The organism is Rhizobium sp. BK060 (genome assembly GCF_014193145.1).
GTDB lineage: Bacteria > Pseudomonadota > Alphaproteobacteria > Rhizobiales > Rhizobiaceae > Rhizobium.
Window position 1 is genome coordinate 115344 of sequence record NZ_JACHYW010000010.1, and the last position, 57671, is coordinate 173014.

At 58.4% G+C, this 57671-nt stretch carries 51 protein-coding genes and 1 pseudogene (2 of these 52 cut by a window edge); 19 read left to right on the forward strand and 33 right to left on the reverse strand.

All coding sequences use genetic code 11. The features are described from left to right. Both FHT71_RS13265 and FHT71_RS13270 read right to left on the reverse strand, forming a co-directional pair. Positions 1-672: the 5' portion of a hypothetical protein gene (locus tag FHT71_RS13265; protein ID WP_246717997.1), read on the reverse strand. The gene continues 111 nt to the left of window position 1, outside the view; 672 of the gene's 783 nt are visible here — the first part of the coding sequence; its start codon is at positions 670-672; the stop codon falls past the left edge of the window. A gap of 1357 nt (positions 673-2029) precedes the next feature. After that, a complete protein-coding gene (locus tag FHT71_RS13270) occupies positions 2030-2512 on the reverse strand; it encodes a hypothetical protein (RefSeq protein ID WP_183720085.1) in 483 nt (160 codons plus the stop codon). A 501-nt stretch (positions 2513-3013) separates the two neighbouring features. On the opposite strand from FHT71_RS13270, the gene FHT71_RS13275 reads away from it, so the two are divergent. Continuing rightward, the gene (locus FHT71_RS13275; protein WP_183720088.1) at positions 3014-3283 is read left to right on the forward strand and encodes a WGR domain-containing protein; all 270 of its coding nucleotides are present in this window, start codon (positions 3014-3016) and stop codon (positions 3281-3283) included. 93 nt (positions 3284-3376) lie between these two features. Here FHT71_RS13275 and FHT71_RS13280 read toward each other — a convergent pair whose 3' ends face one another. Next, entirely contained in the window at positions 3377-3541 is a 165-nt protein-coding gene (locus tag FHT71_RS13280) for a hypothetical protein (protein ID WP_183720090.1), read from the reverse strand. Between the two features lie 384 nt (positions 3542-3925). Here FHT71_RS13280 and FHT71_RS13285 point away from each other — a divergent pair, with 384 nt between their 5' ends. Next, entirely contained in the window at positions 3926-4219 is a 294-nt protein-coding gene (locus tag FHT71_RS13285; protein WP_281412150.1) for an HU family DNA-binding protein, read from the forward strand. 65 nt (positions 4220-4284) lie between these two features. Here the strand turns inward: FHT71_RS13285 and FHT71_RS13290 are convergent, their stop codons facing one another. The 11 genes from FHT71_RS13290 to FHT71_RS13340 all read right to left on the reverse strand — a co-directional run bounded on the left by FHT71_RS13290 (position 4285) and on the right by FHT71_RS13340 (position 17670). Continuing rightward, positions 4285-4617 carry a hypothetical protein gene (locus FHT71_RS13290; protein WP_183720096.1) on the reverse strand — a complete coding sequence of 111 codons (333 nt, stop codon included), beginning with the start codon at positions 4615-4617 and terminating at the stop codon, positions 4285-4287. A 57-nt stretch (positions 4618-4674) separates the two neighbouring features. Continuing rightward, positions 4675-4998, reverse strand: coding sequence for a DUF736 family protein (locus FHT71_RS13295; RefSeq protein WP_183720099.1), 324 nt, complete (start codon positions 4996-4998; stop codon positions 4675-4677). A gap of 583 nt (positions 4999-5581) precedes the next feature. Beyond that, a complete protein-coding gene (locus tag FHT71_RS13300) occupies positions 5582-6001 on the reverse strand; it encodes a hypothetical protein (protein ID WP_183720102.1) in 420 nt (139 codons plus the stop codon). Continuing rightward, positions 5991-6251 carry a type II toxin-antitoxin system prevent-host-death family antitoxin gene (locus FHT71_RS13305; protein WP_183720105.1) on the reverse strand — a complete coding sequence of 87 codons (261 nt, stop codon included), beginning with the start codon at positions 6249-6251 and terminating at the stop codon, positions 5991-5993. The genes FHT71_RS13300 and FHT71_RS13305 overlap by 11 nt, the downstream gene beginning before the upstream one ends. 81 nt (positions 6252-6332) lie before the next feature. Beyond that, positions 6333-7274, reverse strand: coding sequence for a DUF2493 domain-containing protein (locus FHT71_RS13310; protein ID WP_183720369.1), 942 nt, complete (start codon positions 7272-7274; stop codon positions 6333-6335). 320 nt (positions 7275-7594) lie between these two features. Then, complete coding sequence (locus FHT71_RS13315) at positions 7595-8644, reverse strand: toprim domain-containing protein (protein WP_183720108.1); 1050 nt, start codon at positions 8642-8644, stop codon at positions 7595-7597. 12 nt (positions 8645-8656) lie between these two features. Further along, a complete protein-coding gene (locus tag FHT71_RS13320; RefSeq protein ID WP_183720111.1) occupies positions 8657-13048 on the reverse strand; it encodes a strawberry notch family protein in 4392 nt (1463 codons plus the stop codon). Between the two features lie 131 nt (positions 13049-13179). Beyond that, positions 13180-13434, reverse strand: a complete 255-nt coding sequence (locus FHT71_RS13325) for a DUF6117 family protein (protein WP_183720114.1) — start codon at positions 13432-13434, stop codon at positions 13180-13182. A 107-nt stretch (positions 13435-13541) separates the two neighbouring features. Then, positions 13542-14732 carry a DUF932 domain-containing protein gene (locus FHT71_RS13330; RefSeq protein ID WP_183720117.1) on the reverse strand — a complete coding sequence of 397 codons (1191 nt, stop codon included), beginning with the start codon at positions 14730-14732 and terminating at the stop codon, positions 13542-13544. A 74-nt stretch (positions 14733-14806) separates the two neighbouring features. Then, entirely contained in the window at positions 14807-15463 is a 657-nt protein-coding gene (locus FHT71_RS13335; RefSeq protein ID WP_183720120.1) for a hypothetical protein, read from the reverse strand. Between the two features lie 71 nt (positions 15464-15534). Next, entirely contained in the window at positions 15535-17670 is a 2136-nt protein-coding gene (locus tag FHT71_RS13340; protein ID WP_183720123.1) for a ParB/RepB/Spo0J family partition protein, read from the reverse strand. 210 nt (positions 17671-17880) lie between these two features. Here FHT71_RS13340 and FHT71_RS13345 point away from each other — a divergent pair, with 210 nt between their 5' ends. Further along, a complete protein-coding gene (locus FHT71_RS13345; protein WP_183720126.1) occupies positions 17881-18171 on the forward strand; it encodes an integration host factor subunit beta in 291 nt (96 codons plus the stop codon). Between the two features lie 120 nt (positions 18172-18291). After that, a complete protein-coding gene (locus tag FHT71_RS13350) occupies positions 18292-18489 on the forward strand; it encodes a hypothetical protein (RefSeq protein ID WP_183720129.1) in 198 nt (65 codons plus the stop codon). A 172-nt stretch (positions 18490-18661) separates the two neighbouring features. Here FHT71_RS13350 and FHT71_RS13355 read toward each other — a convergent pair whose 3' ends face one another. Further along, a complete protein-coding gene (locus FHT71_RS13355; RefSeq protein ID WP_183720132.1) occupies positions 18662-18955 on the reverse strand; it encodes a hypothetical protein in 294 nt (97 codons plus the stop codon). Positions 18956-19837: 882 nt separating this feature from the next. Beyond that, entirely contained in the window at positions 19838-20296 is a 459-nt protein-coding gene (locus FHT71_RS13360) for a transposase (protein WP_183720135.1), read from the reverse strand. 907 nt (positions 20297-21203) lie between these two features. On the opposite strand from FHT71_RS13360, the gene FHT71_RS13365 reads away from it, so the two are divergent. Together FHT71_RS13365 and FHT71_RS13370 are read left to right on the forward strand one after the other, a co-directional pair. Then, the gene (locus tag FHT71_RS13365) at positions 21204-22214 is read left to right on the forward strand and encodes a nucleoid-associated protein (protein WP_183720138.1); all 1011 of its coding nucleotides are present in this window, start codon (positions 21204-21206) and stop codon (positions 22212-22214) included. Continuing rightward, the gene (locus tag FHT71_RS13370) at positions 22211-23674 is read left to right on the forward strand and encodes a hypothetical protein (protein ID WP_183720141.1); all 1464 of its coding nucleotides are present in this window, start codon (positions 22211-22213) and stop codon (positions 23672-23674) included. The genes FHT71_RS13365 and FHT71_RS13370 overlap by 4 nt, the downstream gene beginning before the upstream one ends. A gap of 83 nt (positions 23675-23757) precedes the next feature. On the opposite strand, the gene FHT71_RS13375 is transcribed toward FHT71_RS13370, so the two are convergent. The 7 genes from FHT71_RS13375 to repA form a co-directional block, all read right to left on the reverse strand. Continuing rightward, positions 23758-24795, reverse strand: a complete 1038-nt coding sequence (locus tag FHT71_RS13375) for a phospholipase D-like domain-containing protein (RefSeq protein ID WP_183720144.1) — start codon at positions 24793-24795, stop codon at positions 23758-23760. After that, a complete protein-coding gene (locus FHT71_RS13380; RefSeq protein WP_183720146.1) occupies positions 24729-25460 on the reverse strand; it encodes a hypothetical protein in 732 nt (243 codons plus the stop codon). Before FHT71_RS13380 ends, FHT71_RS13375 begins: the two co-directional genes overlap by 67 nt. A gap of 813 nt (positions 25461-26273) precedes the next feature. Continuing rightward, positions 26274-26735, reverse strand: a complete 462-nt coding sequence (locus FHT71_RS13385) for a hypothetical protein (RefSeq protein WP_183720149.1) — start codon at positions 26733-26735, stop codon at positions 26274-26276. 3 nt (positions 26736-26738) lie between these two features. Further along, positions 26739-27098 carry a hypothetical protein gene (locus FHT71_RS13390; protein ID WP_246711336.1) on the reverse strand — a complete coding sequence of 120 codons (360 nt, stop codon included), beginning with the start codon at positions 27096-27098 and terminating at the stop codon, positions 26739-26741. Positions 27099-27190: 92 nt separating this feature from the next. After that, positions 27191-28471, reverse strand: a complete 1281-nt coding sequence (gene repC / locus FHT71_RS13395; protein WP_183720152.1) for a plasmid replication protein RepC — start codon at positions 28469-28471, stop codon at positions 27191-27193. Between the two features lie 198 nt (positions 28472-28669). Continuing rightward, entirely contained in the window at positions 28670-29671 is a 1002-nt protein-coding gene (gene repB / locus FHT71_RS13400) for a plasmid partitioning protein RepB (RefSeq protein WP_183720155.1), read from the reverse strand. Then, positions 29668-30882, reverse strand: a complete 1215-nt coding sequence (gene repA / locus FHT71_RS13405) for a plasmid partitioning protein RepA (protein WP_183720158.1) — start codon at positions 30880-30882, stop codon at positions 29668-29670. The genes repB and repA overlap by 4 nt, the downstream gene beginning before the upstream one ends. 793 nt (positions 30883-31675) lie before the next feature. Here repA and FHT71_RS13410 point away from each other — a divergent pair. Further along, a complete protein-coding gene (locus tag FHT71_RS13410; protein ID WP_183720161.1) occupies positions 31676-32053 on the forward strand; it encodes a hypothetical protein in 378 nt (125 codons plus the stop codon). Positions 32054-32073: 20 nt separating this feature from the next. Here the strand turns inward: FHT71_RS13410 and FHT71_RS13415 are convergent. Further along, positions 32074-32466: pseudogene (locus FHT71_RS13415) on the reverse strand (integrase); the annotation flags it as partial. Between the two features lie 239 nt (positions 32467-32705). On the opposite strand from FHT71_RS13415, the gene FHT71_RS13420 reads away from it, so the two are divergent. The 4 genes from FHT71_RS13420 to FHT71_RS13435 all read left to right on the forward strand — a co-directional run bounded on the left by FHT71_RS13420 (position 32706) and on the right by FHT71_RS13435 (position 36029). Then, a complete protein-coding gene (locus tag FHT71_RS13420; protein ID WP_183720164.1) occupies positions 32706-33221 on the forward strand; it encodes a GNAT family N-acetyltransferase in 516 nt (171 codons plus the stop codon). Between the two features lie 394 nt (positions 33222-33615). Beyond that, a complete protein-coding gene (locus FHT71_RS13425; protein ID WP_183720167.1) occupies positions 33616-34509 on the forward strand; it encodes an AraC family transcriptional regulator in 894 nt (297 codons plus the stop codon). Between the two features lie 90 nt (positions 34510-34599). Beyond that, positions 34600-35310, forward strand: a complete 711-nt coding sequence (locus FHT71_RS13430) for a YbhB/YbcL family Raf kinase inhibitor-like protein (protein ID WP_183720170.1) — start codon at positions 34600-34602, stop codon at positions 35308-35310. A gap of 29 nt (positions 35311-35339) precedes the next feature. After that, complete coding sequence (locus tag FHT71_RS13435) at positions 35340-36029, forward strand: methyltransferase domain-containing protein (RefSeq protein ID WP_183720173.1); 690 nt, start codon at positions 35340-35342, stop codon at positions 36027-36029. Positions 36030-36523: 494 nt separating this feature from the next. Here FHT71_RS13435 and FHT71_RS13440 read toward each other — a convergent pair whose 3' ends face one another. Beyond that, positions 36524-37441 carry a recombinase family protein gene (locus tag FHT71_RS13440; RefSeq protein WP_183720176.1) on the reverse strand — a complete coding sequence of 306 codons (918 nt, stop codon included), beginning with the start codon at positions 37439-37441 and terminating at the stop codon, positions 36524-36526. Between the two features lie 515 nt (positions 37442-37956). Here FHT71_RS13440 and FHT71_RS13445 point away from each other — a divergent pair. Further along, positions 37957-39096 (forward strand): RHE_PE00001 family protein, encoded by a 1140-nt coding sequence (locus tag FHT71_RS13445; protein ID WP_183720179.1) that lies wholly within the window; start codon positions 37957-37959, stop codon positions 39094-39096. Between the two features lie 113 nt (positions 39097-39209). Then, on the forward strand, positions 39210-41147 hold the full coding sequence (locus FHT71_RS13450) for an RES domain-containing protein (RefSeq protein WP_183720182.1): 1938 nt from the start codon (positions 39210-39212) through the stop codon (positions 41145-41147). A gap of 51 nt (positions 41148-41198) precedes the next feature. On the opposite strand, the gene FHT71_RS13455 is transcribed toward FHT71_RS13450, so the two are convergent. Together FHT71_RS13455 and FHT71_RS13460 are read right to left on the reverse strand one after the other, a co-directional pair. Next, positions 41199-41714: a hypothetical protein gene (locus FHT71_RS13455; RefSeq protein WP_183720185.1), complete on the reverse strand. Its 516-nt coding sequence runs from the start codon at positions 41712-41714 to the stop codon at positions 41199-41201. A gap of 89 nt (positions 41715-41803) precedes the next feature. After that, on the reverse strand, positions 41804-42262 hold the full coding sequence (locus tag FHT71_RS13460; RefSeq protein ID WP_183720188.1) for an SEC-C metal-binding domain-containing protein: 459 nt from the start codon (positions 42260-42262) through the stop codon (positions 41804-41806). A gap of 365 nt (positions 42263-42627) precedes the next feature. Between FHT71_RS13460 and FHT71_RS13465 the strand changes: the two genes are divergently transcribed. Then, complete coding sequence (locus FHT71_RS13465; RefSeq protein WP_183720191.1) at positions 42628-44184, forward strand: hypothetical protein; 1557 nt, start codon at positions 42628-42630, stop codon at positions 44182-44184. A gap of 157 nt (positions 44185-44341) precedes the next feature. Here FHT71_RS13465 and FHT71_RS13470 read toward each other — a convergent pair whose 3' ends face one another. The 4 genes from FHT71_RS13470 to FHT71_RS13485 are packed head-to-tail and all read right to left on the reverse strand — an operon-like array spanning position 44342 to position 48157. Then, on the reverse strand, positions 44342-44989 hold the full coding sequence (locus FHT71_RS13470; RefSeq protein ID WP_183720194.1) for a DNA-binding protein: 648 nt from the start codon (positions 44987-44989) through the stop codon (positions 44342-44344). After that, positions 44964-46154 (reverse strand): XRE family transcriptional regulator, encoded by a 1191-nt coding sequence (locus FHT71_RS13475; RefSeq protein ID WP_183720197.1) that lies wholly within the window; start codon positions 46152-46154, stop codon positions 44964-44966. The genes FHT71_RS13470 and FHT71_RS13475 overlap by 26 nt, the downstream gene beginning before the upstream one ends. Beyond that, complete coding sequence (locus tag FHT71_RS13480) at positions 46138-47532, reverse strand: 7-cyano-7-deazaguanine synthase (RefSeq protein WP_246717998.1); 1395 nt, start codon at positions 47530-47532, stop codon at positions 46138-46140. Before FHT71_RS13480 ends, FHT71_RS13475 begins: the two co-directional genes overlap by 17 nt. Then, positions 47513-48157, reverse strand: coding sequence for a hypothetical protein (locus FHT71_RS13485; RefSeq protein ID WP_246717999.1), 645 nt, complete (start codon positions 48155-48157; stop codon positions 47513-47515). The genes FHT71_RS13480 and FHT71_RS13485 overlap by 20 nt, the downstream gene beginning before the upstream one ends. A gap of 240 nt (positions 48158-48397) precedes the next feature. On the opposite strand from FHT71_RS13485, the gene FHT71_RS31620 reads away from it, so the two are divergent. The 5 genes from FHT71_RS31620 to FHT71_RS13510 all read left to right on the forward strand — a co-directional run bounded on the left by FHT71_RS31620 (position 48398) and on the right by FHT71_RS13510 (position 55839). Then, a complete protein-coding gene (locus tag FHT71_RS31620; RefSeq protein ID WP_246718000.1) occupies positions 48398-49288 on the forward strand; it encodes a hypothetical protein in 891 nt (296 codons plus the stop codon). A gap of 301 nt (positions 49289-49589) precedes the next feature. Next, positions 49590-51116, forward strand: a complete 1527-nt coding sequence (locus FHT71_RS13495) for a Shedu immune nuclease family protein (RefSeq protein WP_183720200.1) — start codon at positions 49590-49592, stop codon at positions 51114-51116. Positions 51117-51187: 71 nt separating this feature from the next. After that, the gene (locus tag FHT71_RS13500) at positions 51188-53260 is read left to right on the forward strand and encodes an ATP-dependent endonuclease (protein WP_183720203.1); all 2073 of its coding nucleotides are present in this window, start codon (positions 51188-51190) and stop codon (positions 53258-53260) included. Further along, positions 53253-55013: a UvrD-helicase domain-containing protein gene (locus FHT71_RS13505; protein ID WP_183720206.1), complete on the forward strand. Its 1761-nt coding sequence runs from the start codon at positions 53253-53255 to the stop codon at positions 55011-55013. The genes FHT71_RS13500 and FHT71_RS13505 overlap by 8 nt, the downstream gene beginning before the upstream one ends. 208 nt (positions 55014-55221) lie before the next feature. Continuing rightward, a complete protein-coding gene (locus FHT71_RS13510; protein WP_183720209.1) occupies positions 55222-55839 on the forward strand; it encodes a hypothetical protein in 618 nt (205 codons plus the stop codon). Positions 55840-55986: 147 nt separating this feature from the next. On the opposite strand, the gene FHT71_RS13515 is transcribed toward FHT71_RS13510, so the two are convergent. Together FHT71_RS13515 and FHT71_RS13520 are read right to left on the reverse strand one after the other, a co-directional pair. Beyond that, positions 55987-56679 (reverse strand): hypothetical protein, encoded by a 693-nt coding sequence (locus tag FHT71_RS13515; RefSeq protein WP_183720212.1) that lies wholly within the window; start codon positions 56677-56679, stop codon positions 55987-55989. A 236-nt stretch (positions 56680-56915) separates the two neighbouring features. After that, positions 56916-57671, reverse strand: partial view of a hypothetical protein gene (locus FHT71_RS13520; protein WP_183720215.1) — the 3' portion only. Its footprint extends 186 nt past the window's final position; the window shows 756 of its 942 coding nt (coding positions 187-942); its start codon lies beyond the right edge, outside the window; its stop codon occupies positions 56916-56918.

Consider the following 57671-nt stretch of genomic DNA (forward strand, 5'->3'; position numbering starts at 1 on the left):
TCCGAGATCGGAAATGGTCCTCACGACGTCCTTAAGGTCACTGTTGAACGCGTCCCGCAACATCTCGCGGCCATCGTGGCCTTTGATCACGATCGCGTAGTCGTCACGCGCGATGCTGTGCCAAAGCTCGATCATGCCGGTTTCACCGTTTGCGCTTTCCGTGTCGCAGACGAGCAGGAGGGCATAATCCGGATCGCGCATTGCACTTTCTTCGATTGAAGTCTCACGTCGAAATTCCGTCAGCACCACGTCGGAGGAAAAAAGCATCAAGCGCTCGTTCACCAGAAGGCGCTTTTGGCCGAGCCGAACAAAGCCGTTCATCACGGCGGAGCGAATTGCTGCCGGTGGAAGGTTTTCTGCGCAGTGTTCGCAAATCGACGTCAGCCTGCCGCTCAGGAAGGCGAAGGTGCTGTGGAAGCGGTTGACGACGGATCGTTCGACATGTTCGGTCTGACCGCCCAGCGCCTCAACGAATGCGAACGCATCAAGTCGTCTGTTGGGCTTCGTCAGTATGTCGTTTCCCGACGTCGAGCCTGCGTCCCCCACCAGGCTCGAAGGGCCAACCACGACAGCGGCGGACCGCGTCTGTGCACCACAGCCAGGGCAGTCCACTGAGAATGGCACCTTGTACCATTCTTTCGTCAGGAGGGATCGATTGTGTACCAGTGTCAAACCCTATTCTCGAAAAAAACGGAATACCGCCTGGCCCGCAGCCTAGATCAAATGAATAACTTATACTCCGGTACAATTTTATCAGCAGCAGATCGCTTGCTCAAGCGGGAAAAAGCCTGTGTCTAAGCTCCGTGGTAGATGAGTAGATGATCGGTTGCGATAGAGGCATCGCCGCGGTCTTGGTTGTTGCGAAAACCGCAGCAACCACGATTGCGATTGCAATTGAGTGTTGTCCGCAGACGCAGATCTTCTGGACGCGCTTTCACCGTTTCGCCAAATGGGTGAACCCCTCATTCGCCGATGCGTCGGATCGCCCAAATGCCTATTCGCGGAATAAGCTGTTCGCTGAGTGGCCCAATCGCGCGCCCACGCCACCACCGATTCCGCGATCGGCCCAATCACCGATTCACTGATTAACTGAATCGGCCGGCCTCCCATTCGCCCGATCGGTGCCGCCCCATTTCACGGATTTGCTATTTCGCTGATCTGCCGTTTCACCGGATAGCCCAATCGCCGCTTCACTCATTCGCCGACGTACCGATAGGCCCAACCGGTGACGCACCTATTCACGTTTACGCGGATTCGCCTGTTTGCACATTCGCAATCCGGTCCAATCGGCAAACCACCTATCGGCGCGACCGCCCATTCGCTGATTAGCGCAAGCGCCTGACCTCCAAGATGCTACTGCATTTCACGGCGGCCGGAGGCTCTTGCTCCAAAGAGCCGGCTCCCGCTCATGGCCTTGTTTCGTTTGAGAATTGAAAGGTCGGGAAACCCTCTCTCGCCTTTGAGGCGATCGCCCCTCGGGCGAAACGGCTAATGGTATACCATTAGCCTATCCTGCCATCTCTCACCAACTGCCCTGGACGCCGTGCCCGAGGCGCCAATGCTGTTGCGAGTCGTTAGACTAAGCAACAGCGATCACAGGCCCAGAGCCTGTGATACGCGCCGGAGGAACAGCACGGTGGACAGGGCAGTTGGTGAGAGATGCTGAAGCGAGCCGTCGTCGTGAGCTGTCGGGATGTGCGTGACCGAAGGGAACGGGCATCGATGACATGCGAACGATGAGACGGCGAGCGTTCCGCAGAAGAGGACGAGCACATGGAGCGGATGCCCGAATTATGAGGGCGTAGCGCAAGGTACTCGTCCTCTTCGTCTTGTTTGGGGAAGTCGCGGCAGCGTCCGCTTGACCGGCCCGAAAGGCCGGGCGGGTCTCGACCCGCACCGCAGGGAGAGGGGTGTTTGAGGGGAGAGGCGGTAAGTCTCTCCCCTCAAGAGCGCGCCGGCTCGATGCCGGCAACGGGTCAAGGGAATGGAAGATGGCGAGAGACGGCCAAGCACGTCTCATGCCAGCGCGTCAATCGTAGACGACACGCGCTGCGCTGATCGCTATGCCCGTCTCGCGGGAGATGTCGCGGATGATCGGGCCGAGCCCGCCCAGTTCGGCATCGGCGAGCGCGACCGTGCTCGGATAACTGATCTCGATGCCGTCGCAGTCCGCCGAGAGCGCATAGTGCCATTCGCCGTTCACACGGTACTCGTAAGTGTCGAAGTCGATTTCGAGGTCGTCAAGCAGCGTGATCTGGAAACGAGCGAAGCATTCCTCTTCGCCCTGAATCTGGAAGGCGGTGAAACCTTCCTCGTCCCTCCCGCTGGCGAGCTGGCGCTCCAGCGCCATGATGGACCGCAGCCGCGCAATTGCGCATGCCAGCCCCTCGGCGAGCCTGTCGTGCAGCTCCAGCAAGAATTCGTTCTCGCAACCAATGCGATTTGCAAGGACGATAAGCCTGAAACCCGCAAGCACCGCGAGTTGATGAACGTAGTACCAGTCATCGGACATATCAGTGTCTCCTTTCTGTCTCTGACGAAAGGAGGCCGCGCCTTAGCCGCGAGGGGTCAGGGATCGCGGTACGCGACCGCCAGCGGCGGCAAGCGGAGGGACCGATTTTCCGGCGATGGACCGAAGGGACGACGGCGGAAAATTGGAGGGGCCGCGCAGTCCTTGACGCCGGAGTGGCGGGTGCAGAATTGGACGTCAGAGAGAGATAGACCACGGCGCCGATGGCGCCGTGTCCGTTTGCCGAGCGCAGCCGGCCATGCAGTCTATCCCCGGTTAGGGTTGCGGAAACTTTGCCGCCAGTGCGACAGCCGCGAGAGCGGGCGTCACCCGAATGGGACGAAACCCGCCAGGGGTTCGGTGAGCGACAGCGAATAGCACCGTCCGCCGCAGGCGGCTCGCCCGCACTACGCATCAAACCCATCATCGCCGTGAATCAATTGACAGCGACCGATTCGAATATGTCGTTGGACGCAAAGTCATGCCTGTTCGATTCTCTGTTTCATGATCGCGCAGCCCTACCAGCTCTATGTCGAACGCACGGACGTCAGCAAGAACATGGCCCGCTTCTATGCCATGTCGATCGAGCCCAACCTGTTCGGCGAAGCTTGCCTCATCCGCCGATGGGGCCGCATTGGTGCCAGGGGCCAAAGACTAATCCATCATTTTAAGAAGGAGGAGGAAGCGGTCGGGCTCTTCCTCCAACTCATGCGTCAGAAGCGGCGGCGCGGCTACGGCCCGAGAGCGAATTTCTCGCGAGGGGCGATTTCCTGAGCGATGGCGGAAGGAGGCCGGCGAAGCGAAGCTTCGGGCGTGAAGCGCCGGTCGATCCGGCGCGACAGGCCAGGCGACATGGTGAAAGCCGCCTCAGAAGGGCGGCTCGGCGTCGATTGAACCCTCCTGTTCGGCCATGATCACCTCGAGCTCGGCGCGGGCCAGTTCGAGTTCGAGTTCGATCTCGCGGCGTTCGACCCGGTCGTACGTTGCATTCATTTCGCGGCGCAGCTCTTCAATGTGTTGTTCCAGAAGCATCGTCGTCGTCTCCTTGACGTTTGTGAAAGACGACGCGCGCGGTCATGGGGGCGTGGCGGGGTCAAGGATCGCGAATGCGACCGCCAGCGGCGGCGAGTGGGGGTGCCGATTTTGTCGGAGTGCAGGGAACCGGAACGCAGGCAAAATTGGGGGCACCGCTCGTCCTTGAGGCCGGCACGACGCCATGGCACCCTTGGACGGACTGAGCAGACATTTCCTCTCCGTATCGCACCCGAACCCGAGGACGGGCTCGACGCCCGTCTTGGGGTTATCTCATACCTGACCACGTGAATATCTGTGGAGATCCGGGCTTTCCGCGCCATTTGTCGCGGGGTGTCAATGACAGCTCGGGTCGGTAGTGGCAGGGATTCTGCATCTAGAACGATGCGGAGACGTGAAATGACCACCACCAACGAAATTGCCGACAAGATCGCGACCGAGCACGGGCTGACCAAGACTCAGGGCAAAGCCATCGTGGAGGCGGTGATCGCCTCCATCACCGAAGCTGCGGTTGCCGGCAACGAGACATCGCTGCCCGGCTTCGGCAAGTTCAAGGTGAAGGCAACACCGGAGCGTGAGGCACGCAATCCTGCGACCGGTGCGACGATCAAGGTCGCTGCGGCCAAGAAGCTAGCGTTCACGCCGGCAAAGGCACTGAAGGATGCGCTGAACAAGTAAATGTTGCCGGTCAAGCAATAAAATAGCCCGGCACTGCGCCGGGCTATTTTCGTTTTCAGTGTGCGTCAGCGAGCGGATGTCCCGTTGCGGAGATCCTGGATGATCGAGTCGCCGACCGGGTGATAGGCTTCGCGGGCATGGTCGTCCAGCAGCTTGTGAAGAATGCCGGATGCCAGGGGGATGAAGTCGAAACCGCTTGCGATTGCTACGATACGCAGTTGTGAAGGTGTTTCGAACTCCCGGAAGTTTGTGCCCAGCCAGAGTTCAAGATCCTCGCCATCGGCGTCCGGAAACGCCTGGAGGAAGAACGTCTGAAGCGGGCGGTCGTAGCCGATTATGGCGTCCGGGTCGAAGTGGCGGGATGCGGTTCGGGTGACAGTAATCGTGTAGCGGCTCATGGCCAACTCCTTGGAATGAGGGGATGCCGGCCCCGATTTCGGGGCCGGCGATCCGGTTCAGGCCGGGCTGTTCCAGAGGATGACCTTCTTGCCGGGTTCGCCGCCGGGTGCCGGGGCGACGTTGCCGAAGATCACGCCGATCTCGGGCGCTTCGAGCTTCGTGGAGATGTATTCCTCGCCGGTCTGGCGGGAGATGCGGTTCCAGCCGGCGCCGATCTCGAAGCCGGTCTTGCGATGGATGATGCGGTAGTCGGGGGCTTCTTCGCTCGTCTTGCTGGCGTTCGGGACGAGGGCGATGGGGGCATTGACCCGGATGGTGGCGAAGATGCCTTCGAGAGTGCCGTCGGTCTTTTCGGTGAGGGTTGCGATCGTGGTAGCCATGGGATTGTCTCCTTCGTTGCATCGGGACCATTCCCGATGGCGCCCGAAGAAGGGGCCGCGCCGCAGGCGTCACCGGAGCTTAAGCGTAGGGGAACCCCCTTGCGGGGTTGACGCTGATCGCGGCCGGTCCCTTAGAAAGGCGGCATAGAGAACGGGAATGGTCCTTGATTGCGACGTCGGCAGGAGACCTCGCCGTGGCTGCCTTTGCGGACCCGACGAGTGCCGCGCTCATCGCTTGCGTCGGTGGGTGTCCGGGACAACGAATGCAGGCCTTCAACCAGGTGGACACGGCGCGAGCGATCAGCACCGTTCCAGTCCCATCGTCACTATCATAGAAGGCTTCGGTCGGTGTCGCACCTGATATGCCATGCGCTCTGGTGCGACTGCACCTCGGGTGAAGTGAGATCACAACTGCGGTTTGCTTGCGGAGCGTTGCTCGCGCGCGGGTGTGGTCAGGAAAAGGATGCCAGCCGGAAACACCCGGCATTCGGAGACTTGCTTCGCGAGGACTGCCTCCGACGTGGATGGCGCCGACGATGCAGCCGACGGAGATGTCCCGGATGGTGAGCGCTTCGATCGCCGCTCAATCGAGACGGCTGACCCGGCCAGTTCGGCCGCGCGCCTCGGCAAACAGTCCGGCGATTTTCACCATGAAGGATTTGCTGAAGCGGCCGAGGATGCCCCGATCGGGCTCGATGTACCAGGAACGTTCGACGATATCGTAATTGTACTCGTCGGCCATGATCCAGCACTGCTTCAGATCACTTAAGCCCGCGCGCTTGCGCTCGATTTCGGGGACCTCCAGAGCGATGCGACCTGTCTGCGGCGGCTGCGTCGTGATGGCGAGAAGCGCCAGATGCGTGTTTCCATCGGAGGCACTTCGGATGGCAATGACGACGCAGACAGGCCGCTGCTTACGACCCTCGGTTTCGCCGCGCTGCTGCTGCCAGGCCCAGAGGTAGGGATAGGAGATGACCTCGCCGGGGCGGAACTCATGGCTCATCGTCATAGCCTTCGCCGCGCGCAAGCCGATCGAGCGCCTCGTCGAATAGTTCCGCATGCTCGGCGGGCATCTCCGATACAATATAGGCACGGCGGGGATTGCCGCCGGTGCGCATGCGCTCATAATGCTCGTAGCTCATCAGCACGAAACGCGGCTTCTTATGGCGGGTGAGCATCACCGGCTCGCGGCTCGCCGCGTCGGTGATATCGCCGATCTGCTTGTTCAGGTCGCCTGTCGTGAACTGCTTCATGGCTTTGGTCTCCGGTACGCTTTCCATATAATCCAATTTTGCCATGTTTTCCATATTTTTCATCTTCGAAGAAAACGGCGCTCACGCGCCGTCTCCTGATGCCTGCCAGACCGGGATGCCGAGGCGACGCGCCTTGTCGGCGAGATTGCCGGTGATCCCGTTTCCGGGAAAAACGATCAATCCGGCGGGCATGACCAACAGCATATCGTCATTACGGCGGAACGGCGCGGCCTTGGCATGTTTGGTCCAGTTCGGCTTGAAGGCGATCTGCGTCACCTTGCGGGCGTCAGCCCAGCAGGCGGCGATCCGCTCGGCGCCCTTCGGCGAGCCGCCGTGCAGCAGCACCATGTCGGGATGCTTGGCATGCGCCTGGTCGAGCTTGGCCCAGATCCGCCCATGATGATTGTAATCCATGCCGCCGGCGAAGGCGATCTTGGTGCCGGCAGGGATCAGCACCTCGGTTTCGGCGCGCCGACGGGCGGAGAGGAAGTCACGGCTGTCGATCATCGCCGCCGTCATGTTGGCGTGGTTGACCTTGGAGCCGGTGCGTGGCCGCCAGGACGAACCGGTCTGCGCCTCGAACATGTCGGCCGCGTAGTCGCGCATGAACTCGAAGGCATTGCGGCGCTCCAGGAGCGTGATGCCTTCCGCGATGAGGCGTTCGAGTTCGACGCTCCTCACCTCCGAGCCGTCCTGCTCGCGCTGGCCGGTGCGCTGCGCTTCCTCGTTACGGTCGAGCTCGCGCTGGATCCGTTCGCCGGCCCGGTGGAAGAGATTGGGGATGGACCAGAACAGGTCTTCGAGGTCGGGCTCCAGGCGGGTGTCGCCGAGCATTTCGGCGAAAGCATCGAAGATCGTAGTGATCGACGAGCGGACCTGCGGCTCCTCCGGCAATGGCCGCGGATCGGGCTCGTCCTGGAAGGGGCGATAGCCGAAGATCTGCATCTCGTAGATGAAGCGGTCGGTCGGGGAGGACGCGTGGTGGGGCTCGACGCCGTCGTCGGGGTGAAGGATCAGGTCCATGATGGTCTCCGCTGGTTTGGGCCGCGCCTCTCGCGGCCTGACGGCGAACCCGGTCACGCGGGCCGAGGCCGGAACCGCAAGCGAAGCGAAGCGGCCCAGCGAAGCGCCGGGCGGGGACAAGAGGGCTTCTTGGTCCGCGAGGAATGACGGACCGCGCCGCGGTCTGGCAGGGGAAGAAACCCGACTGACCCGCTGAAGGCCCGAGACCCGCGTGGTAAGGGTCGCCTCTCGGCAGGCCCGCGGGCGCGCCCACCCGGGGAGCCGGCTCCGCGGACCGTCCCCCGCCTCGCCGGCTCCGCCCCTGCCCCTCCCGGCCGCCCTCATGCGGGCAGATAAGCCATCGCGTCTTCCGGGACCAGCTGAGCCCGAAGGCTCGCCGTCAGTCGGTCCGGACCCAGCCAGCGCAGATCCTCATTGAAGTCGCCGAGCGCGGGCGACAGAACCAGCGGCAGGATCCCGCATTCCTGTGCCCTGCGGCTCAATCCCTCGATTCCGTGCCGGCCGGCCGCATCCGCGTCGCCGGCGATGTAGAGGCGCTGGCATCCTGGCGGGAAGTTGAAGGCCGCAAGGTGAGTGGCCGTCAAAGCGGCCACCATCGGCATGCCGGGCATCACATGCGATAGCGACAGCATGGTTTCGAGGCCCTCGCCTGCCGCCATGACCGGCACAGGTGCATTGACAGGAAAGCAGAAACGGACGCCATTCCCGAGGAGCCTGCCAAGCGCGCGGCGGGGATCGTCTACCCTGGCCTTGTTGACGCGGTCCGGGTGGGGGCTTGATGACAAATAGGTGCGGTGGACGCCGGCGATTGCTCCGGCCGCATCGGTGACGGCTGCGATTAGCGCCGGATAGCTGGTCGTCCGGTCGGTGACGAGATCGCGATAATAACAGGACGAGTGGAAACGCAGCGCAGAATGGGTGGATGCCCGCAAAATACCGCGCTCGCGGAGATAGGCATCGGCCAATGTGCCGGCCAGCGGCTGTGTCATTCGAAAGAGACGCCGGGCGCGTTCAGCCGCGGGCCGCTCGACCGCCGCAGAATTTTGGGCGTGTCTCCTAAAACACGACACCGGCTCTGGTCGAGGCAGGAGGAGGAAGTGCCGGGCCTCCTCCGCGACATCGCGGAAGTCGACGAGGCCACAGGTCTCGCGGACGAGATCGAGCAGATCGCCGAATTGGCCGGTCGCCGCATCGGTCCATCGGCCGGCGCGCGGGCCGGTCAGATGCACGTAGAGAGACCGGCCCTTGCTATTGGCGACATCGCCGACGAGCCAATAGTTGCCGGCACGGCGGCCGGCGGAGAGATAGTGGCGGCAGACCGCCTCCGCGTCCTGCGCGAGACGGCCTGCCAGATCGGAGGCGGAAAGCATGAGAGACCTCCGTCACGACCGGCGCGCGATGTCGACCAAGCGATGACGCTGCATCAGCTTCGACAGGATCGCTGCACCCTCGTCTGTGACAGGCACGAAGAAACGCAGCTTCCAATTGATCATCTCGGAGAACAGGCCGATCGACCGCAGCCAGCCGCGCGTGCCGTCGGTGAAGCCGGTGAGTTCGATGCGGTAGTCGTTCATGACGCGCACGCGGCGGAGCGTCATGCCGCCCGCAAGCGCGACGATAGAGGATCCGTCGACCAACGATGCCCAGGCCTGGTCGGCGCTGAGCACCTGCCTCTGGTCGATGCCGAAGTTGCGGCAAAGCCCGGCCAGCCGATCCGGGGCGATGACACGGCCGACGATCCGTTCGCCGTCATCTGTCTGCAGACGCCGCACGCGGCAAAAGTCCCGCGGCAGGAGTTTCCAGATGGGCAGCAACAAACCGCTGACGATATGCATCGTCGACGTCGAAAATTCCGCCACGGCGGCAACCTCGGTATTCCAGGCGAGGACGAATGCTTGTTCGTCAACCTCCTTCCAATTCGTCTCTTCAAGGTGCCGCACTTCGAAGCGGAGCTCGTCCATCGGCCGGATCAGCGACACGCGCGGCTGAATGGAGCCGTCGTCCAGCATGATCGAGCGGGTGGGCACCATCACAGCGGGCCTGCCAGACTTGCCGTTGATCATCAGCCTGGCGCGGTGATCCTGCTGCACGAGGCTCTGAACTTCCTCGATATGCATCGGTGCATTGCGATCCCTCCTCTCGATGGTCAAGAGATGCGAATGCGCGCCGGTGACCGGATGCGTATAGATCAGCCGGCGCTCAGTGACCGTCATGCTGTCGGCGGTGATCGTCTCCAGCCCCTTGTCATAAATGCCGGCCGCAATCGCACCTTCGATGCGGGCGGCCAACAGCTGCTCGAAGGCCTCGAACAGCACGTTCTGCATGGCGATGGTCAGCGCCAGCATGCGATTGAGGAAGGTCTGGATCGGCGGCAACTCGTCCTTTAACCCGCCTTCCTCCGATGTGAGTGACAGACCGGTGATGTTCTCGAAGCAGTCGAGCGAGCAGCCATCGATCCTGCCAGCATGCAGCAACCCGTAGAATTGCCGCAACGCGTCGCGGGCATATTGGGACTCGAGATTGTCCTCGGACCGGAACATGCCCTGCCCGCCTGTCTGACGCTGGCCACGGGTGATGGCGCCAAGCGTGTCGAGACGCCTGGCGATTGTCGACAGGAAGCGCCGTTCTGCCTTGACGTTGGTGGCGATCATCCGGAAGAGTGGTGGCTGCTTCTGGTTCGTGCGGTGGCTGCGTCCAAGACCCTGGATCGCCACGTCGGCGCGCCAGCCAGCTTCCAGAAGGTTATGAACACGCAGGCGCCGATTTTTGGCGGCGAGATCCGCATGATAGGATCTGCCGGTTCCGCCGGCGTCGCTGAAGACAAGAATGCCCTTCTCGTCATCCATGAAGGCGCGGGCCTCATCGAGATTGGCGCTGCCCGGCCGGTTCTGCACGGCATAGCGGGCGATGGAGGCGCTGTCCTCCCGGCGAATGATGCGGCGGGAGCGACCGGTGATCTCTGCGACCTTGCTGGCGCCGAAGACCTGGACGATCTGGTCAAGGGCGGTCGGGATCGCCGGCAGGCTGCCCAAGGTTTCAACGAGCTCGTCACGTCGCCGTTCGGCCTCGCGGCAGATGACAGGGTTGCCGTCGGCGTCATGGACGGGACGGGAGCTGAGATTGCCCTCGGCGTCGGAGAATTCCTCGAAGAGCTGCACCGGGAAGGAGTGCATGAGGTAGTCGACGACATATTCCCGCGGTGTGACGTCGACCTGCAGATCGCTCCATTCCTCGGTCGGGATCTGCGCCAGCCGGCGCTCGGTCAAAGCCGCTCCCGTCGAGACGAGCTGGACGATGGCAGCATGACCATCGTCCAAATCTGCAGCGGTCGCTTTGAGAAGGGCCGGCGTTTTCATCGAGGTCAGAAGATGATTGAAAAATCTCTGCTTCGAGCTTTCGAAGGCTGAGCGTGCCGCCGCCTTGGCATTTTTGTTCAGCGTGCCCGATTGCCCAGTGATGCCCGAGGCCTCCATTGCGGCATCGAGATGATTGTGGATGACCTGGAACGCCTCGGCATAGGCATCGTAGATGCGGATCTGTTCCTCGGTCAGCTCGTGTTCGAGGATCTCGTATTCCACGCCCTCGAAGGAGAGCGACCGAGATGCGTAGAGACCCATGGCCTTCAGGTCTCTCGCCAGAACTTCCATGGCAGCGACACCGCCATCTTCGATCGCGGCGATGAATTCGGAGCGGGTCGGAAAGGGAAAGTCGCTGCTGCCCCAAAGACCGAGGCGTTCCGCGTAGGCAAGGGATTCGACTTCCGATGCGCCGGTTGCCGAGACGTAGACGACACGAGCATCCGGAAGGGCTCGTTGCAGGCGGAGCCCTGCCCTGCCCTGCTGCGATGCGGCTTTGTCACCGCGTTCGGTCTTGCCGCCGGCGGCATTGGCCATGGCGTGACCTTCATCGAAGATAATAACACCGCCAAAATCGCTTCCAAGCCAGTCGACGATCTGCTGAACACGCGAGCGCTTGCCCTCACGCTCATCGCTGCGCAGCGTTGCAAAAGTGGTGAAGAGAATACCTTCCTCCAGCTTGATCGGCTTGCCCTGTCGAAAACGCGACAGCGGCGTCACCAGCAACTTCTCTTGGCCCAACGCGCTCCAGTCGCGCTGGGCATCCTCGATCAGCTTGTCGGATTTTGAGATCCAGACATGCCGCCGGCGGCCTTTCAGCCAGTTGTCCAAAATGATGCCGGCGGCCTGGCGGCCCTTGCCGGCGCCTGTTCCGTCGCCGAGGAACCAACCGCGACGGAAGCGGACAGCATGTTCTGCATCCGATGCAACCGGCTTGAGATTGTCGAAGGACGCATCGACGCTCCAATGTCCAGCGAGATAGCTGGAATGAGCTTCGCCGGCATAGATGACGCTTTCGAGCTGGGCGTCGGAAAGATCTCCGCTTGCAGCGATGCGCTTCGGCAGGTGCGGGCGATAACTCGGCTTCGGCGGCGCGACGGATGCCATCGCCACGGATTCAACCAGCCTGTCGGGATGCGGTTTTGCATCGGGTATGTGGATCGATTGCAGCCGATAGGCCTCGTAGATGCCATCAGCGCCATTGGTCTCATCCTTGGGCTGAGCGTCCCGCAGCTCGTATGACAGTTCGATGATTTCATCATCGACAGGTATGGGACGCACCGTTGTTGCAGGCCCCGCCTGTCCTCCGTCCGCAGGGCGACGCGACGAGGCGCTTGCTGCTTGCCGCATTGTGTCCGCGCGCAGGATACCGCTGCGGGATGCTCCAATGGAGTTCGGCGTCGTCAGGGGCGCCCGCGTTGGAAGGCCGCTGACCCAATTAAGTAGTGTTTCCAGATCCTGCGCAGTGCCGCTCGACGTTGCGAGCTTCGAGGGATCGCGCGCCGGGATCTTATCGATGACGATGAGGCACGTTTCCATCGTCGTGCCATGGCGGGCATAGATGCTGCCGTCGATCGCCGCGGTGAACAGCACGGCGCCCTGCCCCTGAAGGCGAACGAAAGCATCGCGCCATACGGAATTATCGGGAGAAAGACTGGATCCCGTGATCGCGACCAACCGCCCGCCAGGGGCGAGGCGGGCGAAGGCGGACGTCAGATGCCTCCAGGCAGCATCGGTGACACGACCTTCCACGTGGACGCCAGCGGAGAACGGCGGGTTCATCAAAACGACGCTCGGTCGAACGGAGCGATCGAGATAATCGTCGATATGCGCGGCGTCGTGCTGCGATATCGAAACGCCAGAGAAGAGCTGCTGCAACAGCGATTTCCGAACAGCCGCGTATTCGTTGAGCGCAAGGTGCCCGCCCGCGAGTTCCGCGAAGATCGCCATAAGGCCGGTTCCAGCCGACGGCTCGAGAACCGTGTCAGCAGGCGTGATGCCTGCAGCACGCGATGCGGCGTAGGCAAGCGGGATCGGTGTCGAGAATTGCTGCAGGGCCTGGCTCTCCTCAGATCTTCGTGTATGGGTCGGCAGAAGGTTCTCCACTTTCGTGAGCATCGCGAGTGTCGATTGGGGCGAATGGGCGCCGGAAACGATCGCTGGCCCGAACTTGCGCAGGAAAAGGACCTGAGCAGCTTCGGTCGCTTCATAGGCGTCTTTCCAAAGCCAGAGGCCTTCGGCGTCGCTGCCGCCAAGGGCCTCGATCATGTTCTGTCGCAGGTCGCCTGACGTGACGACTTTGCCTTGCTCCAAAAGCAAGGCGATCCGACCGGCAGCTTCGATAAGTTCGTCAGCGCGGCTTTTGGTCTCAAGACGCGAAGGGGCGGAAACGGTTTGAGGATGCGATATGATGTTCATCGAAGGGGACTCCAGGAGTGAGGAAAGAACGGCAGCGCCCAGCGCCCTGCCGAAGGGGTCGGAGGAGCGTCATCGGGCAGCCAGGGAGGGATCGGGAGTCGCCAGCAAAAACTGCCGGCGACCATCAGTGCTTAGATTGCCGGGCTAACAATGAAGCCGGTGGGATCGTCGGGATCCGGCGGCAGGTAGGCGCCGTACGGGTTGGCGTCGGCAAGATGGCCGAACGGCGTGAAGACGTATTCGCCGTCACTGCGGCCGACGGCGCAGAGCACGTAACGCGGCTCGCGTGTAGCGGCATCGAGGCATTCCATGAGAGCAAGATTGCCATCGCACGCTGCACGTAGCAGCGTGTCGAAGTTTATGCGGGCATGATCGGGGATAGCCATTGGGGTGCTCCAGGCAAAACGGGGCCCGGCGCTTGACCGGGCTCTGCGATGATGTCGATAGGGATTGGGGACGCGGCCGGGCTCTGAGCCAGGCGCGCATGAACATGTCAGGAGGCGCTCTCCAGCAGCTTCTTCGCTTTGCCTTCGAGTTCGAGACGCGTGTCCTGATTGGTCTTGGTGCGCGCCAGCGCGGTAATCCCCTGGACGAAGTCGAAGACCGACTCCGGCGGCCTCCCCTCCTCCGACAGCACCATCTCGATCACCTTGCCGGTCTCGCCTTTCGAAAAGCCGCGGCGGCGCAGGAAGGTTTCGCGATCGTCGTCCTTGCGGGCAACGATCCGCTCGCGTGCCGCCTTGATGCCGGCGATGAATGGCGCCGGCGAGGAATTGGCGAAGCTGGTCAGCGCGGGTGCCGCCTCATGCGCAAAGCGCTGGGCGGCGAACTTCGAGTGCCGGATGGTGATCCCCTCGAAATTCTCCGTGCCCCACAAATTTCTGTTGGCGCAGACCGCCCGCAAATAAAAGGAGGCGATGCCGAGCGTCTTCGATCCGACCTCCGAGTTCCAGGCGTAAAAGCCGCGGAAGTAGAGATCAGGCTCGCCGTTCGGCAATCGCCCGGCTTCGATCGGATGGGTGTCGTCGACCAGGAACAGGAAGACGTCCCGGTCGCTGGCATAGAGGGTGGTCGTGTCCTTGGTGATGTCGACGAACGGATTGTGGGTCATCGTCGCCCAATCCAGCACACCAGGTACTTTCCACATGGTGTCGCCAGTGCCATTTCCGGCAATCTTCATGACCGCCGAGACCAGTTCGTGATCCCAGATGCGGCCATATTCCGGTCCGGTGACGGCCCGCAGTTCCAGGCGACCGTCGTCCATCTCGAGCGTCTTGACGAGCTCGGCACGGTGATTGAGCAGACCATGCTGCAGATTGATCGCGGCGAGCGGCGCCGGCAGTTGCCGCATATAGGTGGCGGGGGCGCCGACCAGGCTGCAAAGCTGGCCGTAGCTCCAATGGGTCGGCGCGATCGCCTGACGCTGACCTGGAACGAGAAGCTCAAGCCGCTCGGCATTGTCGCGTGTGGCCTCGACGCGGATCGCAGCGCTTTCGATCGTTCGCGCATGGGCGCGGTCGGCCCGGGACCGGACGGTATCGTAGAGCTCGGTCAGCGACAGGAACCGCTCGTCATCGGGGCGCGAAAACCATTCCGAAGAAACGCGGCCGATGCGTTCGCCGCGCGAGATAGCGACCCTGAAGCCCGAGGAAACGGACCGGGCCTCGTGTGTTAAAGTGTTCATGGGAGTCTCCTGAAAAACAAGCGCCCGGCGCTGTGGCCGGGCTGGGTTGGGGAAGTGAAATGGCTGATGGAAAGTCAGGCTGGATGGAGGCGCTGATGCGCCGACCGGATCGCTGCAAGCGCCGCCTGAAATTCGGCATTGCCGACGACGTCCGAGACATCCATGGTCGTCGCGATCGTGAGGCAGGCGGTGTGGATGTCGTCGTCGGTTACGGCCGTCGGCGAAAGCGCTCGGAAATTGTCATCGACGTCCAGTACGGCGGCGATCGCGTTGCGAACCTGATCTTCCTGCAGCCGCGCCAGGATGTGGTCCGGCTTTGGCGGCTCTACAGGCTTATCGGGATCCGGAGCGTTGCTAAGGATGGCCTCACCACGCGCTATCTCCCAGGCCGAGCGGGCAAGCCAGTCAGGCGACGGAGGCCGTGCTGCTCGCGCGTCGTCGAAGAAGATCTTCAACAGGCCGAGCAGCATCTCGAAATGACGTGCACGCCGCTGGACAGCTTCATCGAATTGCGATGGCACCTGGAACGACGGTCCGGTATAGGCGCTATGGGCGCCTTCCCAGACGCCGGTGATATGAACCTCGCCGGAGGAATCGTAGTCTTTCTCGGCGAGATCCCAATTGTCGTCGTCGACGGCGGCCCGGCAGGCGGCCTCGAGCGTGTCAGCCGCATAAGTACGATGCCGAAAAACCGGCAGGTGATAGGTGGATTCGATCGTAAAGTCGGGCATTGAAATGCTCCTGAAACTGAAACGGCCCGGTCTCCTTTCGAAGCCGGGCCTTTGGTTGATCCAAAGAATGGTTATTCCGCCGCGTCGAGATGATGTTGTTCGTCGCGCTCGTCCGTCGGCATGGACACCTCATCGGTTTCCTCGGTCAGGAATGCCGGAAGTTCGAAATTCCGGCTCTCGGTGGCACCGTCATGGTGAATCTCCCCGGTTTCGACCATCGCTTCGTCGACGGCACCCAGATCTGCCGCGAGACCGAGAGGCTCCGGAAGCCAACCACTACCGGCCATTAACCGTTCGGCCTCGCGGGCCATATCGGTCTTCTTCAGATGGCCGATCAGTTCCGCTGATTGATCGCCCTTCGCCTCACGAACCGCCTGGAGAATGTGCGACTTGGTGACACGGCCGAGATAGGAATCCACCGTCGGCGTCCAGCCCGCCGCGACCATGTCGAAACCAATCGACCGGGCGACCTGGTCCGCATGAGCAATCGCACGTGTGCGCTTGTTCCACGGCTCGATGACCGCATTGAGCGACAACGAGGCGCAATGGGCAAATAGGGCCTGTCGGCTGACCTCGTCGAGCGCGATCAGGAAGGTCCAGAGGTCATCGGGCGATTTCGGGAGATCCTGGCCCCAGGCCTCGTGCCGCTGATCGATCTCCTTGGCCCAAATCGTATCGCCGAGGCCGGGCGTCTGGCTGAAACGAGCGCTTTGCAGCGTCACCTCCAGGCATGAGTCCGAGCCGTAAACGTAGAAGGTCTTCAAGACGAAGGCGTGCAGCACCGCGATAAACGCGATGACCGGTTCATTGGCAAGCGCATTGCGCAGCGCGACCGTTCGCGTCGCCGTCAGATCCACGACAAGCCGATCGGACAATGGCCTCACGATGTCGTCGTCATCCTCCGCGGGCTCACCAGAGACCGCCTGGCCATTCACGGAAATCCCGCCTGCAGACCATGCGGGCATCGGATTGTTATTGTTGCCGTCCAATCCCGCTGCATCTGCGTCGGTTGTTTCAACCGGGACCTCATCCTCGCTTCTGACGAACCCCCGTTCGATTTTCAACTCGCCATTGGCAGCAAGCGAGATGAAGGCACCACCGCGGGCAACCTCTTCAGGATCGAAAACGTAGGGCCGGTCATTCAGCTCGTCGAGCTCGGCTCCGAGTTTCTCCAGGAGGCGTTCGGTCTCCTCGGAATAGTCCTCGGCTTCGGCATAGTCCGCGTCGAGTTTGTCGTATTCGGCCCTTAATCTGTCATGACGATCGAGTTCCGCCTGGGTCATCTCGGCCTGCTCGCCGTAGAAGCGGCGCAGCCCGGACGTATGGCCATAGGGGAAGTCGAAGGCGGCCTCGACCCAGTTCCAGCCTTCCTCGCCCTTGAGTGCCTCTGCATCTATCTTCAATTTCTCGATCACCAATTGCTCGAGCAGCGCCGGATCCTGGAGCCATCCGCCATTGTCCTCATCGAAGAGGTCGCGCATGACCACACCGCCGGCAGCTTCATAAGCCTCGAGTCCGACATAGGCGGCGCGGCGGTCGGTCGCCCGGATTGTCGTCTCGGTCAGGAGCCTGCGGATATAGTAGGGCTCCTGGGCATGGGACCGCAAAACGGTGTCCCAGACCTGCTCCTGACGAACATGATCATTGGTGATCGAGAAGGCCATCACCTGCTGCAGGGTCATCTCGTCGGCCGCGTAAAGATCGAGCAGCCGCGGCGAGACGGATGCCAGTCGCAATCTCTGCCGCACCGTCGCGACCGAGACGAAAAAGCGGGCGGCGATGTCGTCTTCGCTCTGCCCCTGCTCGCGCAAGCTCTGGAATGCCCTGAACTGGTCGAGAGGATGAAGGTCGACACGCTGCACGTTCTCAGCGAGCGAATCTTCGATCTCCGGAGTTTCGCCGCTGCTGACGATGCAGGGCACGCCGGCGGTTTTCGAGAGCCTTTTCTGGGAGACGAGCAATTCGAGCGCTCTATAACGCCGGCCGCCGGCAGGAATGCGGTAGATGCCTGTCTCGTTGCCGTCGCCATCGAGTTCGGGCCGGACATTGAGGCTGGTCAGGAGCCCCCGGCGGGCGATATCCTCCGCGAGGTCCTCGATTGAAATGCCCGCCTTAATCTTGCGGACATTCTGCTGGCTCAAGACGAGCTTGTTGAAGGGAATATCCCGGGCTGAACTGAGGGTGATTTTCTGGATGGCTTGTGCCATGTCGGTTTCTCCGTAACGGACCGGCCGGAGCCTCTCTCCAACCCTCTCAATCCGTCACAGCTTTTCCCTTCCCTCCTCTCCCTCTCTATTGCCCTGCGCCTCCTTTTTATCCCGCAGCGGATTCCGCCCTCCCCCTGTTGATCGACCGCTGCCTACCTCCTATTCCAATCTCAGCAATATGCGCCACTCGCAGCTACGACGAGGTCACAGGTGATAAAATCAGAACTCGTTTCCCTGATTGCGTCACGCAATCCCCATCTTTACCACAATGATGCCGAGCGTATCGTCGATACGATCCTCGATGAAATAGCGGAGACGCTAGCGCAAGGCGGGCGCGTCGAGTTGCGCGGCTTCGGCGTGTTTTCCGTGCGCAACCGGCGCTCACGTTCCGGCCGGAATCCGAGCAACGGAACACCGGTCTTTGTCGAAGAGAAATGGATACCGTTCTTTCGCCCAGGCAAGGATATGCAGGAGCGGTTGAACCCATCCGGTGAAGAATAGCGGTTCAGGCGGCGGCGCACGGTCAACCGCGTTGCCCGTGACTCGATCCCGAGCTCGGACGCGCAACTGGCCGAAAACGATCCCACACAGCTCGCCAAGGCAAACACCAACGTCACTTCGATGGGACAGACGCAGAACCTCGTCTATCCTGTGATCGTCACGCCGACGAAGACCAGCATTGAGGCTGACGGCCACTATGTCCCTTTGGCTGCAGGAATGACAGTAACGGTCGAAATCAAGACCGGATCCCGGAGGTTGCTCGAATACGTCTTTGCCCCGCTTGTTGAAATTGAATCCGAACCAATGCGGGAGCGCTGAGCTAGCGATAGCGCCTTGATCAGCGCCAAGCTAAGGCAACACGTGATCCGGGGACGAATGGCGGTTTCCGCTATACGCCGAGAAGGTTTCCGAGCTTTTCGGTGACCGGCCGCAGTGGATCAAACGCCTTCGCGAGCCGCCGAGCGGTGGCGATCAAATCATGCGACACGGGTTAGCTTGCGATCTTCTGCTGTTCGTCGAAATGATGCCGAATATGCGGAAACCGCGTCTCTCCAAGGGCGCTCAACGCCTTTCGCACCTCGGTCGAAAGACCGTAAGTGAGTTTCGAACTGATTGGCTTGTCCGAATATGCATACTTCACGTCGACGAGCAGGATGGGATCGCCATCGCTGTCTCGATCGGCCCGAATGTCGGCGCCAGAAAATCCTGCCTGGCCGAGGCGGTCACGGAGGACCTTCTCAACGGCCGACTTGGTGGAGTTTGATATGGTCCGTTCGTCGCTCATGTTTGCAATATAAAGGATTCTGCCAGGGACCGCCGAGACGAAGGCGAGCCTATACAAAACACTCCTCGGTAATCGCGTAGGGCAACCACAGGGTTCGGGAAGTGTTTTGGTCGTCCGAGGCGTGCCGGCACTGACGTTTGATCAAACGCTGACTGTTTGGCTGGCGGGAGAAGCACGGAGATTTCTCGCTGGAAAAGACGTTCATTCGAACAGATCTTTGGATTATTCAGAGCTGAATCGACTTAGCATCGATCTCAGCTTGTCGTTTTCCTGACGGAGCTTGATGATCACGAGCCTCTTCAGCCAACGGTTTTCTGCGTCGAGCGCGACAAGGTCTTCCTCGTCATCGCGCGGTTGCGAAAACTCAAAGCAACCGTCGGCAACAGTCCGCTGTTGGATGGGTGCGCGTTTGCCGCGCGTTGGAGAACGGTTTGAACTCTTCGCGTCACTTTCAGTCCGACGATGATCGTGCACTGCGGGCGCCGCAATTGCCGAAAGCTCTGACGGAACGCCTTTTAGGGATACACCATTTCCGTCGCCCACGATCGGACTAGCTGGAGCGTGAAGATGGTCCTCAATTGCAGCATGAGGCTCCTGCAAGGAGGCGATGGCTGCGACCGGAGCTGGGTCGCTGACGGGGGCATTCGGATCGGACCGAGCCGCATCAGGCAAAATGCCATCGGCCTCAATCTGCCGGGCAACGGCCTGCAGATCGAGACTGCCCCAAATGGATGGAGGTCTTGCTTGGGTTTGCCGCCGGTTCTTGTATTCGACAACGAAGTTGCGCTGTGGGGTTTTCATCGTTCGTCAGCTTCACATCGATTGCAGCAGCGCAGTGACCACGGCCCCGTTGATGGTGTCATCGCAAACATGAAGCCCTGCCTAGCTGATCCCCAGCCGCTTGCGCAGTGCGGCGTTTTCGGCGCGAAGCTTTTCAGCAAGCAGCTTACGCAGCCGGCGATTTTCTTCCTCAAGCTGGGCAAATTCGGCGAGTTCATCGTCAAATGCGGCCGTGCTCGCGGGGACTTCAGCAATCGTCACAGCAACGGCTTTCTTCCACGTGTAGTAGGTCTGGTCGGATATCGACGCGGCATTCACAGCATCTTTCAATGTTGCGCCACCCGCAACGGCAGCTTCGATCTGCTTGATCTTGTCGCGCTTCACGTCGTCACTCAAGCCGCGCGCCTTGGTCTTTGCCGTCTTTTCACTGGCCGCGTCAGCCTTCCCCGCCGCTGCTTTCTTGGAGCTTGACCGTTTGCCACGAGCGGCAGTCGCTGCTTGCTCCGCTTCAGGCTTTGTTGCGGTGCTATCGGGCGGTGTAAGGACTTCTTCGTCAGCCATCGATGATCCTCATGTTGTTGCACGCGTTTTCGGTCAGGTCGGTGCAAGAGTCAATGTCGCCGCATCACAGACCCCTGATCAGCCTACGTCCGCTCAAGGATTGCGGCAGACCAGTCGCGAGCGGCACGAATTGGCGAATACCCCTAGATTTTTAGGGTTGATCGGTGATGCGAGGCGCTTCCGCGCCGGTAAATCTTCCAGCTCGGAAAGAAGAGCGTACCAGGCAAAGGGCGCAGCGCGGCCGGAGCCAGTTCGCGCACCGCTTGACCGGTTAAAAGGGCAGCCGCAGGAGGTTTAGCATAGCGCCGCCCATCGGGCGGAAACCGGGATCGACTGCCCCCGGCAAGCGGTTCCGATCAAGCTTTTCCGGATACTCATGCCTCAGCGACAACCGCGCGACGCTGCTCTTCCGCGTCAGGGATGGACGCCCGCAGGGGAAGACCGGAAGGGGCTTCCGCTCCGCCGACAGCCCGACCCGCAAGGGTGACGCACAGGAGACGAGATGCCCTGCCGAAGCTACCGTCTTCCCCTTCAGGCGGGAGCTTTCAAACTCCTTCGTTTCAGAAACAGACCCCTCCCGCGCGCGGCATCACCTTGCAAGCAGGGGAAATGCGGACTGACTTTTGCCGACCCCTCTCGGCTCGCAACGGGCATCCCTCGGAGCCAGGAAAAGATCACAAATTGCATTTGCGCAGAGGCGACAACCGCATCCAGTTGTTCTAACGTGAGCGCGCAATCGCGCGCTTTGGGCTCCTCGTCAAATCGGTGGATACCAGAAACGCGAGATGCAAGATTTCACTCTAGGTCCGACTCGCTATGGCTTTCCTCAATGGTGTGGCAATGGCGAACGCATGAATATTGCATGAGCAAAAACCGATATATCAAATGCGATACCGGGGGGTAAGGAATGCCGTCTCTTACAGCTGACGAAATTGAACAGCTCCGCATCACTCACTTCATCTTCCACGTTGTCCATCATGGTCAGCCAGAGCCAATCCTCCTGGACGCCGTCCCGATTGGCTTGGGTTCGGTGCCGATAGGCGATTTCGAGCGTTTTTTCCTGGGCCGGGTTTCTGACACGCTGAAGGGTAACCGCTTCGACTTCACAGCCGGATCCCTGACAAGGGACAATCTGGCTGCGATCGCGAGCGCACCGGGTCGTTTCGTCGACGTGTCGCAAACCCTCGCCAGGCAGTTCCACAGCCATGACGACCTGCGAATAAAACGCGGCGTCCTCATTGTCATGGTATTGCGTACAGGGACGAGGCGTCTTTATTCGTTGATCAAGTACGATCATGAGAAAGTCGTGGCATTCGACGTGCAGGACACCACTGCCATCCTGACAGACGTGGTCAACAGCTTCACGGAATCGCCGGCCGCCCTGCAGAAGTCGGCATTGATCGAACTCATGCAGCAAGGTGGCGAGCTCGCAATCATTGACCGAAATACGCGCACGGGAATTTCGGGGTTCTTTGAAAGATTTCTTGGGGTCACACGGCGGCATAGTGAGACCGAGATGACGAAGGGGATCGTCGACGCGACCTTGAAAACCGTGCAACGCCACCGGCTCGAATTACCTTCGGATATTACCACCCGTGTTAAACCAAAAATTCTTGAGATCACACAAAACCGGACATCGTTTGATGCCGAACAATTCGTCGGCGATTTCTTCGGAGCGCACGGAAGCGACGCCATCAGGGCAACCTTCCAGGGCGAGCTTGAACGGCGCAATCTCGCTGGCGAAGCATTCACCTATGATCGAAGCGCAGTACCCGCCGCAGGGCCACGGAAATACGTAACGAACGAAGGGATTCGGTTGGTCGTCCCCGAGAGCGCCCTCGGTACATTTAGCCAAACAACCGATTCGGATGGATGGACAACCGTCACAATTCGAACGCGGCAGGTGACTGAGCAATGACAAGCGATTTCGGGCCAAGGGCGCGCGCACTTCTAGTCGAATTGGGTAAGTCTCCCGGAAGCGTCATTTCGGAGACCGTAGATGAGTGCCGTATCGATCACGCACTTTGCACCACGGCTGAGCGACTGGCCGAGATCGGAGCACTCGCGAGCCTCTGTGCTCGGGAAAGCCTTGGACACGTCCGGCTCTATGGCGACATCCAGGAAGAGATCGATCTCGCCAATCTCGCAACCGTCTATCTTGCCGACGAGAAAGTGTCACTCGTCATAACCAAACTTGTCGATGACACTTTCGCATACTTCCTGACCGAGCGAGGGTTCCGCGAGGCGTTGAACCAGGCCCAGTGGATATCAAAACCCCGCGCCTTATGGGTCGCGGTGAGCTTCGAGGGTTTCATTACGGAAGGGCTGACGATAGTGCCCTGGAACGGACCGAAATCCCACGCAGCAGCAGCGTATTTACCAGAAAAGCCGCGGAAATTCGTCCGCGACCTGACCTTTGGTGCCACTCCCGAGCAGATCGGACCGTGGCTGCTGCGCGATCCTGTCCCTGGTCCCTCGACGGTGTTTGATGCTTGGCGCGATGTCGCAGTGGAAAAGCTTGCCCTCTGTCTCCCATCGGAAATCAGAGTTGCCGGAACCGGTAAGCAGGTGGTGCTGAAGGGACCAAGATCGGCTCCGATCGAGGTGGCAGACCCTCGCGCGAACTGGTCCTCAGCGGTTTTCCCAGCACTATTGGACGCGGCACGCTGGGTGTACGGCACTCCCCGCGAGACGGAGACAAAATTCCAGTTCCTCAACAATCATCTATCGCTCGATTGGCGCGACGGCGCCACCTGGCCGGACGGCTTGGCCGTCGTCCTGAAAGGTAGCCTTGCGAGTGCACGCGAGGCCTTCACCTTCCACCTGCAGGATCAGAGCAAGGACGCCTTGAAGGCACTGGGTGATTTGCGCAAGTCCTTGCAAGATGAGGTCGCGAAAGCGCAGACCGCAACGCGCGATCTTTTGGGGTCCCTGTGGCGCGACTTTGCGCTTGCCGGTGTCGTGCTTGCACTTAAAAGCCCCACAGCAACGCAGATTACATCTGCGGAGGTGTTGCGCTGGGTCACCCTTGCTGCCGCGGTCGTGCTAATCGTCAGCCTCGTCATCACGACGGCGACAAACTGGCGCTTCAATCGTCTTGCCGACCAAGGCAGACGCGAATGGCGCACCAAACTTTACGCCTTTCTGTCCGACCAGGATTGGCAACGTCTCGTGGAAGAGCCTATCGCGAGCGCCCGCTGGGTCTACCGCTTTGCCTTGCCGGTCGTCACTGTCATGTATGGGGTCGCTGTCTATTACCTTCTTCTCGTTGCCGCACCCATTTGGACGGCCGCCAATCTGGATCCCGCCATATCACTTGTGACCGATCGCATTCACGTCATTTCGGCGACTATCCGTGCTCTGTTCAACCGTCCTTGATTGACGCACGCTAGACGCTCGACATAACGCGAGGGCGTCACCAGTCGAGCCGTCGCCGACGCAGCCTCGGCTTATTGGTTTCATCATGCCTCGGGAAGCCAGAACGCCAACATCCGTTTGGTTTCGCCGATGTTCCGGCGTCGCTGCCAGTTGGGATCACGCGAAAGATACTGGAACGGATCGCGGTCTTCGCGCTCCGATTCCTCCAGATAGGCACGCCAGCGATAGTGACTGTAGGTCTGCATTGCATTGATGGCGTAATGCATCGCAATTTTGCGATGCCCTCGAATAACGATGAAGTTCTCGTCGTTCTTGCTGCTCGCCGATTTCGAGAAATTGTGAGAGCCGGTGACCACAATCGGTTCCTCACCAAAGGGGTCGATGACAAGAATTTTCGAGTGGGTGATGGCGTGGCCAATTGCACTGCGGAACTGCGATGCCGTGCCCTCGACCACCCATTGTCCCACGGTTTTGCCGACGCCGGTGTCCTGTGCCGAATCGAGGAAATATTCCTCAGGATCCTGCTTCAGCAGCTTGAAGTGTTCGGCGCCAGTCGAAGTGAACTGGGTCGCGACCCCTCGCACGTATAGCTTGTTCTCCGTTTGCATGTTCAACAGGGTCCTCACCGGTTCATTACCGGGCTGGAACATGATGAAGAACACACCCTGCTTTGCGCCCTTGACGAGCTCCACCAACTCCTTGGTGTCGATCTCGCCGGTGAGCCGGGAAAACCAGCTGTCGACCATCGCCTCGCCCAGCGCGATACCGCGTTTCGGGTGATTGTTAGAGTCCAGCAGGTCCTCGGTTACAGCGTTGCCGGCGGCGACCAAGAGGGTAAACTGCGCCTCGTATCGGTCCGCGAGGTCCTTGTTCACCAGCATGATGCCGTTGTTGAGCTGGGTGCAGAGGCCGGTCGGCGTCCAGTTGGTGCTGCCGGTCCAGACCGTCTCCGGCGCAAACAGCCCACCCGCACTGTGCCCAATGACGACGAATTTGTTATGGGCTAGGGCCTGAGGAGCCAGGAAGCGATCGTGCACAACGCAGCCGGCGCCTTTCAGGCGCGCGCGGGCATCCGCATTTTCGTCCTCACCCTCTTCGTCGACGCTGCCGTTCGCCAGCACGATATGGGCGCGGTCGCCTTAGCAACGAGCGCATCGATGAGTTCTTCATCGCTCAATTCGTATAGGGCTGCATGCAATTCCATATCGGGCGATTCTGCCACCTCGTCCATCATCGCCAGCATCGTTTCCCGCAGCGTACCGCCGAGAAAGTTGCGCGCTTCACGATCGACATTCTCGCTGACGACCACTGCCGTCGCCTTGAGCTCTTCGAGAGTTATGCCTTTGCGCTGCATGTAGCGTGCCATGAACTGAGAGAGGACGTAACCACGGTTGAAGTGAACGCTGACGCCGTCGCCGCAGTCGGCGCTAAGGGTCAGGGTCTCCGACCAGTCGCTCGACGGCCCATCGATCAGCGAACCGTTGTCGTCCAGAACCCTTGCCACCACACGGTAGGCGATCACGTCGCCAAGGTCGGCCGCATGGTCGGTCCAGTCATAGCGTTGAAATGGCCAGGTCTGCGAGGAGCGTGACGTCAGACGCTTTCCGTCAGCGTCAACCTCCGTATCGTTCTCAAATCCGACCCGATTGGAAAGGTATTTCGGATCACCATCGCCTCGCCGGCATTCGATGGCAAAGCCAATGCAACCCGGAATATCTTCGCTATGACGCCACACGAGATGAACATCATCCGCGTTCGAAAATACTTTTAACTTAATATCGGTCATTTGCGCCCCTCGGCTTTATCCGCAGAGTATGCGTGCAACTCCTGACAGTATAATGACATATTACTCGCCCGAGCAAAATGGCGGTGAGAACTGACCAATACCTTGCTGCAAACGTTCTGAAAGGAACATGCAGCTCTATGTGGTCAAACGGGATAGCATGGCTTCTATCGGACTGTAGTTGCGATTTTCGGCCGTTCTTCCTTACTGGGGTAGACGCATCAAACGATCGCTGCCGTACAGACAGCCGCCTGTGCTTGAAGGACTGCGCCAGCTTGCCAGAATTGCCTAAAGGTCCCTAGCCTGGACCAACCGCGGCAAAAGACCGCAAATACAGCGTTGCCTCCGCCTAATGGAGTGTCGGTGCTTCCGCCGCTGGTTGCTTCTTGGCGACCCACAAATCGTTGGTTCTCTCCATACTCATCAGTTCGGCGGGAAACTTGCGTTTCTGGATGCTTTATCTCGACGAGCATGGTCGAAGCACACAGGGCGCGCCGGTCCAAGCGTTCTGCTTCGTGAGTACGAAAGAGAAGGGCGCGTGAGCATGAAGAACTATCGCGCCTTCCTGCAGCTTTGGGCAAAATGACTTCAAGATGAACGATGACGGCTAGTTTTCGTCACCGTACGATCGGCCGGGAAAGTCCGTTTGAAACGGACAATTTTTCGTACTTATAAAGTCTCCTTGCCGTAAGCGGATATCGTGTTGACGACCGCCGATTCCACTAGAGATGTCCTGAGGTAAGGCACGATGAACGGCCGCGCGTTTATCGACGCACCGGAAGCCGGCGGGACCGCTCCAGCTCCGGGAAAACGGCGCTATCTTTTTTTCTGGAGCAGAACCCATACCGCGAACGCCTTGCGATCCGATCGCGGCGTCGATGCAAGATCTCTAATTGCCTGCTCACAGTTGTCGATCAGAACAAGGACTTCGGCCCGGACATAACGCGCAAGCGGGTCGTAATCGGCGCGGTGACGTTCTTCCTGCAGGATGACAAACGTATCGGCGAACGAGACGACACTGCCCGGGAAGCCGCGGCTTGCCGCTGCTTTGCAGGAGTTTTTCGCGACACCGTGCTCGAGTGTCCTATAGACTTGCGCCCATGCTGGTTCGCTGCGCGTTTCGCCCGTACCCACGAGCAGATCGGCGCAATCGCGAGCAAGCGCGTGAAACAGCGCATAGTAAGCTGTACTGACGCCGCGTTTCAGGTCGGATTGGCGTGGACGCTTCGGGCTGGCCTTCGCGAGCCGCCGAGCGGTGGCGATCAAATCATGCGACACGAGTTAGCTTGCGATCTTCTGCTGTTCGTCGAAATGATGCCGAATATGCGGAAACCGCGTCTCTCCAAGGGCGCTCAACGCCTTTCGCACCTCGGTCGAAAGACCGTAAGTGAGTTTCGAACTGATTGGCTTGTCCGAATATGCATACTTCACGTCGACGAGCAGGATGGGATCGCCATCGCTGTCTCGATCGGCCCGAATGTCGGCGCCAGAAAACCCTGCCTGGCCGAGGCGGTCACGGAGGACCTTCTCAACGGCCGACTTGGTGGAGTTTGATATGGTCTGTTCGTCGCTCATGTTTGCAATATAGAGGATTCTGACCAGGACCGCCACTCCCGCAGAGACGAGGGCGAGCATATACATAGCGCTGCTGGATCCACGATTCTCACATTCAAATGCTAACGGTCGCCAGAACAGCCGCATTCTCACGACTAACCGCCAGGCCACACCAGAACCTAAGCCCTGCGTCGTTGCGGCACACCGTTCGCTCGCACAAGCGCCATCAACATCGGACCAAGGCTGAACTCGCCGCGCTGGGCTCGGCTCGTCAGATTGCGCAGATAGCCGCCGGCGGAGTTGATGTGCCCTCCCCTCTCAAGGATGCAGGCCATCACCGTGGCCGCATTCTCCGGGCCCATCGCTATGCATGCCTCTTGATACGCCGAGGGACTGACGCCAAGCATGGAGCGAACCACGACCGCTGCCGACAACAGATCGCGCCAACTCGAAACGACGCCCCCGGTCGCGTAATCGGAAATTTGCGGGCATGCCTGAAGCACGAGGCCCAGCGGGAACGACCGAAGATCAGGCGCTATGCCCACTCCATCCCTTTCGGCTTTCTGCCGACCTGTCGATTGGTCGTCGTCTCGCGGTTCGGCACCCCGCTGACTGTTTTGCGCCGGCTTTGTGCCCTGCTTCGTTTCGAAGCTTGGTTCAGATTCATAGATAGAGTCGGGTTTTGAATTCTGTATATGCCGCTCAGTTTGACTGGCATTGCCGCTTTGATTTTTCGTTTTGACATGCGTTTCCAGCGTGTTGAGGATTTCCTCGCGCAAGAGACCCAGTTCGTCGAGGACATCCTCAACCTGGGCAGCGTTCGGAATCCGTGGCAGCCGCGCAAGTACGGACTTCAAAACCGCGATCATTCCCATCCAATCACCGTTAATCTCTTCTTCGATGGCCGTCTCGATCATCTTGGTGATATCGCGCCGGCACACGGTCAATCGCTCGCGTAAACGCTGCAAATGCAGTCGCTCTGCGATAACATCGGCCGCAAGACGCTCGATCTCTGCCGCCCGGGCAAGCAAGGGCGCCAACGAGAAGCCGAATGCCTCGGCAATCTCCCCGCCGCGGCCCTTTTGGGCATAACGCTTGCCGTTAGCGCTATCCTTGCGCACCAGCAGTCCCGCTTCGATCAACGCGGCGAGATGTCGGCGAATTGTCTGTTCCGCCATCCCATGAGCTCTTATCGACAGCTGCGCGTTGGACGGAAAAACGATTAGGCCATTGTCTTCCGCGAGCTCGTTGTGCGGATAGAAACTGAGAAGCGCATTTAGAACCGCCAGGGCCCGATCGTTCACACCGAGCAACGGTCTTGCTTCGCACAGCAAGCGATAAAGCTTCCATTTCTCGGCCGATGCACCTGGTTCAATCTCGCGCGACGCCATCTGGCTTGCAAGCATCCCAAGCGACATCGACCGCCGCCCAAAGGGCGTCGTGATTTGTCCACTCTCCATCTTCTTTCACCTTTCATCAGGCAAAAGAAATCCGCTCACCAAAACGGTGCCAAAGACTCTTGACGGGGATTCGTGAAAATGCGATTCTCATTCTTGCTTAGGGAATTGAGAGAGGCTTCCACGACGGAAACGTTCTGGTGGCCTTTTTCTTTTTGCGCTGCTGCTCCTTTGCTAGCTTAACTATGTTCTGACCGTGCCCTAGTTGGACTGGCCGGCTTGGTGTTCATATTCGCGCATCAACTCCGGCATGCGTCCTGCCAGCCAGCGTGCGAAAGCGTCTTCCGCTTTGGGAATAGTGACGGTCGTCCCCGAAGCCGAACTTTTCATGCGACCGAAATGCCGTCCCGCGAGGGCAAAATCGACGGTTTCAATTGGCTTCACACTTTGGCGCGCCGGCGCTCCGGTGGCGGCACTGACGGCGAGCGCGATACGGCCGACGCCGTCTGCCTTGCGAAACTCGCTCGTTTGAAGCACTTCGCGGACCGCACCGATTTTGCTCTCATCCTTTAGAAGATCTGCGAATGCCGTCCACTTCGGCCGCCCGACCGCTTTTGCGCGACCGATTGCGAAGATGATGTCGCTCGGCACGACCGACGTCACCCGAAAAAGATGCGAGACGGCAGCTTCGGACAGGCCGAGAATTGGGCAGATGGCCCGATGGGAGAACCCTGCGTCTTTCAGCTGGACTGCCCACATTGCTTGCTCGATCCAGGTGAGATTTTCCCGGATGCCATTCTCAACTGACTGTTCCTCGATGAGCTGCCGGTCCGTCAGATCGCGCACATAGGCTTTGATCTTGACCGTCTCAGGCCGCTCCGCCTCCGCCATCATCGACTTGATGGCATTGAGACGGCGATGCCCATAGACAAGCTGATAGTGATCGCGCTTCGTGGGATGAGGCCGCACGAGAACGGGAATCTTCTGGCCCTCAGACGCGATTGAGGTTTTCAGCGCCTCGAGCTCTGCTTCGGCCTCTTCGTCGTTGTCGAAACGGTCCCGGTAGGGCGACCGCTCGACCTTTGCGGGATCGAGCGAAACGATCGTATCCTCGCCTAGATGCACGAGTGCTTTCCCGACATTCGAAATGACCGGCGAAGAATGACGCCGTGCGGAAACGGGTTTGTCCGCGTCTTCCACCTCGGACACATCCGCCCTGTTTTCGGCCTCCTCGGCCATCCGACGAAGGATGCTTTTCTTCATGCGCTGCGCCCCCAGACCTTATGGGCCAATCCCAGGATCTCGAAGTTAACGCGGTCTGCACTTTCGACCGCGCGCTTCAAAGCTTCCCTCCCGACCTCCCCTGCTTCGAGCTCGTAGAGGCTCTTTTTTGCAACGGCTGCCCCAGCTATAGCCGTCGATTCGAGAGCTTCGGCGACGAGGACGTCATCACCGAAGAGCCTGCGCATGACGCCTGCCATATACTTCTGCGGCCCATCGTTCGGGTTCACCCTGGTCAAAAGGAAACGGAAAAAGTCATGCTCGAACTTCGCACCAAATTGCGCGAGTACGTCAGAGAGATCTGAGATCATGATAAGAAACTGATTACACGAAGCGACATCGAGCATTGCCGGATGAACGGTGACAATGAGCGACGTTGCGGCATAGAGCGCGGCAAGCGTCAAGTAGCCGAGCGAGGGAGGAGTATCGAGGATGACGAAGTCATAACGATCATCGACACTCGCAATCGCAGTACTTAACCGCTCGAAGAACAGACCCAGGTCGTCTCGAGTCTTCGACGTCAGATAGGTGGGGGTATCAAACTCGAAATCCATGAGCTCTAGGTTTCCCGGAACCAAGTCGACACCGGGAAAATAGGTCGGCCGGATTACATCCGCGAACGGGCGCCGCTCATTGTCATATCGGATCGCTGCATAGGCGGTCTCGTTATCACCAAGGTCGAATTCCGGCTGAAGACCAAAGAGTGCGGTCATCGACGCCTGCGGGTCGAGATCCATACACAAAACCCGGTAGCCCTGCAGTCCTAGAAAATGTGAAAGGTGGATCGATGTCGTCGTCTTCGAGCTTCCACCCTTGAAGTTGACGGTCGCGATCACCTGCAGCTTCTCGCCTTTGCGACGGAAAGGTAGGAGTTCGCCGGCTTCGTCCGGGCGCATGGACGCCAGAAACGTTCTCAATTCCTTGACCTGCTCCACCGTATAGGTACGTCGATTATTCTCGGCCCTCTCTGGTACTGGTCCTTTACCTTCGATCGTCAACTGGCGGAGCGTACTTTCCGGAACCGCCAAGAGGCGGGCCAGATCCATTGTTGAAAATGTTTTGGCAAATGTCTTGCGGGCTTCCGGCGGATAGACAGCTTCGCGCATGTCGCGCAGCTCGGCAGAAAGCTTCGCCGTGTAGGCGTCAATCTTCGACGCGGTGTCCCTGACGTTTTTAGATGCTACTTGCGGCATCCATTCCTCTTGACGGTTATGAGCTCTTTACGGGGCAATTTCCGTCGAGGGTGCCAGAGGCCATCCGATTCCACAAGGCATTTTTAGTTAATGAAATCTTAACGCCCATGAATCTGAAGGGCGGGTGACGACCAAAATGTCCATGCGGAAACTCAAAAACTTTACAGTTGTAAAGTTTCCGAATCCACATCGCTCCCGGCCGAAAACTTTACAGTTGTAAAGCCCGAACACATTCGGAACCCTGCACGGTCGATATCATCATGAAGCCGCCGATGATCGTGGATGACCCGATTCGTGCCTCCAATACAAGGGCATGGATTGCCCCTCCCTGGCCAATCCACCACATAGGCGACATCGATGCGCGATCAGCGACTGGATCTCAGAGCGAGCTGTAACGGCGCTCAAGCAATGCTGGCGCCCTTGCGGCCTACCGGTTGGAGTTTCGACTACTGACTCTCCCGACTGAACAACGACGGTTCGAGCGTCGAAGTCGCCACGTTGATCTGCGGTCAGCTTCGTTGCGGAATGAAGTGGGCGCAGGCCCTCCATTGGGCATTTAGGCTCAGTCTCCCTTTTTGCGGATAGTTTGGATTTCCTTGGGAACGCGCCGGTCAGTACGCTGATTGTGATCGGACTGGGTCCGCTTCTGCCACAGCCGATGACATCGGGCCCTAACTCCAGCGCTCGATGAACGGCAGCGAAACACAACATTCACAGCCTGTTCAGCGCGCTAATGTCATCAAGTAGCCAGAACGAGCCTTACCTCCCAACACAGGCTCTTATGGAGTAGGCGATGAAAAAGATCATTCTCTCGACACTTGCCACATTGGTCGCGACCGGCAGCATCTTCGCTTCCTATGGCTCCGCGAGCGCACACGACTATCGCGGTCACCGCCACGGCGACAGGGGCGCAGCCATCGTTGGTGGGCTGGCGGCAGGGGTCATTGGTGGCCTGGTTGCTGGTGCTCTCATCAACGACAGGCATCGTCCGCAATACGACGATGGAGCAAGCTATGGCTACAGCAACGGCCCGCGTTACGAAGGTCGTGTCGGTTATCGCGACCATGGTGACTCAGGTTACCGCTACCGCAGTGGTCCGCGTTATGAGGATGACTCCGGCTATCGCGATTTCGACGGCTCGGGCTATCGTTATGACAGTGGTTGGCGTTGATGCGAGCTATTGCGTTGCCCATGCGGGCCGTCGACTCTGAGCAGCCCCTTGGCGCGCAGTTCCGTCTCTACGTCGGCCGGCATGCCATGGTTGGGGTCCTCGGCTCTCTCGACCGGACCCCAGAGATGATGGGCGACAAATTTCAACAACAGCGCTTCGGGCGCCGGCCAGGGCAGCGCTCGTCCGGTGGCTGCCATGCCCCAGGCTTCGAGATAGGCCAGATCCGAGGTCAGCGCCCTGAGCGTGTTGTCGCCCATGCCCCGGTTGACGAGATGGCGCAGCGTCTCGACATCCTGGTCGGTCAGGAGCTCGGCAAGCTCGTCGCGGCGCTCCAGCGGCAGCACGGCGGCGATCGTGTCGAGTTCTTCGGCCCGGCGCTCGACAGCGGTCAGTGATGTCTTCGGTTTGGCCACGGTGGCTCCAAAAGGACGATTCAGGCGGCCTCTGAGACCGTGATTTGCGCCGATTCTTTCTGTCTCGATCGGCCTGGTTCAGCGAAATCAATTTCGTTGTAGTGATAGCTGTTCCAGCCTTCCAAGATCAGCGGAATCGTCTGACCTGGCCGGAATGCGCCATTAGCGGCCGTTGTAAATGCTGGTAGGCATGATACCTGACGCTGCAGTTTTAACGCTTCTGGAACGCGAGCGGTGCATTGATCGAGACGAATAGGCTTACTCTCCGACCGTACCTGTTGAACGACTATCAGCCTTATCTGGCGATGTGCACCGACGCGGTCGTTGTCCGGTTTCTTGGAGGACGACCTTTTTCACCGGAAGATGCATGGCATCGCCTGATGCGCTATGCAGGCCACTGGTCGTTATTAGGGCATGGAATCTTCGCTGTTTTCGAAAAATGCAGTGGTAACTATGTCGGAGAGACCGGCATTGCTGATTTTCATCGCGGGCTTGGTGCCTCTTTCGACGGCGTTGGGGAAGGGAGCTGGACTTTTTCTTCCCGAGTGCACGGGTTTGGCTACGCGTTCGAAGCGACTGATGCAGCTCACAGATGGTACACCGACACTTTGCGTCAGAGTCGGACAGTGTGCCTTATCCATCCCGAGAATAGTGCGTCTCTCAAGCTGGCCAGCAGGCTGGGCTACACTGCATTTGGCGAGCAAAATTATAAAGATCAGCCCATGATAATGCTTGAAAGACAAGCGAGACTTTGACCGCTTAGGGCCGATTCCGGTCCTTAGCAGGTCCTTGCAAATCGCGGCGTCTTGGGACTCTTATGGTTCGCGAGCGTGGTGAGATTTGCAGCGATGCATCGTGCCAGGCCAATGTCCTCGCTAGGAGGTCTCAATGGCGCAGACACCTGAAGCATTCTCCTTGTTTGCCCGGATTCCCGGAATCCTCTTGATCGGCTGCAATGCACAAGAAGGAGACAATCACCTAGGCGTTGAGGGTCGCTTTCGACACTGTCTCAGTCGTTGTATGCCCCCAAAAAGATAGGCAATAGCAGACATTGTCTTTCCGGTTTCCGCTCCCTTCGACGGTATATCGACAGCCACTTGATTTCGACACAGCAATGACAATCGATCCAATTTGGAGATGGTTTGTTCAATGCGCGACAGCGACAAAACCCTGCGGCGCCACCTGGTTGATGCCTTGCGCCCATTGGCTGAGCGCGACACCCGTTTACTGCTCAAAAAAGAAGATCCTCCGTTCATCTCGGCCTTCGTCGCCCGTCACCGGGAAACGATTTCAGAGCTCAGCATGCCCGCCGCCGGCCTCGTTATCGTCATCGAAGGCCGCAAAGAGGTTTTGTGGGGCGCGAAACGCAATATCTACCAAGCCGGTGACGCCTTCGTACTGCCGGCCGGTGCGGAGGTCGATGTTGTCAACGAACCAGATACCGACACTGGCGTCTATCGCGCCCTGTTCGTCCGCTTCTCTCGCACCCTGGTCATTGAGGCGGCACGCCTTTGGCCACAACTCACCATGCGCGACGTACCCCTCGGCTCGCCCATAACGATCAGTCCGACGCTTTGCTCGGCAATCATCCATAGTGGCGAGGCGCTGGCGGATGCGTTCGACCTCTCCCGGCGAGTTGTGGACCACCGTGTTCTTGAGGTTCTGCTTATCCTGGCCGAACACGGTGCGCTGCCATTGATCCCCAAATATGTCGAGAGTTCAGTCGCGGAAGCGGTGCGGCTCTTGATCCGCCACCGGCTCGATCACGCGTGGTCCACAGCTGCGGTCGCCGCGTCCCTGTCGATGTCAGAGGCCACCCTGCGGCGGCGACTGCGGGATGAAAACCACTCGCGCCGCGCGCTGCTTCTCGCCGAAAGAATGCAAGCCGCTTTCCTCATTCTCTCGGATCGGGATGCCGACGTCGCCGACGCAATTGCTGCGACAGGCTATGCTTCGCGTTCACACTTTTCGCGGCACTTCCAGGATGCCTTCGGACAGGCTCCTTCAACCGTTCGCAGGGCACGTAGAAAACCAATGGCCTGACCGCTTCAGGCTCATTTCTGATCAGATCGGGCCCACTCTCGCTGGCTTCGCTCCTTATGGTCTACTGAAATCAACCAGGCGAGACGAACAATGACCAGGAATAAAAGCATATGGGCCGCGGTCAGTGTGGCGGCCGCATTTTCCGCGACGGCGCCCATGGCCGCAGACTTCACGCTGTCCGTAAAGTTCGAAGGGCTTGACCGCTCTGGCCGGTTTGCAGACTCCGCCGCCTTCTGCCCGCCCGGGATCCGGTCCAAGGACGTGAGCCCGGGGGTCTCATGGTCAGCGGGACCCGAGGGCACCAGATCTTATGCATTGCTGATGACCGATCCGGACGTACCGCAGGATTTCAGCCTCATCAATAAACCCGGCACCACAATTCCATCCGACGCGCCGCGGATCAGCGTCTTCCACTGGGTTCTGACCGATATTCCCGCCGGTATCATGTCCATCGGCGAAGGTGCGGAAAGCGAGGGTCTCGTGCCGGGCGGCAAGCCGGTCGGCGTGACGCCTCACGGGCTGCGCGGCGCCAATGTCTATACCAGTTTTCTGGCCAAAACTGATGGCATGGCCGGCACCTATGGCGGTTATGACGGCCCCTGCCCGCCCATAAATGACCAGCGCATCCACCACTACACTCTTGAAGTGGTCGCACTCGACGTTCCGACACTGGGCCTATCCGGGCCATTCACTGGCGAAGACGTGGAAAAGGCCATGGCGGGCCACATCCTGGCAAGCGGCGAGGCGATAGCGACCTATACATTGAACCCGAGCCTGATCCCCACCCCCACGGCGAAGTAGATCACAATCCCGAAAAGTTGAGCCACACCATGTCACCAATAAACGTATCGTCCTCACCCGTCTTCAATCGAGATGCGTCCGGCTACGACGTCCTTCGGCGCGGCCTTATTCCCTGTTTCGATGCGTTTTACGGCACAGCACTCGACTTGATCGATGACTGGCGGCACACCGATAAACTGCGTGTCCTGGATCTTGGCGCTGGCACCGGTCTTTTCAGCGCCATGCTGCTTGCCCGCCACCCCGATGCGCAGATCCACCTCGTCGATGCCTCTGAAAAAATGCTCGAGCAGGCCCGGCAACGCTTCGATGGAAATCCGGCCATTACCTACGCCGTAGCCGACATGGCCGATGCCGAGCTCGGCGGTCCGTGGGATCTCATCATCTCGGCACTGGCGATCCATCATCTGGAAGACGCCGCGAAAAAGCACCTCTTCGGTGGCATTCGGGGCGCCTTGTCCGAAGGTGGCCTGTTCGTCAACGCCGAGCAGGTCCTTGGCCATGATTCCGAGGTAGAGGCCCGCTACGCCCGGATCTGGCTGCAGCAGGTCAGGACGCTGGGCATACCCGAAGCGGAAATCGCCAAGGCGCACGAGCGCATGTCCCACGATCGTTGCTCCTCGGTCGAAAGCCAGTTGCAATGGATGCGCGATACCGGACTTTGCCAGGTCGACTGCAGCTTCAAAGCATGGCGTTTCGCGGTGCTCAGCGGCCTACGTTAGGACGATCGGTCAGGCGGAACGGGTTGTCACTGCAAAGCGCCGGGCGGCCCAAGAGCTCTTTCGAGAGTGATCCCGTGGACAGAGGCGGTTGTCCGGCATGCCTTGATGAGGATGCCGAAGAGGGGAGGGACCGTTGTTGCTGGCGATCATGGGCATTCCTCGAAGCGGTGGTTTGTCCGATGAACCACTCACCGGCATGGCAGGCAGTGACGATTGCGGCGATCACGGAACTGCTCTTCGGGGCTGGTCGCTGAAACGACACGACTTCCGTCTGCCGCTCGCAAGGCCTTTTGGGCAATTCGAGCGCGGGCCCACCGCCCCAGATCTCCAAGCCCCTTTACCTACGCAGGTGACTTCAGCCGTGAAACTCCGCTTCCAAACCGAATACCGGCAGCTCCCCTGAGGCATTATCGAAAGCAAAGGCTGGAAATCTCTGCCGCCGAGAACAGGGCGCGCAAGAAGCCGGGCAATCGGAAGGTTGATGCTCCGTGCCCTCAGTGACGGATAAGACCGAACCGATGTGCCTCGTCCAGCAGATGACGAACAGAGGATGGCTGCCATTTGCGCCCACCGCGCGCCGGCCGCTCTCCCATCTGATCCAGTTGGGCGGCGATGTCGCGAAGCGAAAGGCCGGGATCGGCAATGGCGATCGCCGCTACGAGCTTCATCAGATGGTCTTCCGGAGCTCGGCGAGGCGACCGGGTGAGGAGTTCCTTTTCGGCGAGCTTTTCGCGGACCATGCGATGGACGGCGCGACGAAGGCGCTCAACGGTCCAGTCGTGGCCGCGACGATTGAGAACCCGCACGACATTGTCCCAGCTGTGCTGAGGCCGGAGCTGCCGCACCGTTGGCAGCCATGTTTGCGCGGACGCAATGAGCTCGTCGAGATAGAGTTTCTCGCGTGCTTTCGAAACCGCCTTGATTGCCTCCGGCCGCCGCTCTCGCAGGCCGGGATTTCCGGGAAGCTTTCCTCGCGCCTTTGCCGCCTTGATGCCGGCTTTGGTTCGCTCTGCGATCAACGCTCGTTCGAGCTGGGCAACAGCACCAAGGACCTGAAGGGAAAACATGCCCTGCGGGGTCGAGGTATCGATCGGATCACGAATGGATCGGAAATGGACGCCGCGTTGCTCAAGGTCCTCGATCACCTGCAAGAGATGGCTGACGGACCGGGCCAGCCGATCAAGGCGGACCACGACGAGGACGTCGCCAGCAGTGAGCTCTCCGAGCAATCTGGTTAGGACCGGGCGAGCTCGCGATGCCCCAGATCCATGCTCTTGGTAGACCCGATCGCAGCCGGCGGCGCGCAGCTCGTCCAACTGGGCGTCGTGAAGCTGATCCTCTGTCGAGACGCGTGCATACCCGATGAGCCGCTTTGGAGATGGCGGGACGTTAGCTGTTTGTCTCTTTGCCATCTGGCTTTTTAGGGGCCTATTTCGAGGTGTCTTGTACAGATAAAGAATGCGCGAGAAAATGACCAGTTGCAAGCGTGTTTTATGATCTAAATACGGCCCCACCAGACTCGAAATCCGATCTCGAACGGGCATCCGGCCGTAACCAGCGTGAAACGCGCTCTGGTGGCCATCTGTGGCGGAAATGCCTGAAAATAAGGAGATCGGAGGAGGGGAGGGGAATGAAAGCCCGTTTGAGCGAAAAGATGATGGAGGAATCTGTAGCTCATCGGCAGGGGAGGGCCGCTGTGAGTAGCGGCGCAGCAGAGACGTTCCGCTGAACCTCGCCAAAATCTGCCCAAAAGACCGGAAAACCGGGCGTTTCCGGTCATCCAGGACGACCGACAGGGTGATTTGCGCCTCGAAATCAAGCTACCATCGATAAGCAGTACTTATCGATGGTTAGGCGTGGCCTAGAGCATCATAGGGAGTGAGGAATTGTAACTTCGCGATAGAGTTTCTTTAGCAAATCATTTACCATGATTTCAATGGCTTACGATCTCGCGAAATTCAGCATGACAGCCTTGATACGGCCGGCTTTCGATGCCGGCATCTTATTGGCGCGTCTGGACGAGCGTATCGCCCGCTCGCCGGTCGGGCAGGGGTGGATCGAACGATCGCATTTCGCCGACGCCTGCGCCTCGCTGTGGATCGACGGCGAACTCGTCCATCTCGAAGACCTCGTCCTCCATGACGCCACGAAGGATATTCGCACGCCCACCCACGAGCTGACAATCGCCCGCGACGTTTTGCGAACTCGCAGGCGCATTGCAGCCCAACCACCCGGCTGGGCGCTTTCGGCCGACGGCATTCGAACGCTGCGGCAGACGGAGCCAGTGGCGTTGATCGGCGCCGACGAAGCAGAGGCGGGCGGCGCCACCCGGCGCGCCGTCGCGATGGATTTGGCAGAGGATGGGGAAGACAAGGACAGTGGCGAAGATCTTCCCGGCGTCGACTATGCTGCCATCGATGCGGTGCTGGCTCGATCGGAGGCGGCGATCGCGAACGCCACACGGTCCGACCGCGGCGTGACGCAAGAGAAAGATCCGATGATCTACGATCTCGACTGGGACGAGGACGCACGGCTCGACGAATGGCGCGGCGTGCTGCGGCAGGCAGAAAACCTGCCGGCGGTGCTGCAGGCGATCGTCATCCTCGATGCCTGGAACGAAATTTCCGTCCTTCAGCACGCGCCCTGGCTCGGCCGGCTGCTGGCTGCGTCGACATTGCGCCAAGCCGGCGTCACCACCGGCGGCCATCTCGCCGCCGTAAATCTCGGCCTGAAAACCATTCCGGTCGACCGGCGCCGGCATCGCGACCGGGAAACCCGTCTGCTCGCAATTGCTCAAGGACTACTGGCAGCCGCCGAGATCGGCATGAAGGAGCATGACCGACTGACGCTGGCGCGCACGCTGTTCGAGCGGAAACTCGAAGGGCGACGAGCGTCTTCGAAACTGCCGGAACTGGTCGAACTGGTGATGGCGAAACCGTTGGTGTCGGCGGGGATGGTGGCCAAGACGCTGGAGGTCACGCCGCAGGCGGCGCGGCGGATCGTTTTGGAGCTGGGGCTCAGAGAGATGACGGGAAGGGGGAGGTTTCGGGCGTGGGGTGTTGTATAGCTGGTATATCTTGGGGAGAAACACTTTGGCTGCCGGGGACTTTCATTGCGCCACCAGCGCACTTTTGGCGCGGAATATAGGGCAGACTGAGGGTAACATCGGAAATTCTCAATATGAATATCTGTTACAAGTGCATCGGCGATGTGTATTTGCAGGGCGAGATCAAATCGGAGGGCAAACGTCGCGCCTGTAGTTTTTGCGGGAAGCATCGAAAAAGCTATCGCCTCGAGGAGCTGGCCGAGCGCGTCCAAGGCGTTATCGAGGAAAACTATAGCCCTCATCAGGATGAATACGGAGCGGACTCGGGAGAACCGATTGGCGATCTCATAGCAAATCTCGCCAGTGTCGATGGGCTGATCGCGGAAGCCGTGCGGACCGAGCTATCGAGCGGAACAGCCTACCTTGCCGCCAAGAACGGCGAAGCCGATCCATTTGGTTCAGAGACATGCTATATCGGAAGGAAGACCGACACCTACGACTACCAGGAGTCCTGGCGGTTCTTTCGGAACGAGATCAGCCGGCGTTCTCGTTACTTCAGCGAGCACGCTCGCCAGAGTTTGCTCGAGATTTTCGGTGACATTTCAGGCATGCGCGTTTGGCCGGATGATCCTGTCATAGTCACCATTGGCCCGGACAGCGAGGAGCGGTTTCTTTACCGAGGCCGAATTGCGTTTTCCGAAAGCGAGATCGAGCTTTTCTTGAAGGGCCCGGTTCGCGAACTAGGACCCCCGCCACCGCGATTTGCAAGGCCAGGCCGGATGAACGCCGCCGGCATTTCGGTGTTCTACGGAGCCAGAGAACCGGAAACTTGTATAGCGGAAATTCGCGCTCCGGTCGGGAGCCATGTAGTTCTCGGTCGGTTTGAGATCGTCCGCGAAGTCAGGCTGCTCGATCTGAACAAGCTCACGCAAGTTTTCACCGATGTGAGCCTGTTCGACCCGCGTTTTAAGCGGATGGCCGGACGCGCTTCATTCTTCAGAAGGTTGGTTGCTGAAATAAGCCGGCCCATCATGCCGCGCGACGAGGAGGCGGAGTATCTCGTCACACAAGCCGTATCCGAATTTCTCGCGTCGAGCGTCGAACCTCAACTCGACGGCATCATTTTCAACTCCGCGCAAACCGACCATGAGGGTCGCAACGTCGTGCTCTTCAATCACACCTGCTCGGTTGAACCTTACGAGCTTCCGCCTGGGACTGGTGTCAGTGTAAATCTTGGATGGGGCGATGACGACGACTCCGACAGCAGCATAGCCGTTTGGGAGGAGGTGCCCCGACCGAAGCCGCCACGGAAGGAACGTCACACGGCTCACCCCAAGTCGGCGGGCAAGACTTTAATTTTCGACAAGGTGTTCGACTGGCCCGACGATGAAACGTTGGATGATCTCATCGTGACCGGGCAGCCGTACTTGCGGCTGCTTGTCGATGAGATGACGATTTGCCGCATCAAAGGGGTTAGGTACGATCGTTCTGAACGCGGACTAAGCCGATACAGATATCAGGAGGGAGATCACGACATGATCGCTGAAGGGGAAGGGATCATCTATTTTGCCTACGGCTCAAATATGCTTACCGAGCGTTTACGTTTTCGAACATCGGGTTGCAAAGTCATTGGCCCCGCGACCTTGGTTGGTCATGAACTGCGCTTCCACAAATCAAGCAAAGATGGTTCAGCAAAATGCGACGCCTTCCTGACCGGGGTCTCAACGGATTTGGTTGTTGGCGTTCTTTTCAGCATACCAGGCTCCCAGAAAGCGGCGCTCGACAAAGCGGAGGGGCTTGGCAACGGTTATGAAGAAGCGACAATCACGGTCATGACCGCGGACGGCAAGCCTGTCGATGCGGTTACATATCTGGCGTCTGAAGGGGTGATAAACGACAAGCTTAAGCCCTACCAGTGGTACAAGGACTTTGTCGAAAGCGGCGCCAAGGAACACGGCATCCCCGACGCATATGTTCAGAAGTACATTCTTGATGTGGCCGCGGTGCCCGACCCGGATGCGAGCAGAGAAAAGACGAGGCGCGCGGAAGTGGCGAAAGTCTGGCCATTCTAAACGCGGTGATTGAGCTCTGATAGCTCGCTATTGTTAGCTTGACGCGCTGCATCAATCGACGTGCTGGGCGCTCACGGCGAGGTCGGGTGAAGGGAGATACTTCCGAAAGAAATCACGCCAAAAGCGGACCACGACTTCCAAAAGGTGCGCGGCAGGGAGCCACCGCTGGTCTCCAGCCTCTTCGCCCCAATCGATCACGAGATATCCTTTTCCATATGGTCCAACACCAAATCCGCCTTCGCCGTAGCCGCTTACGAAAACTGTCTCAAAACCTGCCTCTCTCGCAAAATGCTTTGAGCCGTTCGCCAACTCCTGTACCAATCGGAACCAGACGCAGTGTCGGTCAATCCACTGCAAGAACTGTTCTCGGTCTCGTTTGGAGATGCCCATAGCGTCGCGAGCAGCCTTGTCTTTACTTAGCCAGTCCCCCCATACCCACTCGTGAAGATGATAAGCGGTGATAGCGCAGTGCATTGCGCGTCTTGCCGAATGTGGCTCGGCAGCGAAATCGTCAAAATCATCAACGAGCATGGCATAGAAATCTTTTGCGCTAAGGATATCAAACATCTTTGGCAACCATCCTCCGAGTTCGAATTTAGTTAGCTCGCATCAATTAAGGCGTTCGCCGTCCCGCCTTAAGATATGCTCGCAGAATGCTAAGCGCGAGGCCCAGAATTTCCATGACATTGTTTGAATTTCCGGCCGCTCCCGCAAAAACAGCGCGCATTCCTCGGTGTATATTTCATAGCAAGCTGAACCGTCAGCCTGGCATTTTCCATTTGCAGCATTTGGATATGCCGCGCGGCGGGTCCGCTCACTTGGATCTCCCCGAAGCCCGGAAGCCTGTCCATTGCTTTGTTATATTCGTTGGCGCTGTCGAAAAATGCCTGGATCAGCGGGTCGCGTGCAAGAGCATGCCGCTGATTATCGCGACGAATGCCTTCATTGTCGAAATCGTAAGTCGCCGTGTCATCGCGCACAAACAAACGATGGGTGATGTTTTTCAACGAAGAGGGTGTATTGTCGATCCACATACCTTCCAAGCTCTCGTAGATCGCATGGTGCTCCGCTTCAATGTAGACGCCTGGCCACTCCCAGACTGCCCAACCGAACACTATGCGGCCTCCCTCAAGCGCGACTTTCCTCGCAACATTCGGGAAACATTCTTGAGGCAGAGATCGAGGGTCAGGAAATATCTCCAAAAGGCGAGGCCGAGTTTCGGGTGCGATCCGGCGGCAGAATTCTTGGATATGCCGGTCATCGGGAGAAGGCGTTCGTGTCAGCAAAAGATCAACCCTGAAGCAAATAGATATCAATACCAGGTCGGTATCTAAGCAATACGTTGAAACTTGTTGAGTACAAAGCCTTCTCGATTGATCGACCCCAGAAGTTAACTCTACGATAGACCATGACGTGAGCTCGTCGTAGCCGGCGAGGTACGCCGTTCTGGCGGTGCATCAGTTCTGGGACAGGTGAGCAAATGGAAACGCGTGACGTTGGTACGATGGGTGAAGGTCATTTCCTCGGCTGGTGCCAGCCGGAGGGCTTCCGCGCGCAAAAGTCACTCGTTGATCGCCTAGGTTGGGACTTTCTTCTGGAACGCGAACCCGTACGCTCGGCCACCACGCCGCTTGATCAGCAGAACGATCTGCCGAAGTTCCTCGTACAGGTCAAATCTACGGATCGCCCAGCGGACCCACCCCGCATCAAACTCTCAGCTCTTAAGCATCTCGTTGACGCTGATTTGCCGGCCGCCATTGCTATCCTCGAATACGGCAAAGGAGCGCGGTCGCCGACCCGCGCCCTGATCGTCCGAATTGATGAGGAGATCATCTACAAGACATTACGCCGGGTTAGGAAAGAGGAAGCTAGCGGCAATCGCAAGCTACATCGTGTGACAGTGCGCATTCCTACGGGGCGGGCTATCGAGCTTGGTCGTGATGGTGAAGGCTTATCGAAAGCTCTCGATGGAATTCTTGGAGGACCGTTTTCCGCCTATCTCGAAACCAAGGTTCATCAGCGTCGGACATGTGGTTTTGAAGACGGTTCGATAACTGGACACTTTTTCATCCCAGGCGAAGACGCGAGAGAGAAGGTTCATAGCCTTTTTCTCGGAAGGCGCCAGGAGATCGATGTAGTGGATCTTACCGTGGAGCGCCGACGGTTCGGCATCCGTCTCGAAAACGATGCGGACTTCTTCCGCGAAGCACTCATTGAGTTTCGCGCCCCATCGCTCATGTCAGTATCGATCGAGCTCGAAGATGTTGAAGACGGAAGCTGGGCGAGATTTCCAGCTGACATGTATGCCGTCCCACCCTTCGTGAAAGGCAGTCGAAGTGCTCCAACCCGTTTCGTGAATTCGTTCTTTGAGGTTACACTCGATTTCGAAAAGGAATGGGCGGGTATTGTTTTCGACTACGACGGATCCCGGACTGTCGATTTGAACGAAGCGGTGACCATCATTGAGGTGGGTGCCATATTGGCCAAGTCCAAGAAGAGAGTAAAAATCGACTTTGGCAAAGGAGTGGTTGATTTGCCCACGGCCGAAGGAGAGGAGGGGCCATTCCGCAACTGGATACCCGTCGCTCCCATGCTACGGCGAATGGCGACAGCGATCGAAAGGTATTCGGGCCGTAAACAACAGCAGGTCTTGCTCTCAGAGTTTTATGATTGGGTCGAGAATTACCAGGAGCTGCTTGCGCTCGGCTATCTACCGGGCGTGAATCTTTTCGTTCCACCATGGGAGGGGGATGCGGTCGTTGACGATCAGGATATGGTTGTTGCACCGCTATCTCTCGAATTAGCGGGCGCTCAATACACCGCAGTGATCGAATTTCCTGTCGAATCGCAGAGCCGAGAGGGCGGCGAGATCAAGATTGTTGGCGGCCAACCGCGTGTTGTCGACGATATCGCCCGCGCGCCGGGCGCTGGGACAGAGGACTTCATAAATCGTGCTGTCGAACGTTCAAAGAGAGAGCGCAAATCCGCGGGTCCGTTACTCGTGCTCGGCCCATTCGAAAGCTGGAAGGCAGGATAGTTTTATTGCGGTGCTGTACTACCGTTCAATCGAACGGCTGGGCGTCCCTTTAGGCGAGATCAAATGGGGCTCCGTCGTTCTTCGGCGTTCGTATTTTTCCTTGGGGGTCTCACAGCTTCTGCCTGCGCGCCCGCCAATCCGTGCGGGGACGAATCTGCTAAATGATCAATTGGTTCACCTGTCTTTTCTGCTGTTCGCGACGTGAGAAGAGCTGCTTGTAACCCGGGAGACAGGTGCAGTATTCGGCATTTTCGATGCCTATAATACCGACAACATGGGACGTGCTTTCTGGAGGAATGCGCATTCGACCATCGCGCAGTGCCCGGAAAAGGGCCTCCCTATGACCCTCCGCCCCAAGGCTCTCAGCAGTTATCGGGTGAAGAACGAGATCGAGCGACCATGCAGGTTCGATGCCCATGATTGCACTGGCACGAATTCGGCCGCGTTTCTCGTCTATAACCGGATAGAGGCCCCTCGCGCTGGCGACCGCGATCGTCGCCGCCTCTCCGTCATCGAGTGAAGGCGATACTGAAGTGAGCTCGAAGAACATCTCGAATTCCTGGTCCGACAGATCAACCAACATGACGTGTCCAGCTGCGGAAAGTGCCCGCAGGAAAGCCTCTTCGCCATTGCGACGGCTCGTCTCGTTTTCAAGCTCGCCAGCTACGACGTTCGCGACGACGATCGGATTTGGAATCGAAGTGAGAATATCGACCCCGCACCTGGAGGCATGCAGGTTGATGAGCACGCTCGTATCAAGAACCAAGGGGACGGTATCGTCACTCAGGGAATTTGAGTAGGTCATCCGTCTCTTTTTCCTCAAGCTCGATTTCGTCGACGATCTCACGCACCTGCAGCCTGGTGATTTTCAGGAGTTCGGCGAGCTGCCCCTCAGACATTAGCTCGCGCTTCCAAGCTGCATGTGCCATCAAGCTCATTCGTTGCGAGACCAACCGGTCTGCATCGGCTTTTCCGACGTCGCGCCGGTCTGCAGCGCTTCCAAGAACCTCTCGTGCTTGTTCGTCCGTGATACCTCCGTTATCTTCGAACCAAGACCAAGTTCCCTTCTTCACAAGGCCCAGTTCTTCCAAACGCAGAACGCAGGCCTGGCGGGAAATCCCATACTGGTCCGCAAGTAGAATGACGAGACGGCGCGTCGTCTTTCCAGTGATCTCCTTCAGTTCTCGAAAGCTCTCGCCAAAACTCTCTGCGGGCGCGACGAATGCGCGGCCGAAGGCGTTTGCGTAGCGCTCGTCCCGCGACAGGAATTTCTCGTCCTCTTCGAGGACCTCAGGTATTTGCCGCGTCCCATAGAAATGCCCGGTTTCGTGTGCCGCGGTCTGGACCCGGCGAGGCAACGGATGGTTTGCGTTCAGCAGAATGCAAGCGCCCACGTTATCATCGTAGGTGAATAGGCCCGCCACACGTGACTTTGAAGAGAGGCGCCGCTGGTAGAGACGAATTCCGAGCCCCTGCTCCACGATGGAAAAGATATCAGCGATTGGGCCTGATCCCAGCCCGAGCCAGTCTCGAAGCTCCTTCGCATGGGACTCCCCTAACGCGACTGCGTCACCCTCGTTGAGGCCCCGCTCTGGGGGATAGTTGCGGCGACGCTGTATACCGAGAATGTTTTCGAGCTCCACGTCTGCTTTGATCAGGTCATTAAGCAGTCGTATTGCCTCTAGCGTATGTTCGTCTTCCGTCTCTCGCAGCTTGCGGAACCTCGGCATCAGATCCGTATGGACCGCCTCGCGTCGCAGCAAGGCGTTTACTGACACGCCGTAGTGGCGAGCTAAACTCTGGATCTCTTGGATGCGAACACGCCTTACGCCCTTCTCGATAGAGACCAACGTCGGTCGGGAGACACCGATGAACTGTGCAGCGTCATCTTGGCGAACATCAGCGTTCTCGCGAGCAATCCTGAGCCGGCGACCAATTTCTTGCGCGCTCAGCTCATTTAGAACGGTCATAGCGGCCTCCGTCCATCCAGCTGTTCAAGAAGCTTTTTTCACCTTGTGCGGACAAGAAGGTCCGCCATTCTCGGGCATGCGTCATTAACATCATTCTCAAGTTTTGAAGGGTAAGCTCATAGGCCTCACCAGTCGCGGCGGCAATCTGCGAAGCGAATGGCCGCAACGCGGCATCGGGCAAATCGGACATTGCGGCGAGGTGGTCGAGGTGGCGAGCCGCCACGCTTCCATATTCAACCATGATGTCGCGATCAGCTTCGTCGCTGATGTTCGCGAGCGCCGTCTCAACTTCTGCAGCGGATAGATCCGAGACAACGTAGGTGTCACTCGGCTCTACGACTTCTGCCGCGTGCAGGCTCATTCGACGCAGGAGGCAGGCAGCGCAAAGACCGCATTGCCGGCGGCGCTCGGCATTGACGATCCTGCGCGTCTGCCAGCACGAACGCGTTTTGATCAAATGCTGGTGCTTCTTGCCCGCCAGACCCAGAAACGCCGTCATCGTCTCACCTTTAGTCGACCATAGGCGGGGCTGTTCAAATTTGATGCTGCAGTCCAGCAAAGCCCGCGTGAACCTTTCCATTTTCCTGAAAAACGTCGGGAAATTTCTGTAATCAGTGTAGATATTGTAAAGCGGCACGAGCACCGGGCCGAGTGCACCTTGCCCGCTCTCCGGCACGATGATCCGGCTTATATTCGAAATGTGCGAGGCGATTGTCGCGATCGCCGCGAACTGGAAGCCGCGAGATCGGAAGCTGCTCTCTTTTCCCTTGAAACCCTTCACCCGGAAGGGGATCTGAGTGAAGTGGCTGTCGCCATCCATCCGGCGCTGTTTGGTGCCGGCAACGCGGATACACAGCGCCTCTGAGGAGGGGCCGCTCAGCGCGGACGCTGCGCGCGAATCCAATCCGTTGCTATAGGCGATCGCGAAAGTCTTCGGCTGGTCAAACATAAGCGGTACCTGCCGCCAACCTATCGGAGACGCGTTTGCGGCTTTGACAAAATCGAAACGCCAGCTGTCGCCGGTCAGAAAATTCATGGCGCTTCGGAGTGACGACTGAACCTCAGGCTTTGACCAGCACGCGTGGTCGATGACCGGGATCGTAACATGCAGGTTGCGCAGCCATGATGCCGGTCGCCTCCACCGGCGGTCGGCGAACTCGATCGCGGCTGCCAAGACCATCAGGTCATAATGTTTCGCCCCGAACCCCTTCACGTCAAAGCTATCAAGAATATCAGGAACGAACTGTATGTGTTTGCCGATCTCGGCAACTACAGCTTTATCCAACTCCGGACGTTGGATGGCTCGACCCTTCTCAACAGCGACGAGCCGCTTTTCTTGATGGGCCTCTAAGGGCGCTTCAGTCTTCATCTGGTCCATCGTTCACATCCGTGCGTGCGGTCCGGCGGAACGCGTTCTTATTGCCATTCTCGAGGGCAGCACAAACGCTGCCAACATCAATGCTCGCAAAGGTTTCTCGATTTCGCTGAACGCCCTTTGCAAAATCCGACCGATTCATGTCACCGACATCTCTGGCGCGAAGACATTCCTCGTGGATACGATTTTTAGCGTTTTCGAGAAGCTCGCTGACAGCGCTCCCGAGGGCCGCATCGAGCGATTTTCGTTCCGACATCCCCTCCCGAAGATTGCAGAGGAGATTTCGCTCGAGCGCATCGCCGAAAGACGAGCGCTCGTTGTTGTCGAAGATGGATTCAGTCGCGGCGACGGAATCTAGATCCATCTGGTCACGCGATGCACGAGAATCCAGTTCACGATAAAGGCGGTCGAAGGCCTTCGTATCGATCGCACCAAGTACACTGTGACAGGCCTGCTTAGCACGCTCATCCTGGGAAGCCGCGTCGTTGACGAGGTCCCGTCCATACTGCTTCCACTTATTGCTCAATGCAGAATTTCGGAAAGGTCCGTCAGTCATCATCGCCTCCAATGTTTGCAATGTGGCGACAAAATCTGACAATGTCAATATATGAATGAAAAAAGCTGACATTCCAGTTATGCGGTCATCGGTTGCAAAGAGAAATGTTGGGCGAACGCACCAGATGGAAAAGGTGCATTGGCAGGCATGCCCATCATCATACGGCTGAAGGGTCGAAGCTCGGCATCATATTATCTCTCAACCGCTTGAATCCGATGATAATATATGCACCCTGATCGTCCATGGATTGCCGATTGCACATATTCATTGCTCGCGGGGATCTTGCTACGTATCGCTACTTGGATGGCTTGTATGGACTCTGACGCGATCGTTTCTCTGACTGGTTCGGATTTCAATTATCATTACAAGGAGCTTCCGACCCGCTGCTCTGACCGTGAGATCAAAAACTATATCAGCCGGACACGAGATCTATTTGATCCGATCGCGCGTGCTTTTGAAGATGCACACAACACCGACTGGTTTATCCGAAGCTATCTGGCACTAAAATACGTCCTTGGCTCTACGGTTCTAGCGAATTCTGCTGAGTATGCCGAAGAACGTAACCTGCAGGTGACCCTGCCCTATCTGCGATACTATGTGCTTCTGAACTGTAGCCGCGCATTTCTCCTGACGCTTCCGTGCCTTGGTTGGCGGGGCGAAAAAACAATCGAAATGACGCACAACAATATCCTCAATCTGACCGGTGACAAACTAAAGCGCCTCGGCCAGCGCCACGAAGATACGGTGAAACCGAGGCTACTCGCTGCAAAAGACCAACGAGAATTGTTCTCTTACAGATTTCCGTCAACGGCTTTACGCATATTTGGTGATGACATTGTATCCGTTGACGAGGCGATTGACATCGCTCGCCTTTTGACGGACTTGGCGCAAATCAATCTCGCCTGCCTCGAAAGTCGGGTAGGAAGGTATCATCCGAAGAGGAGGTTCGGTCTGCTCGATGTCGACGACATGTGGCATACGATGCAGTACGACGTTATCACGGCATCTCTCATTGATGACGAGGATTACAGCCGAGTTGCATATTTTGTTCGGAAGTACACAGGCCCCGCATGCCTGGGAGCCCTAGCTACGGATGGACTCGTCGATGAGTTCTTCAGCGCGTGGTCGCCACTAAACGACATAGATGATGAGGTCGCCTTCAATGCTGACCGCCAGTGGAATCTGTTGCTGGATATATGGTGATATCCCGACAGCTTTGATCGCATTAGTTTTGCCTGCTCTGCGCCCTCATCCCGGCCGAATAGGGAGTTGAGACGATATCTCGGCGCTGTCATCGGCGGCAGGCTTATATTAACGGCTGCATCGAGGTGCGAAGCTCGGCGCCCGACTTCCCGCTCCAGCTGCAATACAGGTTGGGGTCCAGCGACATCGCTATCCCCATCTTTATGCCAATCTGCACCCTTTAAGTGGCGATATTGCGCCGGACGAGTTGCCTGCGGCGACCAGCGCAGTCATGTTAGCGGTAATTTGGGGCGAAAGAACAGTGGTCGAAGATAATACGCCGAAAGTTCAGCAGGTTAGGGAGAGGATTGAGGACGGTTCCATCCTGTTCCTTTATACTCAGCCTAACGGATTTCAAGAGTTCACCGTCAAGGTGACCGATGGGATGCGTCAATTCCTAATCGAGGAAGGAAACGCGAAGGTGTTGGACTTCGGCAGCCACGAAATATTGCTAGCCGAATACGACCCAGAGCTGAACCTGCTCACCACCTATCCAACGATCCTTCTCCCCCGAAGCTCGTACTTTGGCACCAACAAATACCGCTCGATCCAGCGCATCAGTGTCGATGAGGCTATGCCCATCTTCGATGATGAGGAGAATGACGACGGCAGATATCACTTCCGCCAGTTTCCGGCTGGTTTCAGTTATGACCCGTTCGACGGATTTGGGCTGATATACATGCTGCGCTTCATCGTGGAAGCTATCGAAGAATTTGATAACGTCGATGAAATCCGCATCACTCGTGGTTCCGAGACCTCTATTGAGGACCGCATTTTCTTTCTGCCGAGGTCGATTTACGAGCCGATCCGCAAGACTCTAAACCGTACGCACAAAGCCGCCGTTGATTTCGCTAACGTTGAGAAAAAGAACTTCCTCCTATCAGACCTTGTCTTTCCCTTGAAACCAATAAGTGAGCAGCGACCCATTGTGCGTCGCACAAAGGGGGACCTCCACGCGATCCTCGATGCTGCTATCAACGCTCCAGGGAGGCGATCACAGGCGCGATCGAGGAACCAGTCAGCGGCCGTCCGTGTCGTCAAATCGTCGGCGAAAGAGCTCCTCAACGAAAATCACGACGAACTTCTCGAACTCAACCGGGAGATCGAGCTCGTTACACTGGAAGATGTGATCACGAAATTCGAGGACCGGCTTGCCGATGAAACACTGAAGGAAGGGAGTTGGCAGAAGTTTTTGTCCAAAAACCCGTTCATCCTCCGGCTGGCCTTCGGGCTGCCAGCTATGATATTCAAGGAACAAATGCCGGTCGGCGGGGTGGACATTGACAACAAGGGCGGCAAGCTCGCCGATTTCGTTGTCAAAAGCGGAGCCATCGGCAATCTATCCATCGTCGAGATCAAGACGCCCAAAGCGAAACTACTCGGCAAAACGGAATATCGCGGCGGCATTCATGCGCCCTCCTCTGGTATCTCCGGTGCCGTCACGCAAGTCATGGACCAGCGCTACCTTCTTCAGGAAAATATTGGCCAGCTATTAAGATACTCTCGAGGGGAGGAAGCCTCCACATATGCCGTCGGGTGCATCGTCATCATAGGCACTACCCCGACAATCGAAGCTCACAAGAAGTCCTTCGAGTTGTATCGCAACAACCTCCGCGGCGTTGTGGTCATTACTTTCGACGAACTGCTGGAGAAGCTGAAGGCACTCCATGAGTTTCTTAAAGAGCCTCCGGTGGAGGACATGGAGGAGACCGACGAGGTCAGCGATACCATCAACTATAGCATCGGCGACGATGAGGATCTGGAAGACGACGACGACGGCGAAGAATAGTGCGCTCTCATGGCGCATTGGGCAGATTTAACCGCGAGAGCTGAGCGCGGTAAAAACAGGGGCGGGGGCTGATGCGGATCAAGAGCGTTGACATCGAGAATTTCCGACTATTGCGGCAGGTCGGGGTCGGCCTGGAAGAGCGGACGACCCTGGTTGTAGGGCGGAACAATAGCGGCAAAACGTCGATCGCGGAGTTATTTCGGCGACTCCTGAGCGAGAAATCGCTGTCGTTTCGATTGGAGGATTTTTCGCTGGGCTGCCACGAAGAGTTCTGGGTTGCTTTCGAGGCTTTCCAAGCTGGGCAGCTGGTGCCTGATGTGGTCGCGCTGCTCCCAGCGATCAAGGTTTCGATTGACATCACGTACGATGTCGACTCGCCGGACCTTGGCCCGCTCAGCGACTGCATCGTTGATCTTGATCCGGACTGCACGGATGCACGCCTCATATTGACTTACGGACCACGCCCGACTGCGCCGGCATTACTCTTTAGCGGCGTGGCGGTCGGCGACGACGTCGCGGTCAACCGGCTGAACTTGTTTCGCGCGGTGAGTGTGGGGCTGTCCGGCGCGTATGGAGCATCGCTGGAGGCAGTTGATCCCAATGACCCTACTAATCGCAAGGCACTGGAGCCAAAGACGCTTACAACGCTGATCCGGGGTGGTTTCATCAACGCTCAGCGTGGGCTCGATGACGACACACACCGTGAGCGCGACGTTTTGGGCAAAGTCGTGGAGGTACTTTTCCAAACTGCGCTCACCGACCCCGTCGACCCTGAGAAGCGGAGTACGGCCGAACAATTGAAGGCGGCCGTCGAGCAAATTCAGGGTGATCTGCACGCAGGATTCAACGCGAAGCTCACCTCGCTGCTGCCGACCTTCGACCTGTTCGGTTATCCCGGTCTTTCCGACCCCGGCCTCGTAACAGAGACAAGTTTCGACGTCGATAAGCTGCTGAACGATCATACGAAGGTCCGCTATGTCGGCGTCAATGGGATGACGTTGCCAGAGACCTATAATGGTCTCGGCGTTCGCAACCTCGTTTACATGCTGCTCCAGCTGTTGCGGTTCTTCCGCGAGTTCCAGGCCGCCCCGACATCGGCCGGCGTGCATCTGATCTTTATTGAGGAACCGGAGGCGCATCTTCATCCGCAGATGCAGGAGGTCTTCATCCGGCAACTGGATCAGATCATCAACGCGTTTGTTTCTCAGCTTAATGAGAATAGGCCTTGGCCCGTCCAGTTTATTGTGAGCACGCATTCCCCTCACATGGCGAACGAGGCTGGGTTCGAGGCCATGCGCTATTTCCTTTCTGTGCCAGATGGCGATGGAATGCGCCGTTCCGTTGTAAAGGATTTGCGCAGAGGAATGGGTGGCGCGCCGGAACCGGACCGCGAGTTTCTTCACCAATATCTGACGCTGACGAGGTGCGATCTATTCTTTGCCGACAAGGCGGTGCTCATTGAGGGCACTGCAGAGCGCATCCTGCTCCCCGAGATGATTCGCAAGAGCGATGCCTCTGCGGTCGGTGAGCCGCAGCTCGGAAGCCAATATCTTACGGTCATGGAGGTCGGCGGGGCTTATGCGCATCGTTTCTTCGATCTGCTTACCTTCCTCGAACTGCGCACCCTCATCATCACCGACATCGATTCTGTGACGCCTAACGGCACCGGAAAGCGGGTCGCTGTGCCGGTGGCGGAAGGCACGTTCACGAGCAACGGATGCCTCAAAGCGTGGTTCGACGCCGATGTGTCGCCAGCCGCGTTGCTGGGGAAATCCGAGGCAGAGAAGACGACTGGCGGCCGGCGGCTTTCCTTCCAGGTGCCGGAGGTTGATGGGGGGCCGTGCGGCCGGAGTTTCGAGGACGCCTTCATCCTCGCAAATCCTGTTCGCTTCCCGCTTGGCGACGGTGACCGGGCGTTGGCCGCCTATGAGTTGGCTGGTGATCAGAAGAAATCGACCTTCGCCTTGGAGCATGCGATCGTACGCACAGATTGGATTGTGCCGCGCTACATCAGCCAAGGTCTGCGCTGGTTGGCGCAGGGCAATCCGGCGCCAGTGCAGCCGGCACCTGCGGTTGCTGTTGAGATCGTCGCGGGCGTTGCTGGAGTAGCGGTGAACGTCGCGGAGGTTGGCGATCATGGCTGAAGAGGTTGAGAATCCTGCAGATGCCGCCGGGCGAATTGCACTCGAACGGATGTTCGCCTGTCTCGACGACGGCACCAGCTTTCGGCTTGAGGCTGGCGCTGGCGCCGGCAAGACTTTCTCGCTCGACAAGGCGCTCCGCCGTCTGATCGATCGCCGGGGTGCGGAGCTTCTTCGGGCTGGTCAGCAGGTTGGTTGTATCACCTATACCAATGTCGCCAAGGACGAGATCATTTCGCGTATCCAGGCGCATCCCGCTGTGCGCCCTGAGACAATCCACGGGTTTTGCTGGTCCCTCCTGAAGGACTTCCAGTCGACGCTTCGGGCACTTGTTCCCAATCTCGACGGCTGGGCAGAGCGGCTGGATCCTGTCGGCGGCATTGGCGCGCGACGCGTCCACTATGAGTTGGGATATCCAAGCGTCGGCGACCATCAGGTCACTCTCCGGCACGACGACGTGCTGGCACTCATGATTGAAGCGTTGAGCTATCCCAAGTTCCGATCTGTGCTTACAGCCCGCTATCCAATTCTCCTGATCGATGAATATCAGGACACCGATGCAGGCTTCGTCGATGCGATCAAGGCGCAATTTCTCGAAGGGGGACATGGTCCGCAGATTGGCCTCTTCGGCGATCATTGGCAGAAAATCTACGGAGAGGGCTGCGGTTTGGTCGACCATCCGGCGCTGGTGGTGATCGACAAGAACGCGAATTTCCGGTCGACCCACCCAATCGTGCAGATGCTCAACCGAATGCGACCAGCGCTCCCTCAAATGGTTCGCGATCCCGCGTTGCCGGGTGAAGCCCGCCTGTTTCATACCAACCAATGGCCTGGTGCTCGCCGTACCGGGCAAGGTGGTGGTCACTGGACAGGCGATACGAGCCCGGAGGCAGCGAAAGCGTATTTCGCGCATATCAAACAGCGGCTGGCTGGCGAGGGATGGGACTTTGCGGTCGAGAAGACCAAGATCCTCATGCTCAGCCACAGCGTGCTTGCCCGGGAGCAAGGCTATGCGAACATCCCGCCGATCTATGGACAGTTTAATGATCCCTGGCTCAAGAAGGACGATCCACACATCAAGTTTCTCGCAGATCAGCTCGAACCCGCATGCGCAGCGTTTGAGGCCAAGCGATACGGCGAAATGTTCGAGTGCTTTGGGACCGGGGCGCCGAAAATCCGCAAGCATGCTGATAAAGTCGCTTGGACGAATGCCATGACCGCCTTACTCGCTCTGCGCATGTCGGGCACGATCGGCGAGGTTGTCGATTACATCGCTGGTCAGCCGCACATGCGTCTACCGGAGACTGTGGAGGAAGCGGAGAAAAGGCTGGCTGATGCTGGCCCTGAACCGATCGAAGGGGAGTCTCGGCGGGTCACTAGGCTGCGGAAGCTTCGCGCCGTTCCCTACATTGAGCTGATAGCTCTCGATCGGTTCATCGACGGGCACACGCCCTTCGCGACCAAGCACGGCGTCAAGGGTGCCGAGTTCGAGAACGTATTGGTGATCGTTGGCCGCGGTTGGAACAAATATAATTTCGGTCAGATGCTTGAATGGATAGAAGCGGGGCCGCCCGCCGATAAGGTCGAGTTCTTTGAAAACAACCGCAATCTTTTCTATGTGGCGTGTTCTCGACCAAAGGTGCGGTTAGCCTTGTTGTTCACGCAGCTGCTCAGCGCTAATGCCATGGTGCGGCTGAGTGCGTGGTTTGGCGCGGACAACATCGTCGCGCTCCCTGCTGATCCGGGGGTGGCATGAGCATCGCGCGAGATGAAGGCCGGCTTGATTTCAGTGGCTTGAGCGATATCGACGCTCGGAATGTACAAAAGGCGATCGCGCGCGGCGACAATTTCCAAAGGTATATCCCTTCGGAAGCACTCGGTTTCATTGTTCGCAATTATTTGGAGCTTGCAAGGCTTCGGTCCTTGGATCCCGCTGCGAGCAAATGAAGATGGAGTGATTTGGGATGGGAACGTGGGGTCTGAGACTGAAGCCGGGTAGGGTGGATCAGGCTATTCCGCTCCTGTCGGAAAACGTGATTGCGATCGGTTGGAGCGACTCCGACCAGTTGCTGAATCGACCGCTGTCTAAAGACGACTTCCGGGCAATCCTGAAGCGTGACTACCCGGATGAAAACCTCGCAAATGCTCTGGAGCACACTTGGCGTTTCATACGCGAGATCGCGCTTGGGGACGTCGCTGCCGTTCCCCATGGGGATGACGTTTACTTCGTGCAGATCGGAGGTGACGCATACTCCGAGGCCGCGGGAGCCGATACAGACACGGTGATACGCCGGCCAATCATCCGACTTCTAGACGGCAAGCCACTTGCTCGCCATGGTCTCCCCCAGTCACTTCAAGACAAGCTTGCTTTTCCAAAGACAAGCGCCAATTTGAAAGCTGTCGGCCAGCTGCTTGTCTATGAAAAGAGACTGAAACGAGATTATCGTAAAATCCTCATCCTTCCGAAGGGCATGAGAGCGACAGCACGGGACGTTCTGGTCTCCCTCGACATTGTCATCGTGGACTATGATGATCTTCGTTCGGGGGTCATATTCCACTGGGGAAGCGCGCTTGATCAATAAGCCTCCGCGCCGCACTCTGAACCGGTGCGGACGCCGCACCTCGGAGGCTCGGCGATCCGCACGTAGAGGAGGCCAAAGCCAAAATGAGACTGGCAATTTGATCGTGATTTCCGCGACCTACTATGTACCGGTCAACTGGTCCACGGTTCATATCCTTTTAGGGGCTCTACACCTCTGAGCCCAGCTTAATGGGCTTGAATCGAAGTATGTCAGGCCATTAGGCGCATTAAAAGCTGGGCGAATTTGCTCAGGGAAAAGATTTACAAAAGACATTTGCCCGCTGTCCTCGAAATCGTTTCGATAGCAGATGCTATCGAAGCCAGAACTGAGTAAAGCATCTTGGATCAATGATATGGCCTCCGATTTGGAGCTGTCCATGATTGCTTCAGCATCAGCTGTAGATAGAATTTGAGCGTTTAAAAGCTGGCTGACAAAAACTGAAATATCGTGGGTGTCTCCGGGATCCACCAAGAAGATCGGCCGGGTCGCTCTCATCGCCACCATGTAAAAACTGCCGAATCCGACGTTGTTGCGTGGGCTTCGATCGATCCCACTTTGCGTGAATTGATGCTCTTCGGGGTAAACAAAATAATTCTTGTTGTAGCTTCTCACCCAGCCATCGCGTGCAGCTAGAGCGGTGCCAAAATGCGATAACGGTCGAAATTCTTCAATTAGAGCGCATGTCCCGTGGAGTAGTACCATTGGGCGCCCCCCGTCTTGTAAAACCGATCCCGCAAACCAGCTTACAAAATCTCGCTCATTTAGATTAGTAAGTTCGGCACGGAAGGCTTTCGGATCGAATCCCTTAAATTTGCGCCCAAACGAAAATAGCTTTCTCATTGCTGCCGTGACCTTCTTCCAATGATAACAATAAGGTACTTATCGCTGCTTTCGCATCTTCTTGTTAATGTGCCATTATCGTTAGCTAGTTGTTCGGCTCTCCTTGTGGAGTTCAAAGCGGGCACGCGTTTTTGTCATCTCCGGTCCAGAGCCCGATGCTGGGGCCGCTGAACCATATTTCCTACGATTGCTGGGTGGACGTAACGAGACGCGTGTATGCAATAGTCGCCTGGAAGCTAGCTAAGCACCCGTTCCCGGATTGCCTTGATTTTCTCCCTGTCTGCACAAAGGAGGATTTGCCGGATATCATGCGCTTTATGCAGCCAGCGACCGTAGTGTCGAAGGCGATCGAAGGCGGTCCCTGAGGATCGGAGACCGGGAATGTCGAAGTTGTACTGCTCAGCGACATACTCGCACACGCCAAGAGCTTGTTCGGGCGAGGGGAGATCGCCAGTACCGGCAATCATCTGTCGGACCCTGTTTGTCATGAAGTCAGACAGCCTGAATGGGCCCCCGGGAACTATAGAGGGCGAATGCCAGCTGACTTCGTCGCCGGAGGCGCTAAAGGCGTAGAAGTGGCGGTGTGTGCTTACTCTCTCGTGCGGAGCGATCGAAATATGGTTCCTTAGAAAAGGCTGGAAGGCGTAGCGGCTCAACCATGCGCGATGCCCGATATCCGACAATAGCTCGGCGCGTTTCCATATCCAAGGGTCGTCAAGGTGCCTCTTGCCGGTCAGCAAATCGACAAAGTAGCGCTCCTTGTCCAGATGTAATGGCGCGACGTAGATCGCGTGACTGCTTTCAGGTCGGTGATGATCCAGAAGTATGTTGTGCTGGAAATCGCTGGCGTGCTCGGCCATAGCGCGAAGACCAAAAAAGAGTGTGGGATCGTCTGACAGCATATTGTCTCTACGAAATCGACGGACAGATTGCATCTTGTCCTCAACTACGCGGCGCTTTCGCTGTTCCGGAGGAAGCGGCTGCAGACCCTG

Bases quoted from the DNA above. Each gene is read 5' to 3' on its own strand.
- FHT71_RS13270 (WP_183720085.1), bottom strand. From the start codon at position 2,512: ATGTCCGATGACTGGTACTACGTTCATCAACTCGCGGTGCTTGCGGGT.
- FHT71_RS13275 (WP_183720088.1), top strand. From the start codon at position 3,014: ATGATCGCGCAGCCCTACCAGCTCTATGTCGAACGCACGGACGTCAGC.
- FHT71_RS13280 (WP_183720090.1), bottom strand. From the start codon at position 3,541: ATGCTTCTGGAACAACACATTGAAGAGCTGCGCCGCGAAATGAATGCA.
- FHT71_RS13285 (WP_281412150.1), top strand. From the start codon at position 3,926: ATGCGGAGACGTGAAATGACCACCACCAACGAAATTGCCGACAAGATC.
- FHT71_RS13290 (WP_183720096.1), bottom strand. From the start codon at position 4,617: ATGAGCCGCTACACGATTACTGTCACCCGAACCGCATCCCGCCACTTC.
- FHT71_RS13295 (WP_183720099.1), bottom strand. From the start codon at position 4,998: ATGGCTACCACGATCGCAACCCTCACCGAAAAGACCGACGGCACTCTC.
- FHT71_RS13300 (WP_183720102.1), bottom strand. From the start codon at position 6,001: ATGAGCCATGAGTTCCGCCCCGGCGAGGTCATCTCCTATCCCTACCTC.
- FHT71_RS13305 (WP_183720105.1), bottom strand. From the start codon at position 6,251: ATGAAGCAGTTCACGACAGGCGACCTGAACAAGCAGATCGGCGATATC.
- FHT71_RS13310 (WP_183720369.1), bottom strand. From the start codon at position 7,274: ATGGACCTGATCCTTCACCCCGACGACGGCGTCGAGCCCCACCACGCG.
- FHT71_RS13315 (WP_183720108.1), bottom strand. From the start codon at position 8,644: ATGCTTTCCGCCTCCGATCTGGCAGGCCGTCTCGCGCAGGACGCGGAG.
- FHT71_RS13320 (WP_183720111.1), bottom strand. From the start codon at position 13,048: ATGAACATCATATCGCATCCTCAAACCGTTTCCGCCCCTTCGCGTCTT.
- FHT71_RS13325 (WP_183720114.1), bottom strand. From the start codon at position 13,434: ATGGCTATCCCCGATCATGCCCGCATAAACTTCGACACGCTGCTACGT.
- FHT71_RS13330 (WP_183720117.1), bottom strand. From the start codon at position 14,732: ATGAACACTTTAACACACGAGGCCCGGTCCGTTTCCTCGGGCTTCAGG.
- FHT71_RS13335 (WP_183720120.1), bottom strand. From the start codon at position 15,463: ATGCCCGACTTTACGATCGAATCCACCTATCACCTGCCGGTTTTTCGG.
- FHT71_RS13340 (WP_183720123.1), bottom strand. From the start codon at position 17,670: ATGGCACAAGCCATCCAGAAAATCACCCTCAGTTCAGCCCGGGATATT.
- FHT71_RS13350 (WP_183720129.1), top strand. From the start codon at position 18,292: ATGGGACAGACGCAGAACCTCGTCTATCCTGTGATCGTCACGCCGACG.
- FHT71_RS13355 (WP_183720132.1), bottom strand. From the start codon at position 18,955: ATGAGCGACGAACGGACCATATCAAACTCCACCAAGTCGGCCGTTGAG.
- FHT71_RS13360 (WP_183720135.1), bottom strand. From the start codon at position 20,296: ATGGCTGACGAAGAAGTCCTTACACCGCCCGATAGCACCGCAACAAAG.
- FHT71_RS13365 (WP_183720138.1), top strand. From the start codon at position 21,204: ATGCCGTCTCTTACAGCTGACGAAATTGAACAGCTCCGCATCACTCAC.
- FHT71_RS13370 (WP_183720141.1), top strand. From the start codon at position 22,211: ATGACAAGCGATTTCGGGCCAAGGGCGCGCGCACTTCTAGTCGAATTG.
- FHT71_RS13380 (WP_183720146.1), bottom strand. From the start codon at position 25,460: ATGACCGATATTAAGTTAAAAGTATTTTCGAACGCGGATGATGTTCAT.
- FHT71_RS13390 (WP_246711336.1), bottom strand. From the start codon at position 27,098: ATGTATATGCTCGCCCTCGTCTCTGCGGGAGTGGCGGTCCTGGTCAGA.
- repC (WP_183720152.1), bottom strand. From the start codon at position 28,471: ATGGAGAGTGGACAAATCACGACGCCCTTTGGGCGGCGGTCGATGTCG.
- repB (WP_183720155.1), bottom strand. From the start codon at position 29,671: ATGAAGAAAAGCATCCTTCGTCGGATGGCCGAGGAGGCCGAAAACAGG.
- repA (WP_183720158.1), bottom strand. From the start codon at position 30,882: ATGCCGCAAGTAGCATCTAAAAACGTCAGGGACACCGCGTCGAAGATT.
- FHT71_RS13410 (WP_183720161.1), top strand. From the start codon at position 31,676: ATGAAAAAGATCATTCTCTCGACACTTGCCACATTGGTCGCGACCGGC.
- FHT71_RS13425 (WP_183720167.1), top strand. From the start codon at position 33,616: ATGCGCGACAGCGACAAAACCCTGCGGCGCCACCTGGTTGATGCCTTG.
- FHT71_RS13430 (WP_183720170.1), top strand. From the start codon at position 34,600: ATGACCAGGAATAAAAGCATATGGGCCGCGGTCAGTGTGGCGGCCGCA.
- FHT71_RS13435 (WP_183720173.1), top strand. From the start codon at position 35,340: ATGTCACCAATAAACGTATCGTCCTCACCCGTCTTCAATCGAGATGCG.
- FHT71_RS13440 (WP_183720176.1), bottom strand. From the start codon at position 37,441: ATGGCAAAGAGACAAACAGCTAACGTCCCGCCATCTCCAAAGCGGCTC.
- FHT71_RS13445 (WP_183720179.1), top strand. From the start codon at position 37,957: ATGATTTCAATGGCTTACGATCTCGCGAAATTCAGCATGACAGCCTTG.
- FHT71_RS13450 (WP_183720182.1), top strand. From the start codon at position 39,210: ATGAATATCTGTTACAAGTGCATCGGCGATGTGTATTTGCAGGGCGAG.
- FHT71_RS13455 (WP_183720185.1), bottom strand. From the start codon at position 41,714: ATGTTTGATATCCTTAGCGCAAAAGATTTCTATGCCATGCTCGTTGAT.
- FHT71_RS13465 (WP_183720191.1), top strand. From the start codon at position 42,628: ATGGAAACGCGTGACGTTGGTACGATGGGTGAAGGTCATTTCCTCGGC.
- FHT71_RS13470 (WP_183720194.1), bottom strand. From the start codon at position 44,989: ATGACCTACTCAAATTCCCTGAGTGACGATACCGTCCCCTTGGTTCTT.
- FHT71_RS13475 (WP_183720197.1), bottom strand. From the start codon at position 46,154: ATGACCGTTCTAAATGAGCTGAGCGCGCAAGAAATTGGTCGCCGGCTC.
- FHT71_RS13480 (WP_246717998.1), bottom strand. From the start codon at position 47,532: ATGGACCAGATGAAGACTGAAGCGCCCTTAGAGGCCCATCAAGAAAAG.
- FHT71_RS13485 (WP_246717999.1), bottom strand. From the start codon at position 48,157: ATGTCAGCTTTTTTCATTCATATATTGACATTGTCAGATTTTGTCGCC.
- FHT71_RS31620 (WP_246718000.1), top strand. From the start codon at position 48,398: ATGGACTCTGACGCGATCGTTTCTCTGACTGGTTCGGATTTCAATTAT.
- FHT71_RS13500 (WP_183720203.1), top strand. From the start codon at position 51,188: ATGCGGATCAAGAGCGTTGACATCGAGAATTTCCGACTATTGCGGCAG.
- FHT71_RS13505 (WP_183720206.1), top strand. From the start codon at position 53,253: ATGGCTGAAGAGGTTGAGAATCCTGCAGATGCCGCCGGGCGAATTGCA.
- FHT71_RS13510 (WP_183720209.1), top strand. From the start codon at position 55,222: ATGGGAACGTGGGGTCTGAGACTGAAGCCGGGTAGGGTGGATCAGGCT.
- FHT71_RS13515 (WP_183720212.1), bottom strand. From the start codon at position 56,679: ATGAGAAAGCTATTTTCGTTTGGGCGCAAATTTAAGGGATTCGATCCG.